The organism is Acinetobacter sp. 25-47-130, assembly GCF_056779705.1.
Map to the genome: position 1 here is coordinate 57,672 of NZ_JBWYII010000006.1, position 57,671 is coordinate 115,342.

51 protein-coding genes, 8 tRNA genes and 1 pseudogene (2 of these 60 cut by a window edge) are annotated in these 57,671 nt (G+C 38.8%); 34 read left to right on the forward strand and 26 right to left on the reverse strand.

Annotation, left to right across the window (positions count from 1 at the left end):
• The 3 genes in view from AC1M83_RS08935 to AC1M83_RS08945 are tightly spaced (at most 34 nt apart) and all read right to left on the reverse strand, a layout consistent with a single transcriptional unit that may run on beyond the window.
• Positions 1-2,695, reverse strand: the 5' portion of a protein-coding gene (locus AC1M83_RS08935; protein ID WP_481590484.1) for an efflux RND transporter permease subunit. 410 nt of this gene lie to the left of the window's left edge; 2,695 of the gene's 3,105 nt are visible here — the first part of the coding sequence; it begins with the start codon at positions 2,693-2,695; its stop codon lies beyond the left edge, outside the window.
• A 15-nt stretch (positions 2,696-2,710) separates the two neighbouring features.
• Positions 2,711-3,832 carry an efflux RND transporter periplasmic adaptor subunit gene (locus tag AC1M83_RS08940; protein ID WP_481590485.1) on the reverse strand — a complete coding sequence of 374 codons (1,122 nt, stop codon included), beginning with the start codon at positions 3,830-3,832 and terminating at the stop codon, positions 2,711-2,713.
• 34 nt (positions 3,833-3,866) lie between these two features.
• Positions 3,867-4,511, reverse strand: a complete 645-nt coding sequence (locus AC1M83_RS08945; protein ID WP_228143102.1) for a hypothetical protein — start codon at positions 4,509-4,511, stop codon at positions 3,867-3,869.
• A gap of 276 nt (positions 4,512-4,787) precedes the next feature.
• On the opposite strand from AC1M83_RS08945, the gene pilG reads away from it, so the two are divergent.
• The 5 genes and pseudogenes from pilG to AC1M83_RS08970 all read left to right on the forward strand — a co-directional run bounded on the left by pilG (position 4,788) and on the right by AC1M83_RS08970 (position 11,838).
• The gene (pilG, locus tag AC1M83_RS08950; protein WP_035269072.1) at positions 4,788-5,174 is read left to right on the forward strand and encodes a twitching motility response regulator PilG; all 387 of its coding nucleotides are present in this window, start codon (positions 4,788-4,790) and stop codon (positions 5,172-5,174) included.
• An 18-nt stretch (positions 5,175-5,192) separates the two neighbouring features.
• Positions 5,193-5,567: a response regulator gene (locus tag AC1M83_RS08955; protein ID WP_035269071.1), complete on the forward strand. Its 375-nt coding sequence runs from the start codon at positions 5,193-5,195 to the stop codon at positions 5,565-5,567.
• Positions 5,564-6,118 carry a chemotaxis protein CheW gene (locus tag AC1M83_RS08960; protein ID WP_092766974.1) on the forward strand — a complete coding sequence of 185 codons (555 nt, stop codon included), beginning with the start codon at positions 5,564-5,566 and terminating at the stop codon, positions 6,116-6,118. The genes AC1M83_RS08955 and AC1M83_RS08960 overlap by 4 nt, the downstream gene beginning before the upstream one ends.
• 529 nt (positions 6,119-6,647) lie before the next feature.
• Positions 6,648-7,772 (forward strand): annotated as a pseudogene (locus AC1M83_RS08965) (methyl-accepting chemotaxis protein); the annotation flags it as partial.
• A 7-nt stretch (positions 7,773-7,779) separates the two neighbouring features.
• Positions 7,780-11,838, forward strand: a complete 4,059-nt coding sequence (locus tag AC1M83_RS08970; protein WP_481590486.1) for a hybrid sensor histidine kinase/response regulator — start codon at positions 7,780-7,782, stop codon at positions 11,836-11,838.
• A gap of 72 nt (positions 11,839-11,910) precedes the next feature.
• Here the strand turns inward: AC1M83_RS08970 and dapE are convergent, their stop codons facing one another.
• The 3 genes from dapE to AC1M83_RS08985 all read right to left on the reverse strand — a co-directional run bounded on the left by dapE (position 11,911) and on the right by AC1M83_RS08985 (position 14,310).
• On the reverse strand, positions 11,911-13,044 hold the full coding sequence (gene dapE, locus AC1M83_RS08975; RefSeq protein ID WP_481590487.1) for a succinyl-diaminopimelate desuccinylase: 1,134 nt from the start codon (positions 13,042-13,044) through the stop codon (positions 11,911-11,913).
• Positions 13,045-13,182: 138 nt separating this feature from the next.
• Positions 13,183-13,335, reverse strand: a complete 153-nt coding sequence (locus AC1M83_RS08980; RefSeq protein WP_092766976.1) for an entericidin A/B family lipoprotein — start codon at positions 13,333-13,335, stop codon at positions 13,183-13,185.
• Positions 13,336-13,461: 126 nt separating this feature from the next.
• Positions 13,462-14,310 carry a DUF1853 family protein gene (locus AC1M83_RS08985; protein WP_035269060.1) on the reverse strand — a complete coding sequence of 283 codons (849 nt, stop codon included), beginning with the start codon at positions 14,308-14,310 and terminating at the stop codon, positions 13,462-13,464.
• A 96-nt stretch (positions 14,311-14,406) separates the two neighbouring features.
• On the opposite strand from AC1M83_RS08985, the gene AC1M83_RS08990 reads away from it, so the two are divergent.
• The 11 genes from AC1M83_RS08990 (at position 14,407) to AC1M83_RS09040 (ending at position 16,982) form a co-directional block, all read left to right on the forward strand.
• The gene (locus tag AC1M83_RS08990; protein ID WP_035269059.1) at positions 14,407-14,775 is read left to right on the forward strand and encodes a YbaN family protein; all 369 of its coding nucleotides are present in this window, start codon (positions 14,407-14,409) and stop codon (positions 14,773-14,775) included.
• 36 nt (positions 14,776-14,811) lie between these two features.
• On the forward strand, positions 14,812-15,339 hold the full coding sequence (elsL, locus tag AC1M83_RS08995) for a cell wall-recycling L,D-carboxypeptidase ElsL (RefSeq protein WP_481590488.1): 528 nt from the start codon (positions 14,812-14,814) through the stop codon (positions 15,337-15,339).
• 212 nt (positions 15,340-15,551) lie between these two features.
• A tRNA-Val gene (locus tag AC1M83_RS09000) sits at positions 15,552-15,627 on the forward strand.
• A gap of 22 nt (positions 15,628-15,649) precedes the next feature.
• Positions 15,650-15,726, forward strand: a tRNA-Asp gene (locus AC1M83_RS09005).
• A gap of 49 nt (positions 15,727-15,775) precedes the next feature.
• Positions 15,776-15,852, forward strand: a tRNA-Asp gene (locus AC1M83_RS09010).
• A 22-nt stretch (positions 15,853-15,874) separates the two neighbouring features.
• Positions 15,875-15,950: transfer RNA gene (locus AC1M83_RS09015), tRNA-Val, on the forward strand.
• 13 nt (positions 15,951-15,963) lie between these two features.
• Positions 15,964-16,040: transfer RNA gene (locus AC1M83_RS09020), tRNA-Asp, on the forward strand.
• A 23-nt stretch (positions 16,041-16,063) separates the two neighbouring features.
• Positions 16,064-16,139, forward strand: a tRNA-Val gene (locus AC1M83_RS09025).
• Between the two features lie 51 nt (positions 16,140-16,190).
• Positions 16,191-16,267: transfer RNA gene (locus AC1M83_RS09030), tRNA-Asp, on the forward strand.
• 92 nt (positions 16,268-16,359) lie between these two features.
• Positions 16,360-16,435, forward strand: a tRNA-Val gene (locus tag AC1M83_RS09035).
• 76 nt (positions 16,436-16,511) lie between these two features.
• Positions 16,512-16,982, forward strand: coding sequence for a DUF2750 domain-containing protein (locus AC1M83_RS09040; protein ID WP_035268330.1), 471 nt, complete (start codon positions 16,512-16,514; stop codon positions 16,980-16,982).
• 5 nt (positions 16,983-16,987) lie between these two features.
• Here the strand turns inward: AC1M83_RS09040 and AC1M83_RS09045 are convergent, their stop codons facing one another.
• From AC1M83_RS09045 to AC1M83_RS09065, 5 genes are all read right to left on the reverse strand, one after another.
• A complete protein-coding gene (locus tag AC1M83_RS09045; RefSeq protein ID WP_481590489.1) occupies positions 16,988-17,770 on the reverse strand; it encodes a YdcF family protein in 783 nt (260 codons plus the stop codon).
• Between the two features lie 99 nt (positions 17,771-17,869).
• A complete protein-coding gene (locus AC1M83_RS09050) occupies positions 17,870-20,485 on the reverse strand; it encodes a PepSY domain-containing protein (protein ID WP_481590490.1) in 2,616 nt (871 codons plus the stop codon).
• 155 nt (positions 20,486-20,640) lie between these two features.
• The gene (locus AC1M83_RS09055; protein WP_035268336.1) at positions 20,641-21,201 is read right to left on the reverse strand and encodes a YcxB family protein; all 561 of its coding nucleotides are present in this window, start codon (positions 21,199-21,201) and stop codon (positions 20,641-20,643) included.
• 101 nt (positions 21,202-21,302) lie between these two features.
• Positions 21,303-23,477 carry a YccS family putative transporter gene (gene yccS / locus AC1M83_RS09060; RefSeq protein ID WP_180028073.1) on the reverse strand — a complete coding sequence of 725 codons (2,175 nt, stop codon included), beginning with the start codon at positions 23,475-23,477 and terminating at the stop codon, positions 21,303-21,305.
• Positions 23,478-23,623: 146 nt separating this feature from the next.
• On the reverse strand, positions 23,624-24,331 hold the full coding sequence (locus AC1M83_RS09065; RefSeq protein ID WP_481590491.1) for a nitroreductase: 708 nt from the start codon (positions 24,329-24,331) through the stop codon (positions 23,624-23,626).
• A 376-nt stretch (positions 24,332-24,707) separates the two neighbouring features.
• On the opposite strand from AC1M83_RS09065, the gene AC1M83_RS09070 reads away from it, so the two are divergent.
• From AC1M83_RS09070 to AC1M83_RS09090, 5 genes are all read left to right on the forward strand, one after another.
• On the forward strand, positions 24,708-25,961 hold the full coding sequence (locus tag AC1M83_RS09070; protein ID WP_481587266.1) for a DcaP family trimeric outer membrane transporter: 1,254 nt from the start codon (positions 24,708-24,710) through the stop codon (positions 25,959-25,961).
• Between the two features lie 508 nt (positions 25,962-26,469).
• Complete coding sequence (gltS, locus tag AC1M83_RS09075) at positions 26,470-27,717, forward strand: sodium/glutamate symporter (protein ID WP_481589128.1); 1,248 nt, start codon at positions 26,470-26,472, stop codon at positions 27,715-27,717.
• A 131-nt stretch (positions 27,718-27,848) separates the two neighbouring features.
• Positions 27,849-28,844, forward strand: coding sequence for a patatin-like phospholipase family protein (locus AC1M83_RS09080; protein ID WP_481590492.1), 996 nt, complete (start codon positions 27,849-27,851; stop codon positions 28,842-28,844).
• Positions 28,845-28,997: 153 nt separating this feature from the next.
• Positions 28,998-29,177, forward strand: a complete 180-nt coding sequence (locus AC1M83_RS09085) for a hypothetical protein (protein ID WP_035268348.1) — start codon at positions 28,998-29,000, stop codon at positions 29,175-29,177.
• A gap of 170 nt (positions 29,178-29,347) precedes the next feature.
• Positions 29,348-29,863, forward strand: a complete 516-nt coding sequence (locus AC1M83_RS09090) for an acyl-CoA thioesterase (protein WP_035268353.1) — start codon at positions 29,348-29,350, stop codon at positions 29,861-29,863.
• Between the two features lie 31 nt (positions 29,864-29,894).
• Here the strand turns inward: AC1M83_RS09090 and AC1M83_RS09095 are convergent, their stop codons facing one another.
• Positions 29,895-30,245 (reverse strand): hypothetical protein, encoded by a 351-nt coding sequence (locus tag AC1M83_RS09095; RefSeq protein WP_228143104.1) that lies wholly within the window; start codon positions 30,243-30,245, stop codon positions 29,895-29,897.
• 225 nt (positions 30,246-30,470) lie between these two features.
• Positions 30,471-30,701 carry a hypothetical protein gene (locus AC1M83_RS09100; protein ID WP_035268355.1) on the reverse strand — a complete coding sequence of 77 codons (231 nt, stop codon included), beginning with the start codon at positions 30,699-30,701 and terminating at the stop codon, positions 30,471-30,473.
• Positions 30,702-31,282: 581 nt separating this feature from the next.
• Here AC1M83_RS09100 and AC1M83_RS09105 point away from each other — a divergent pair.
• From AC1M83_RS09105 to sbmA, 4 genes are all read left to right on the forward strand, one after another.
• Complete coding sequence (locus tag AC1M83_RS09105; protein ID WP_481590493.1) at positions 31,283-32,284, forward strand: CobW family GTP-binding protein; 1,002 nt, start codon at positions 31,283-31,285, stop codon at positions 32,282-32,284.
• 102 nt (positions 32,285-32,386) lie between these two features.
• Positions 32,387-32,917: a YaeQ family protein gene (locus AC1M83_RS09110; protein ID WP_035268360.1), complete on the forward strand. Its 531-nt coding sequence runs from the start codon at positions 32,387-32,389 to the stop codon at positions 32,915-32,917.
• Positions 32,918-32,955: 38 nt separating this feature from the next.
• Positions 32,956-33,294 (forward strand): FKBP-type peptidyl-prolyl cis-trans isomerase, encoded by a 339-nt coding sequence (locus AC1M83_RS09115; protein WP_035268363.1) that lies wholly within the window; start codon positions 32,956-32,958, stop codon positions 33,292-33,294.
• 165 nt (positions 33,295-33,459) lie between these two features.
• A complete protein-coding gene (gene sbmA / locus AC1M83_RS09120) occupies positions 33,460-34,659 on the forward strand; it encodes a peptide antibiotic transporter SbmA (protein WP_481590494.1) in 1,200 nt (399 codons plus the stop codon).
• 71 nt (positions 34,660-34,730) lie between these two features.
• Here sbmA and AC1M83_RS09125 read toward each other — a convergent pair whose 3' ends face one another.
• The 3 genes from AC1M83_RS09125 to salA form a co-directional block, all read right to left on the reverse strand.
• On the reverse strand, positions 34,731-35,621 hold the full coding sequence (locus AC1M83_RS09125) for a LysR family transcriptional regulator (RefSeq protein WP_481590514.1): 891 nt from the start codon (positions 35,619-35,621) through the stop codon (positions 34,731-34,733).
• A 123-nt stretch (positions 35,622-35,744) separates the two neighbouring features.
• Positions 35,745-37,109, reverse strand: coding sequence for an aromatic acid/H+ symport family MFS transporter (locus AC1M83_RS09130; RefSeq protein ID WP_481587262.1), 1,365 nt, complete (start codon positions 37,107-37,109; stop codon positions 35,745-35,747).
• Positions 37,110-37,167: 58 nt separating this feature from the next.
• On the reverse strand, positions 37,168-38,475 hold the full coding sequence (salA, locus tag AC1M83_RS09135) for a salicylate 1-monooxygenase (protein WP_481590495.1): 1,308 nt from the start codon (positions 38,473-38,475) through the stop codon (positions 37,168-37,170).
• Between the two features lie 307 nt (positions 38,476-38,782).
• On the opposite strand from salA, the gene AC1M83_RS09140 reads away from it, so the two are divergent.
• Positions 38,783-39,268 (forward strand): hypothetical protein, encoded by a 486-nt coding sequence (locus AC1M83_RS09140; protein WP_257227585.1) that lies wholly within the window; start codon positions 38,783-38,785, stop codon positions 39,266-39,268.
• Between the two features lie 137 nt (positions 39,269-39,405).
• On the opposite strand, the gene AC1M83_RS09145 is transcribed toward AC1M83_RS09140, so the two are convergent.
• Positions 39,406-40,305, reverse strand: coding sequence for an NADP-dependent oxidoreductase (locus AC1M83_RS09145; RefSeq protein ID WP_481590496.1), 900 nt, complete (start codon positions 40,303-40,305; stop codon positions 39,406-39,408).
• Between the two features lie 411 nt (positions 40,306-40,716).
• Here AC1M83_RS09145 and AC1M83_RS09150 point away from each other — a divergent pair, with 411 nt between their 5' ends.
• Positions 40,717-41,943, forward strand: a complete 1,227-nt coding sequence (locus AC1M83_RS09150) for an SEC-C metal-binding domain-containing protein (protein WP_481590497.1) — start codon at positions 40,717-40,719, stop codon at positions 41,941-41,943.
• Between the two features lie 194 nt (positions 41,944-42,137).
• Here AC1M83_RS09150 and AC1M83_RS09155 read toward each other — a convergent pair whose 3' ends face one another.
• The 4 genes from AC1M83_RS09155 to gatC form a co-directional block, all read right to left on the reverse strand.
• A complete protein-coding gene (locus AC1M83_RS09155) occupies positions 42,138-42,572 on the reverse strand; it encodes a hypothetical protein (protein ID WP_035269782.1) in 435 nt (144 codons plus the stop codon).
• A 158-nt stretch (positions 42,573-42,730) separates the two neighbouring features.
• The gene (gene gatB / locus AC1M83_RS09160) at positions 42,731-44,206 is read right to left on the reverse strand and encodes an Asp-tRNA(Asn)/Glu-tRNA(Gln) amidotransferase subunit GatB (RefSeq protein ID WP_035269785.1); all 1,476 of its coding nucleotides are present in this window, start codon (positions 44,204-44,206) and stop codon (positions 42,731-42,733) included.
• Positions 44,206-45,684 carry an Asp-tRNA(Asn)/Glu-tRNA(Gln) amidotransferase subunit GatA gene (gene gatA / locus AC1M83_RS09165; RefSeq protein WP_481590498.1) on the reverse strand — a complete coding sequence of 493 codons (1,479 nt, stop codon included), beginning with the start codon at positions 45,682-45,684 and terminating at the stop codon, positions 44,206-44,208. Before gatA ends, gatB begins: the two co-directional genes overlap by 1 nt.
• A gap of 45 nt (positions 45,685-45,729) precedes the next feature.
• On the reverse strand, positions 45,730-46,044 hold the full coding sequence (gene gatC / locus AC1M83_RS09170) for an Asp-tRNA(Asn)/Glu-tRNA(Gln) amidotransferase subunit GatC (RefSeq protein ID WP_035269791.1): 315 nt from the start codon (positions 46,042-46,044) through the stop codon (positions 45,730-45,732).
• A gap of 133 nt (positions 46,045-46,177) precedes the next feature.
• On the opposite strand from gatC, the gene AC1M83_RS09175 reads away from it, so the two are divergent.
• From AC1M83_RS09175 to AC1M83_RS09200, 6 genes are all read left to right on the forward strand, one after another.
• The gene (locus AC1M83_RS09175) at positions 46,178-47,224 is read left to right on the forward strand and encodes a rod shape-determining protein (protein ID WP_035269793.1); all 1,047 of its coding nucleotides are present in this window, start codon (positions 46,178-46,180) and stop codon (positions 47,222-47,224) included.
• Between the two features lie 30 nt (positions 47,225-47,254).
• A complete protein-coding gene (gene mreC, locus AC1M83_RS09180) occupies positions 47,255-48,112 on the forward strand; it encodes a rod shape-determining protein MreC (RefSeq protein ID WP_035269796.1) in 858 nt (285 codons plus the stop codon).
• Entirely contained in the window at positions 48,099-48,593 is a 495-nt protein-coding gene (gene mreD / locus AC1M83_RS09185) for a rod shape-determining protein MreD (RefSeq protein ID WP_092766998.1), read from the forward strand. The genes mreC and mreD overlap by 14 nt, the downstream gene beginning before the upstream one ends.
• The gene (locus AC1M83_RS09190; protein ID WP_481590499.1) at positions 48,581-49,147 is read left to right on the forward strand and encodes a Maf-like protein; all 567 of its coding nucleotides are present in this window, start codon (positions 48,581-48,583) and stop codon (positions 49,145-49,147) included. Before mreD ends, AC1M83_RS09190 begins: the two co-directional genes overlap by 13 nt.
• A gap of 51 nt (positions 49,148-49,198) precedes the next feature.
• On the forward strand, positions 49,199-50,653 hold the full coding sequence (gene rng / locus AC1M83_RS09195; protein WP_035269804.1) for a ribonuclease G: 1,455 nt from the start codon (positions 49,199-49,201) through the stop codon (positions 50,651-50,653).
• Positions 50,654-50,789: 136 nt separating this feature from the next.
• Entirely contained in the window at positions 50,790-50,957 is a 168-nt protein-coding gene (locus AC1M83_RS09200) for a PA1571 family protein (RefSeq protein ID WP_171076802.1), read from the forward strand.
• A gap of 52 nt (positions 50,958-51,009) precedes the next feature.
• On the opposite strand, the gene AC1M83_RS09205 is transcribed toward AC1M83_RS09200, so the two are convergent.
• Both AC1M83_RS09205 and AC1M83_RS09210 read right to left on the reverse strand, forming a co-directional pair.
• A complete protein-coding gene (locus AC1M83_RS09205) occupies positions 51,010-52,464 on the reverse strand; it encodes a WS/DGAT/MGAT family O-acyltransferase (RefSeq protein WP_092767000.1) in 1,455 nt (484 codons plus the stop codon).
• Positions 52,465-52,630: 166 nt separating this feature from the next.
• Positions 52,631-53,365, reverse strand: coding sequence for a phosphoadenylyl-sulfate reductase (locus AC1M83_RS09210; protein ID WP_035269807.1), 735 nt, complete (start codon positions 53,363-53,365; stop codon positions 52,631-52,633).
• Positions 53,366-53,563: 198 nt separating this feature from the next.
• On the opposite strand from AC1M83_RS09210, the gene thrH reads away from it, so the two are divergent.
• Entirely contained in the window at positions 53,564-54,181 is a 618-nt protein-coding gene (gene thrH / locus AC1M83_RS09215) for a bifunctional phosphoserine phosphatase/homoserine phosphotransferase ThrH (RefSeq protein ID WP_035269809.1), read from the forward strand.
• Between the two features lie 51 nt (positions 54,182-54,232).
• On the opposite strand, the gene AC1M83_RS09220 is transcribed toward thrH, so the two are convergent.
• From AC1M83_RS09220 to AC1M83_RS09230, 3 genes are all read right to left on the reverse strand, one after another.
• Positions 54,233-55,420: an OmpP1/FadL family transporter gene (locus AC1M83_RS09220; RefSeq protein WP_481590500.1), complete on the reverse strand. Its 1,188-nt coding sequence runs from the start codon at positions 55,418-55,420 to the stop codon at positions 54,233-54,235.
• A 295-nt stretch (positions 55,421-55,715) separates the two neighbouring features.
• Positions 55,716-57,080: an OmpP1/FadL family transporter gene (locus tag AC1M83_RS09225; protein WP_092767002.1), complete on the reverse strand. Its 1,365-nt coding sequence runs from the start codon at positions 57,078-57,080 to the stop codon at positions 55,716-55,718.
• 335 nt (positions 57,081-57,415) lie between these two features.
• On the reverse strand, positions 57,416-57,671 hold the 3' portion of the coding sequence (locus tag AC1M83_RS09230) for an OmpP1/FadL family transporter (RefSeq protein ID WP_179998572.1). The gene runs 1,031 nt beyond the window's last position; only the last 256 of its 1,287 coding nucleotides appear in the window; the start codon falls outside the window, past its right edge; the stop codon is at positions 57,416-57,418.

The window sequence follows — 57,671 nt, forward strand, 5'->3', positions numbered from 1 at the left end:
ATGACAATGGTAATGAGGCCATGATCGCCGCAGGATGAATAAAACTATTGAATTGAGAGCCTAAAACAATATAGATAAATACAATAGAGAGTGTAACGGCTGTAACAGCGTACCCAATCGATTCTTCCATATCTGCGTTTGCACCTTGTGTTTCAAAACCATAGCCGGCAGGCATCTCGAAGTTATCTTGCAATGCTTTAATATCTCGACCAATGTCACCTGCAGGTCGACCTGAAGTATTGGCTTCAACCATGACTTCACGCGCTAAATCACGACGGTTGATTTGAGATGCACCATAACTTTCTTGTGTGCTTGTTACGCTTGAGAGCGGAACTAAGATCGGTTGATTATTCGCATCCACTTTTTGCGATTTTAAATATAAATTATTGATGTCACTTGGAAGCGTACGTTGATCTTCAGAGAGGCGCAAATTGACATCATAGGTTTCACCTTTTTCGTCTTTCCACGTCGTTACATCATCACCAGCAAGGAGAGGGCGGATCACATTGGCAATTTGGCTGACTGATAATCCTAAATCGTTTGCCAGTACACGATTTACATGCACTTCAAGGGTAGGTTTAGGCTCCTTGAGCGAGCTTTCTAAATCGACGACACCATCAATTTTTGCCATTTCCACCATGAAGCGATCAGAAATTTTTTGTAATTCATCTAGCTCAGGTCCTTTGATGGAAATCATGACAGGCTTTTGACCACCAGACACAGTTTCATCTGCTGAAGCAATAGAGGTGAGGGTAATACCCGCCACGGTTTGTAGTCGATCACGAAACTCATTGGTTAAATCAGTCAGTGTCTGAGAGCGCTCTTGGCGAGGACTTAAACTGACTCGAATGCTTACGTGGTTTTTCCCGCGATCAGTCACCCCATTAATAACGCCGTACGTTCCTTTAACTTCTGGATGTTGTCGAATAATAGATTCAACTTGTTTTAACTTTGCCTGAGAGTATTCGAGTGAAGCATCTACGGGCGTTTCAAATTTGATCCGAATTTCACCTTTATCTGGAACAGGTACAAACTCTGTTCCCACCATTTTCGATAGCGCGAGCGCGCCAAACAGTGAAGCAACAGCAACGACAATTGTTAGAAAGCGGAATCTTAGTGCCAGTTTTAGCAGCTTCTCGTACACTTCATTTAATGAATCAAGTTTATTTGAGATCCCATTGAAGAAGCGTTTCAATGCGTTCGGTTTTTTATTTGGATGATGACGTTCAGCCCAGTGAGCTGAGAGCATTGGATCGAGCGTAAAACTGACAAACATTGAGATCAGTACGGCGGTACTCACTGTCACGCCAAATTGGTAGAAGAAACGACCGATAATACCGCCCATGAATGCAACTGGTAAGAACACCGCAACAATAGTCAAAGTGGTTGCGAGAACTGCCAGCCCAATTTCTTTGGTTCCATCTAAAGCAGCAGTCACATGATCTTTCCCCATATCAGCATGGCGGACAATATTTTCACGTACCACAATTGCATCATCAATAAGAAGACCAATACTTAAAGACAGGGCAAGAAGAGTCATCATATTGATGGTAAAACCAAAAGCCCAAATGAACGTTAATGTACCAAGTAAGGCGATTGGCAGGGTAAGACCTGTAATAATCGTCGATCTAAATGAACCTAAAAACAGTAGAACGATGACAACCGCAAGTACACCACCTTCAATAATTGTACGGGCAACATCACCAATACTTGCTCGTATGCCTCGAGATGTATCGACAACTACTTTCAATGTTGTCCCTTGCGGGAGTTGTTGTTCTATACGGTTTAGTGTTTTATAAGCCGCATCTACAACGTCAATTACATTTGAATCAGAGCTTCTGAGAATATCCAACGCGACAGCATTTTGACCGTTAATGAATGCACTCGACTCGAGTTCAGCTTGGCTGTCGTAAATTTCAGCTACTTGTTTTAAGTAGATTGGCGTGCCATTTTTACTCGCGACGATGAGATCCCCAAAGGATTGGGGATGAATTACTCTTGATTTAATTTCAACAACCAGCTCTGAATTTGACTGTTTGAGTGTGCCCCCAGGGACTTCAATGTTTTCGCCTTTTAGTGTGTTAATGACTTGATCAACGCCAACACCAAGACTTTGTAATTTTTGTGGATTAACTTCAATACGAATTTGACGCTGCGAGTCACCTAGCAGATTAACTGTACCTACCCCACGAACAGTTCTCAATTGAGGAACAATTTTTTGATCTAAATAAGAGCTGAGCTCTCGGAGTGACATATTCTCAGACTCAAATACCACCGACATGATGGCACCTGCGGAAGGGTCATAGCGCTCAACAATAGGATCAGTAATTTCATCACGAAATTCAGCTGTCACTGGCGCAATTTTGTCTCGAATATCTTGAGCTGCAACGGTTGAAGGAACATCCAAATTAAACTCAGTGATAATTGTAGAGAGTCCTTCACTCGACTGCGATATCACTTGTTTAACACCTGAGATTGTATTGATCTGATCTTCCATCTTTTTGGTAATTTCAGATTCAACAGTTTCAGGAGAAGCACCTGGGTAAGTGGTATACACGACCACAAATGGGAAATCGACATCAGGGAATTCTTCAACTCCCATTCGTTGCCATGATGATAAGCCCAATACCATCAGGCATAGCATCATCATGATCGTAAAGACAGGATATTTCACACTGATTCGAGTTAACCACATAGTACAGATCCTGTCTTACTTTGAAGCAATTGAGACTGTTTTATTTAAGTCATCATTATTAAACTTAATTCTACTGATGTAATCCGTTGGCTGAAGACCACTGATCATTGCAATATTCTCGTTGGGTTGTCGATCCAGAATTCGAATATTGGCTTTCTGAATTTTCTGATCACGGATGATCCACAGATAAGGTTTGCCATCTGCATCTTGAATAGTATCAAGAGGAACTTTTTGCCCCTGAATTTGTTTGTCATCTAAAATGAAACCTTCGACAAAAGCACCAATACTCAGTGAATTGATTGATTCATTCGGTTGAGCAAAAAACTCAACCTGACGACTGATTTGATCGGCCATAGGGGAAATGCGTGTTAACTTGGCAGTATAATTTTGGGTAGTCCCTTGAATTTTATATTCAATATTGTTTCCAATGTTGAGCGCATGTTGAGATTCGACAGGGAGTTTTGCTTGAATCTCTAATTTTTGTGGATCTACGATTTCAAATAGTGTTTGACCCATTGAAACGGTTTGACCAGGTTCAACTTGACGTTTGGTAATCACGCCAGAAATGGGGCTACGAATTAACCCATCAGCATCGGCTTTCAGTGCGATATCCACATTTGCTTGCTGAGCTCGTACAGTTTCGAGTTGAGCTTTATGCTCCACTTGACTTTGTTCATATTCAACCTTAGAAATAAATCCTTGATCATAAAGTCGTTTTTTTCGAGTAACCATATTTGAAGCTTGTTGTGCCTGCGCTTGTGCAGAAGCAAGATTAGCGCGAGCTTGTGCGAGTCGGGCTGCATTATCTTGATTATTTAAACGTACCAAGACTTGTCCTTTACTCACCCTTTCACCGACTTGTACAGAGACTTGGCTAGCAGTGGCAGTCACTTGCGCTTGAATTGTACTTTGATTCACAGCGCGTATGGTGCCCGTGAAAGCAAATTTCAGATTTGAGACCCCATTTTCAACTTTGACTAAGTCCTGTTGTATTAATTCAATTTTTTGAGGGGTAGATGAGGTTGGCTGTACACTTTCGTCATTTTTTTGACAAGCGGCTAAAAGACAACTCGTACACAGCGTTCCTAATACGAGATATTTCTTAAACTGACTGCTGTGTCGAGTCGCATTCGGCATGTGATAATTCCTTTCCATTCAGACAAACTCTTCTTTATTCAAGAGTTTTTAAGCGCTTGATAATATTGTCGTATTGTGACTGAGTATTTCGATAGTTTGTTTGTAAAGATTCAATATTTTTTTGGATATTACTCATATTCTGCGCATTATAAGTGATTCGATCTTGTAAGTTTTTAGGGACAGGATTCCCTTTTTTGATATAGGTCTGTTCCTGCTTTTTAAACAATATTCGATCTTGCTCCAGTTGTTGGTACTGTTGTTTTTGAAAGGTGATTTGTTTGTTGATGTTTTTCAACATATCATCACGTTTGTTCGCAGCCACTTTACTAGAACCATAAGCACGTTTTAAGCGTAGATCTTGTTCATGTTGTTTGGCTTGTTGCGTACGTACACCACTTTGTTGCTGTTCTTTATCGGCATCATAAGGTCGATTTTTTTTAATCACTTGCATATTACGGTCAAGTGCTTCATAACCGTGACGAATATGCTCTGGTGTTACCGAACTACTAATATTAGCTACGCCATTTTTATCATAATAACGATACCAAGACGGTTTGGTCACTGTGGTATTAGCAATTGCTTCACTGATACATAAACCAAATGTCATCATGATCACTAAGAATGTTTTATGATGAAGATGCTTTAACCCAATTCTTGATTTGTGCGAAAGATTAAACATTGGAATTGGTCCCCGTGATATCAATTCAATTTTTTAATTTTTGCTTTTAATAACAAGCATTTTATGTGGTTTTGGTAAATTTATAAATATAAACCGTTAAATAATTTACGCTTAATCTGATTCACCCTTAAATTCTATGAAGCTTTGTGACACAATCTCTCCGCGAGTACTCAACTGCATTGAAAATCAATGTAATGTTATGTTAGAAAATAATGGTTATTCTCTAAATTAAGCGTTTCATTTTTCTTTAAATCTCATCTCAGGAAGGATCATTCAATGGATGATAATCTGCAAAATATTAAAGTGATGGTCATTGATGATTCAAAAACGATTCGTCGGACCGCAGAAACTTTATTACAGCGTGAAGGATATGACGTTGTAACTGCAGTAGATGGATTTGAAGCATTATCTAAAATTGCTGAAACTCGACCTGATATTATTTTTGTAGATATTATGATGCCGCGTTTAGATGGGTATCAAACGTGCGCATTGTTAAAAAACTCACAAAATTTCCAACATATTCCAGTGGTCATGTTATCCAGTAAAGATGGGATGTTTGATCAGGCAAAAGGACGAGTTGTTGGATCTGATGAATACCTCACGAAACCATTCAGTAAAGATGAGCTATTGAATGCGATTCGTAAACTTGTCGCTTCACGTTAAGTACTGGGAAAACAAAATATGACACGTATCTTAGTGGTAGATGACTCTCCAACAGAAATGTTTAGATTTAAAGAAATTCTGTCCAAAAATGGCTATGAAGTGCTAGAAGCAACCAATGGTGCAGATGGTGTTACCTTAGCGCAAGCAGAGCAACCAGATCTTGTACTTATGGATGTGGTGATGCCTGGTGTGAATGGATTTCAAGCGACGCGGCAAATTGCAAGAGCTGATGTAACGAAGCATATTCCAGTTGTCATTGTCAGTACCAAAGATCAGGATACGGATCGAATTTGGGGCAAAAGACAAGGCGCTGTCGACTACCTGATCAAACCTGTAGATGAATCAAGATTACTTGATGTCATTCAGCAATATTTAAATACAGGCACAGCATGATCATTCAAGATGAAAGTGATCAACAACACTGGTTAACGCAAGCCAGTAATGCTAATTCGGCTCAAGCAAATGAGTACCGTGATGTGCAAAATCAGGACCTCTGGTCTGGTGTATGTTTTAAAGTTGAGCAGCAGCAATTTATTACCCCACTTGGTGATATTGCGGAGGTTAGCCCTTTACTGAGCATTACCTCATTACCACTTACGCCGCCGTGGTATTTAGGTTTAGCGAATTTGCGAGGTCGAGTACTGTCCGTATTAGATCTAAAGCAATTTGCTTTGAGTAAATCAACACAATTACACGCTAATGTTAAAATTTTATGTTTTAACGTGGGGCAAGACTGTGTTGGATTGCTTGTGGATGAAGTCCTTGGTGTAAAACATTATAAGAATAATACCTATAGCACCAGTTCGGATTTGATCGCAGAACCATATAGATCGTTTTGCCAAGGTTATTTTCTCGATCATTCAACACCTGTAGCTGTGCTGATGATGAGTCTGCTATATGAGCATGATCGTCTAAAGCACATGTTCACATCAAATTCAATTTAATGTGTAGTCAGCAATAGTTTTTTGGGGGAGCTGAGTGAGTTTACGGTTAAAAAAGACCAGTCGGAATGTGAATGATTCAGATTCCAACACACAGGGATGGAAAGCTTCACTTAAGTTAAAACTTGAACAGTTTTCAGAGCTGTTTGGGCAATCTGCCCAAACGAAGTCTTATTTAATCATGGCTATTATTAGCCTCGTTTGTGCTTTTCTGATTTTATTGTTTCTTATGTTTAATCTCCCACGCACGGTGGAGCAAAGTCGTGGGGTGGGGGAACTGAAATATCTCAATCAAATGATGATTATTCAGACTCAACAGTTTGAGGATAATCCTACAGATTACACATTACAGATTCTCAAAAACTCTCAGCTTATTTTTAGTTCACAACTTGAAAATGTAAAATCAGTTTATTTTTATAGTCCAGCTTTAAATGAAGTAGATCGACTGTGGTTAGAGTCTCAAAGCAATATCACGGAATCTCAGTTACAAAAAATTCAAGTTGCTCTCAATGAAATTCGCACAGGTTCGACGTGGTTACTGATTTTACTGTCACTTTTATTGTTGATTAGTTTATCGAGCTTCACCTTTGCAGTGATTAAACTTTTTATTTTAAGAAGCCAAGAAGATCGTTTGCGTTTAATGGAACTAGTGGATAAAGATAAGAAAAATCAAACCGCGATTTATCGACTTTTAGATGAAATTGGTGATTTAGCTGAAGGCGATTTGACCAAATATGCTGCGGTTTCTGCAGATTTTACGGGGACAATCGCGGATTCAATTAATGTAGCGATAGATCATTTGCGTGATTTGGTGATGAGAATTAATCAGGCTTCTCAACAAGTTACCCAATATATTCATCAAACTCAGCACATGAGTTCACAATTGGCGCAATCTTCAGAGCTGCAAGCTCGTGAAATCCAAAATACATCGCTCGCCATTCATGACATGGCGGACTCAATTGATCACGTTTATGAAAATGCAGCGCAATCTGCAAAAGTTGCTCAGCGCGCTGTACTTATCGCAGCGAAGGGTGGGGAAGTGGTTGAACGATCAATAGATGGAATGGATCAAATACGAGGGCAGATTCAAGAAACATCTAAAAAAATTAAAAGGCTGGGTGAATCTACCCAAGAGATTGGAAACTTTGTTGCAACCATTGAAGACATTGCAGGGCAAACGCATCTGTTGGCTTTAAATGCAGCCATTCAAGCCGCAATGGCAGGCGATGCTGGACGAGGTTTCGCTAGTGTTGCTGATGAGGTGCAGCGTTTAGCTGAACGTTCAACTGCTGCGACCAAACATATTGAGATATTGGTAAAAAATATTCAATTAGATACGCATGAGGCCGTTCGCTCTATGGAGCAAACAACTTCTGAGGTGGTTAAGGGGACTGGACTTGCTCAAGATGCAGGAGCAGCACTTGCAGATATTCAGTTGATTTCAAAACAGTTGGCTCAACTGATTGCGAATATTTCAGCATCCTCAAAAGTTCAGTCAGCTGCTGCGGGTCAAATTGCGAAAACAATGTCGCTTGTGCAAGATGTCACACGAGAAAATCATGCTTCAACCTTAGATACTGCACAATCGATAGCAGAACTCACTCAAATGGCTGATTCTTTAAGGAAATCAGTTGCAAACTTCAAATTACCTGAGTGATTGAGCCATGAAAAATAATAATCCTAATAAAATACAATTATATCTTTCAGAAGCACTCTATCGTGCATATGTCGATATGCAGCTTCCTCAGGATGAATCAAATTTTGAAGATGAGGAGCTTATTACCACCTTTGCTGAAGAGCTTAAGGAATTACTTCTAGAAATATCAGAAAATTTTCAAGTCTTATCGAATGATTTAGAACAGGTAAATATTTGGCAAGCTTTGCGCCGTAATTTTCATACCTTAAAGGGTTCGGGTCGAATGCTTGGACTCAACTCAGTTTCTGAGCTTGCATGGACTGTTGAGACAATACTAAATACTAGGCTTGATCAGCAACGTTCATGGAGTCAAATGGTCCTTGAGTATGTTGAGCTGATCTCTCGTATATATCGCTACATTATTGTGCCTAGTTTAACAGTTAAACAAGCGATTCAATTAGATGTTAAACCTCTATTGCTTTTAGGTCGGCAATTAGAACATTCAAATACCATAGATCAATCATTGCATCCTTTGTTGGCGATCAACGCTCATCTCACACAGCTAGATCTAGATTTCAGGATTGAATGTCATTGTTTGAATGACTCAAATTCACTCTCAGCAGCAGCCACAATTGAGAATACTCAAATATGGGATAACGAGGTTCTGCAAAGTTTTTATGCTGAAGCTTCAGAACAATTGAAATCCCTGCAAGATATGTTGGATAAATCCAATCAACAATTTCAGGTGGATACGCTTGCACGTGTTGTCCATTCTCTCAGGGGGAGTTCTGCAATTGTTGGACTTGAGCAAATTGAAGTATTGAGTCAGTCATTCGAAAAAATAATACAACGTAATCCATTTCTTGATACCAACAATAAAGAATTGCAAGCGCTCACAACGCAGTATATTGATTTAATCCAGTATTACTTAGAAAGCTTGCAAACAACAGGTGACAACGTAACGAGACAACAACAGTTTCAGGCATTAGAGCATACTTTTTTAATCGCATTGAGAGACTTCTCAGAACAGATTACACAGAACGATCCAAATCTTGATCCGCAAGAGTTACTCAAGAAAATTGTAGATTTGGGTGTAGAAGATGTTTTTCTTATCGATACCTTTGTACAAGATGGTATTTCTAACCTCGTTAGCTCTACACGTGCTACTGAACGTTCGAGCTTACTGAGTCAACAACTCAGTTCAATTGCTAAATTTGCCATTAAAGTTGATTTTGATCTCCTTCGAAAAATTTCAGAAATTTTGAGTTCAATTCACTCCAACATTGCAAGAGAACCGAATTCAATTGCCTACTCAAATGTCCACCGAGTTTTACAACAAGGGCATGAAAAACTCTTAGAAATATTTGATGAACTTGCTATAGGTCAATTGGCTCAAAATAATGAGGCTTCTCAGCAACTATTAGATGATTTAAAACAACTTAATCATGAATACTTCAGTTTTTCCAATCAATCGAATTGTAGTGGTACTATAGAGCAGGAGAGCGAAGTATCTGCTCGATCCTTAGATGAAACAATTCTGACATTACTCAATATAGATTACGCACTCAAAGATTCAGCGAAAGCAAAACAGGGCTTAGATCGCGAAGTAAGTGGTTTTTTTGTCGAGGAAGCGGAAGAAATTTTGTCTCAAATCGAAGACTTGTTCAATACATGGTTAGAGTATCAAGAAGATGCTACGTGTATCCAAAAAATTATGCGGCAACTGCACACGTTGAAAGGTGGTGCATACATGTTGCAAGCAGATTACTTTGCAAATCTAATCCATGAGCTTGAATCTGTATATCTTCAACTCATTTCAGAGCAACACATTGATATAAAAAGTTTCATTATTTTGATTAAAGCCTTACAGCATGATTTGGTACGGCGTGTCAAAATCATTAAAACTGAGTCTGTTGATTATCCGATAGAACAGGCATTAAGGCTTATTCAGGGTTTAATTGAGCTTGGACATTTAAATCTTAAGGGTGGTGACTCGAAGCTGAACTTAGTACATTCGATGCAAAATGATATCACTCACCACATGTCTTCAGATTTTAGTATTCATTCAACTTTATCAGCGGACCTTGAAACCAATTTAAGTGATTTAGTCACTACGCATAATAATTCATCAAAGTTTGACTCTTCTTCCATTCAGCAAAACTCACATCAGACTGAACCATCTAACGCTAAGGAGAGTGTTTTACCGCCTCCAATGAGTGGTAATTTGCAAAAGTTTGTGCAATCTGCCGTAGCGAACGAGACACTTTCAGTCTCTACTGCTGTAATTGAAGCAACCCTTAATTTGATTGGGGAGGATTTGATTCAACGTTCGCAAGTCGAAGTAGAATTAAAATCATATCGGTCAAATTTGGTAGAAATGGATCAAACCATTCAGCGCCTTACTTCACAATTGAGACGGATGGAAGGGGAATTAGAATCCCAAATTTTATTACAACGTAGATCACATAATTCCGCCGAGCATGGATTTGATCCCTTAGAAATGGATCAATATTCATCACTTAATCAACTCTCAAAATCAATATCAGAGTCAACATCAGACTTGTTAGATATCAGAAACACTCTGCACGAAAAGCTTCAGTCTGCAGAAAGTATATTGATTCAGCAGGCAAGAATACAAAACAACATCCAACACTCGTTGATGCGTACTCGTGTCGTGCCATTCAAGACGATACAAATGCGTCTTGAACGCTTATGCAAGCAACTTTCGATGAATCTGAATAAATCTGTTCAGTTACAGATTGAACATGCAGACATCGAATTAGATCGTAGTATTCTTGAAAAGTTGATCACCTCACTTGAGCATATTCTGCGTAATGCGATTGATCACGGAATTGAGTCAGCAGAACAGCGGTTGAAATTAAATAAACCTGAACAAGCAGTCATGCAACTGACACTGGTGAATCATCACAATGAGCTGAGTATTTTGATCAAGGATGATGGTCGAGGAATTGATTCACAAGAGATTAAGCAAAAAGCTGTTGAATTTGGTTGGCTCAATACTGAACGGGAATATTCTGAAACTGAACTATTACAATTGATTTTTAGACCTGGCTTTACCACTGCTGCAAAATTAACAACGGTTTCAGGACGTGGTGTCGGTTTAGATGTCGTAAAAAGTGAAATACAGGCACTGGGTGGGCATGTTCATGTTACTTCGGAAAGAGGACAAGGAACTTGTTTTGAAATCAGAATTCCTAAATCTTCAATTATTACTGAAGCGTTGATGGTAAAAGTTGCAGATCAATTCTTTGCCTTACCGTTACATCAAATACAACGTGTTGAAATGATCGATAGACATGATTTAAATCATGCGAAACAACAGAGTCAGTTGTTGAGGGTGCATGAAGCAAGTTATCAATTAAACGATTTGGCTGACTTCGTGTTGTTAAATCAAAATATAAAAAGAAACTCACCATATTCAGAAACCCAAAAAGTTCCAGTGATTTTGGTGAATATGCACCAGTCTCAACCTGTGGCTTTATTCGTTGATGAAGTCTTAGGAACTAATTCACAAATTATTGTGAAACAGACTGGGAGGCTGATCCATCAAATTGATTATCTCAGCGGTGTAACCATTATGGGCAGTGGAGAAATTTGCCCAATTTTAAATGTAAATCGTGTGGTTCAATATCTCACTCAGCAGGATTGGTCTGTACATCCAGAGTCGAAGCTCTCAAATTTAAAACATGACAATGAGGCACCTACGATTTTAGTGGTTGATGATTCGGTCACAGTTCGAAAAGTGACATCTAAACTACTTGAGCGTTATGGTTACCAGATTGTCACAGCTACAGATGGCATTGAAGCACTTGAATATTTACAGCATTCAACACCTGCCTTAATGTTAATTGATGTTGAAATGCCAAGAATGGATGGTTTTGAAGTGATGCAATGGCTGAGAAATCAACCACATTTGCAGAACTTACCTGTGGTTATGATCACTTCACGAGTGGGGGATAAGCATAAACAACATGCTCTTGAACTTGGTGTATCGGCTTATATGGGTAAACCTTTCCAAGAAGCAGTGTTGATTGAGCAGATCAATCAGCTTTTAAAACAGGATTGAAGTATTTTAAGCCAATTAAAAAAGGATGCATTTGCATCCTTTTTTATATTTCATTGCTGTTAAATTTTAATGTTATGCCAATAGCTCAATTAAGATTTTTTCATAAATTTCAGCCAAAGGTTCCAAATGTGCGATTTCAACATGCTCATTAATCTGGTGGATCGTGGCATTAAGTACTCCCAGTTCGAGTACCTGAGCTCCAGTGGGTGCGATAAAGCGACCATCTGATGTACCACCACTGGTTGATAATTCTGTTGTCGTGCCAGTCACATCCAAAATCGCTTTTTTGGCAGCATTGACGAGCTCTCCAACAGGGGTAAGGAATGGTAAACCTGATAGTGTCCACTCGATATCATACTCAACGCCGTGGCGATCTAAAATTTCATGTGTACGTGCTTTTAATTCATCAGCAGTAACTTCTGTAGAATAACGGAAGTTAAATAACAAGTTCATCGTGCCAGGCACAACATTGGTTGCACCTGTTCCAGCAGAAATATTCGAGATTTGGAAAGATGTTGCAGGAAAATACTCATTGCCTTGATCCCATTCTGTCTCACACAATTCAGCAATTGCTTTTGAGGCTGTATGAATTGGGTTAATTGCCAAATGTGGATAGGCCACATGCCCTTGCTTACCTTTCACTATTAAATTGGCGTTGAGAGACCCACGACGGCCATTTTTAACAATGTCACCTAAAGTATTCGTACTTGACGGTTCACCGACCAAACACCATGTCATTTTTTCTTGGCGTTCTTCTAAAGTTTCTACAACTTTCACTGTTCCATTGATAGATGGACCTTCTTCATCTGAAGTGATCAAAAAAGCAATCGAACCTTTGTGGTCTGGATGCTTGGCAACAAAACGTTCAGAGGCAATTACCATGGCTGCCAACGCCGTTTTCATATCTGCACTGCCACGCCCGTATAACTTTCCATCTCTAATTTCTGGGGCGAATGGATCGGAGTTCCACGCTTCTAGATTGCCTGTAGGAACAACATCAGTATGACCCGCAAAACAAAACACAGGTGATTCAGTCCCGCGACGAGCCCATAAGTTATCTACATCTTCAAAACGCATATTTTCAATGTTAAAACCAATCTTTGATAATCGATCAGCCATAATATTTTGACAGTTATGATCGACAGGGGTCACTGAAGGTTGGCGAAGTAATTGTAAGCTTAAAGCGAGTGTTGCAGACTGGGTCATGGAGAGAAATCGAATTGGTCAAAGTTGATCTATCATAAAGTATGTTGAATTTGATGCAAAATATTAATCATTCAAGGAAATCAAATTTAAATAAAAAAAGCCCTATTAAAAAATAGGGCTTTTAGCTTCAACTTCGAATTAGTTGTTACGAATTTCGTTTGAAGTTTTTTCAGCAGTATTTGTTACAGTTTCCCCAGCTTTTGAAACGTCTTGTCCAAAACCTTTGAATGTATTACAACCAGTTAATACAAATGCAACTACGAATGAAGCGGCTAATACTTTTTTCATCATTATCTCCAATGATTGTAAATTATTTTGATGCTTAATCAGAATAAAAATTAATCATTTAGAAGAATATGAGAGTTTTATTATCAGAATGTTATTAATTGTATTCGATACATTTTTTTATTACACGAACTACACGTAAGGGAGCTTTAAAGCTGGTTGACGGTACATATAAAACTGATTTGTTTGTACATTGTGATAAAGCCCATTGCTCCACCAATGTGCTTCATTTGAAGTCTGACTTGCATTCGGACAAATCCATTCCTGTCTTTCCAGTCGATAAAAAGATGATCGTAATTGATGTCCCCATGTGCCTATACGACGATGTGGGCTGACCCAGTTAGGTAAGGTTTGAAGTTCGGTATGATACGGAAAGTAGAGTTGACCTTTCATCACCGCAATTTTTCGATCAATTTTATAAGTATTGGCTTGAGTAAATTGAAATTGCTTTTGCGTAAAATGATTGAGCTTTCTAAATAGAGTGTCGCTTCGATTTAATCCGTACCAATGTTGAAGTTGAAAGTCTTGTTCTGCTAAATAAAATTTCAGTGCAACTTCCCATTGTTCAATTTCTTGGGTGTGATGATTTAATATCACAAAGTCAATTTCACCCAAAGTATGGCGGCCGTCAATGATTTGAACACTGTGATCTAACAGCGAAAAATCAGCTTGATCGCGTTGATCATCTTGCAGCCAGAACCACATTAAATATTCAAAGCGCAAACCTAGACGCGTACTTTTAAGTTGCTGAATAAAATCAATCAGCTCTTGTGGGTTTTGATCTAGATCATGCAGTCTGGAGATATATTTTTCGTACTGAGTTTGCCAAAATTGTTCATGGTGCAATTCAAAAGGATGAACGATCGTTAATTCTTTAGGCGCAAAACGAATAATATTAGGACTTGCGATGACAAAAGCCAGTTGACGTACAATTGTATGATGAAAGTTCTGCCATGGCTCATAAAAATCAGATTGCACCATTACTCCAACTAGAATTCAAAATTGAAAATAAATTTACAATCAGACACTACCACAAAAGCATATATACTAGTGAGATTCAACTGAATGAGTTGCGGTATGAAAATCGTGTTTTGGCGGAGCTTGGTCATTATTTTTGTGACTCTAGGTTTTATTGGTGCGCTATTGCCAGGATTGCCAACCACAGTCTTTTTAATTCTTGCCGCATGGGCTGCTTCAAAAGGTTGGCCACAGGTTGATGATTGGCTACTCAATCATCCTAAATATGGACCAACACTGCGAAATTGGCGTGAGCATGGCACGGTTCCACGCAAAGCAAAATGGCTCGCCTCGATGATGATGTTGATCAGCGGTATTCTTATGCTTTATACCAATGCTCCTGATTTAGTAAAAATTTTTACGAATCTCACCATGCTAATTGTCGCGATTTGGTTGTGGTTAAGACCTGAATCAAAAAATATTGTTTAAATAAATGATTAAAAATAATTTAACGCTGAGTTTTGTATGAACCCAAATCTTGAAAGTTATACCCTAAGTCAGGCGGATATCCTGATTGATATGGCGAAACAAGTTCTATATGTACCACGTATGAAAAAAAGCTATTTGGTGTCTACTGGATTGAACGGTATAGGTGAACAGGAAAATTCAGGTAAAACACCAAGAGGATGGCATCGCATTGAACAAAAAATTGGCGATGACCACCCAATCAATGCTGTTTTTAAAGCACGTATTTGGACTGGGGAGATCTATGATGTGGAACTTGGTGAGCAATTTCCAGAACGTGACTGGATTCTAACTCGAATTCTTTGGTTAGCAGGTTTAGAACCTGGTTTTAATCAAGGGGAGGATTGTGATACCTATAATCGATATATCTATATTCATGGTACGCCAGAGTCAGAACCTTTAGGTATTCCTAAATCACATGGATGTATTCGAATGCACAGTGCAGATGTCATTGAGCTATTTGATATATTGGACGAAGGCGCTTTAGTCTATATTTCAGAACAAGAGATCCAATTGGATCAAATTTAAATCAGAATCGTAAAATGTGTTGTGATAAAAACTTTGAATAAAAATAAAAACATATCTCTAATCAGGCAAATAATAGACAAAAAAGCGATTTTTCAAGAGAAATGATCTATTTTTTAATCATTCAAACTGAAAAACTGAGAAACCTGTAGAAAAGCGTTTGACAGTATCTGAGGATTCTCTATAATGCACCACACAAACGATGAAGTCGTAAAGGGCGCTTAGCTCAGTTGGTAGAGCGTCTGCCTTACAAGCAGAATGTCGGCGGTTCGATCCCGTCAGCGCCCACCAAGCCTTTACGTTAAGTTTTAGTGCAGCGGTAGTTCAGTTGGTTAGAATATCGGCCTGTCACGCCGAGGGTCGCGGGTTCGAGTCCCGTCCGCTGCGCCACTTTAAACTTAATAGATTGTTTGTACTTTAATAGAGATATTACATAAGTGCAGCGGTAGTTCAGTTGGTTAGAATATCGGCCTGTCACGCCGAGGGTCGCGGGTTCGAGTCCCGTCCGCTGCGCCATTTTATGTAATGACCTTATTAAGGGCGCTTAGCTCAGTTGGTAGAGCGTCTGCCTTACAAGCAGAATGTCGGCGGTTCGATCCCGTCAGCGCCCACCAGATTTTTTGTGATGCAGCGGTAGTTCAGTTGGTTAGAATATCGGCCTGTCACGCCGAGGGTCGCGGGTTCGAGTCCCGTCCGCTGCGCCATCCTAAAAATCAAAGCCTAATAAGGGCGCTTAGCTCAGTTGGTAGAGCGTCTGCCTTACAAGCAGAATGTCGGCGGTTCGATCCCGTCAGCGCCCACCATATTCAAGCTGCAAAGCTTATATGACCCTAATTGCGTAAGCAGTTGCCGTTGCAGCGGTAGTTCAGTTGGTTAGAATATCGGCCTGTCACGCCGAGGGTCGCGGGTTCGAGTCCCGTCCGCTGCGCCATTTTCTAGATCCCTTGTCTAGATATAATGGTTTAAATCAGCAAGATTTCTTTCTTGCATCTTAAAAATAGCGGTGCTATTTTTATTCCTCAAGGGCGCTTAGCTCAGTTGGTAGAGCGTCTGCCTTACAAGCAGAATGTCGGCGGTTCGATCCCGTCAGCGCCCACCATATTCTTTCTATAAAAAGTCTTTTAAGTTTCTATAATTTATATAAAATATGATGAATTCATGTTTATAATAGAATTATGAGAAATCCATACCAGCGTAAGCCTTCAAGTACCTCTATTGCCTCTACAGTTGTCTCTCCAAAAGAACAATACCAACAATTTATGGAAACAATTGTCGCTCAGGCTAAAGTTTATAGTTTATATAATGATGGTTGGGCATTGTGCTCCACTCCATCTGGTCAGCGCACGCTTGCTGTTTGGCAAAGTAAAGGAATGGCACAATTATTGGTTCGTGATAAGTGGGAAAAATATCATGTGGAGGAAATCCAACTGATACCATTTATTGAACAAGTTGTTCCTTATATTCGACAACATAATACTCACTTGTCACTGAACTTGATGCCAGAAGGTCAAAATGTTTTGGTATCGGGGCGACAATTTCTAATTGACCTAAAAGCTTATCTATACCAGTTATCGATCGATCAACCTGAAAAATTAAATAGAGAAGGGGTTCCTTCTCCTCGAAAAATCCGAATACATGATAAATAAAAAATTTAGTATTCTTTTAAGATCCAGCCACTAATATAAGCAAAATATTCTCTAAGCCATGCGTTATATCGTGTGGTTAAAGGAGTTTCAGCACTGACTGATGTGATTTGGGTATAACCTTGAAATCGGGCAATGGCTGCAGCACGTGGGGTATGAAAATCACTGGTGACAACCACAATATGACTATCTTGGTTTAAGTCTATTTTGTTTAGCAGCGGAACACTGTTTTTTAAATTGAGTTCGGTGCTGGTGCTTTGACTTTCTTCAAATATACGCTGTGGGTGAATACGATACTTGTCGATCAAATATGCTTTCATCACTGCAGCTTCAGTAATTTTCTGATCAAAACCTAAACCGCCAGTTACAATAATAGAACTACTGGAATATTGAGCGGCGATCGTTGCACCTTGGTCTAATCGAGCCTGAAGCGTTGGGGAGGGTTGGTTATTGATTAAACCACTACCCAAAATAATAATCGCATCAGGTGGTGTATTCATGATGGGGGAATGATTTGGTTTAGCTAAAAAATTAAAAAAAATAGCCAAGCTGATTAACCAGATGGAAAAAATTGTCCATCCCATTTTCCAAAACAAGTTAAAGTTAGAATGATTCAAACGGTAGTGTTGGATTTTCTTATTAAAAAACAGACATACAATGATCATTATGCCAATAAATGCTGGAAGTACAGTACCTAAATGAATTTTATTTTGACTGATTAAAATGATTCCATCGATTAATAGTATCAATGCTATTAACCAAGCGAAAAATTTTAAAATCCTTATATACATTCGATGTCATCACTAGTGGGAAATGAGAAAAAGTATATCGCATAAAAAACCGAGCAGATTAAATAAAAATCGTGCTCGGTTTTGATCATAATAACCGTGTTAGTAAACGTCTCTACGGTAGCGACCAGCTTGTCTTAATTCATCTACAGTAGTTTCACCTAAGATTTCAATTAAGGCTAGATCAACATCGCTTGCCATACCATTGATACTGCCGCACACATAGATTACAGCACCTTGATGAATCCATTTAACGACTTCATCCGCATTTTGACGCAGAATATGGTGTACATAGACTTTTTCTGGTTGGTCTCGAGAGAACGCGAGATCAATACGCTTTAACATCGCTGTATTTTGCCAAGCTTCGATTGTTTCTTTATAAAAGAAATCATGTTCGCGTTGGCGTTCACCGAAGATGAGCCAGTTGTCAGTGTAGTCCAAACGTACGCGAGCTGAAATTAAGCTCATTAGACCTGCGATTCCTGTCCCGTTACCGATACAAATAATCGGTCGATTATCATCAATTAAATGGAATGATTCATTGGTTCGAATACGAAGTTGTACCTGACTACCAACCGCAACATGATGTGTTAACCAGCCTGAGCCTAAGCCGAGTTGCTGCTGTTCATCACGTTGTTGACGTACCACCAAGCGCATCATGCCTTGAGTTGGAATACTTGCGATCGAATATTCACGAGTAGGTAAATTTTCAAGCTGCTCAACGAGTTCCTCAGCTGTAGCAAATGGCTGAATCTCGCTATTTAAATTTTTATTCCACAGGCTTTCAACTAAGGTTTGACCTGTAGTTGCGAGAACTAAAGCCTCATCTAAGTTGTGCTGTTGTAAAAATGCTTGAATACGTTCAATGCTATTGCCGGGTTGAATTTCCGCAATATCTCCAGCTTGCCAGATCGCGTCGTGATCAGACTCAAGCTCTAAATTATAAGCTGGTTGACCCAAACTGTTTGGATTAAGCAGTGTACGTTTTTGAAGTTTCCATTGATCAAAGACTTTATCAATAGATAGTGTTGCTAATTCCAATTGAGCAGCTTGTGCGAGTGCATCTGTCCAATTTTGAATATCTTGGTTATTGGCATTGTCCACTTCAATCACATTAAAGAGGGGAGTTGCACCAGATGCATTGAACCAGTCATAAATACGATGACCAAAACTACAATAAGTGTCAGGATATTCACGTGAACCAAGTGCCATAACTGCGAATTGAGCATGACTTAGATTCAGTGGATGAGACATCAATTTCTTTTCAAAGCTTGCAGCTAAGTCTGGAGCTTCACCTGTACCGTAAGTACTCGCGACCACTAGAATTTGAGATGCTGTTTGTAGCTCATTAGTGGTCAGGCTTTGCACTGATTTAACAGTGACGGGTTGGCGTGCTGCTTGCAGAATTGAAGCTGTACGCCAAGCCAATTGCTCGGATACACCAGTTTGACTTGCATAAGCGATGAGCCAAGGTTTGGCATTTGGATCAACATCAACCACTGCTAAATTTTGCTTCGCTTCACGGGTCAATTGTTTTTGCTTGCGGCGTTTGAGGTAGAGCATCCAACCCGTCACAAAGAATAACGGCATAGCGAGTGCAGCTAACATCGCGAAGAACTGGTAAATAGGACCAAAGAAGCTGCCACGGTGTACAGGTAACATGCTGCTCATGATTTTTTCATTGAGCTTTTTGTCTTCGTACAATTCAACATCTTTCAATTGATTCGTATTTAAGTCGACAGTCGCTTTGTTACGAGCACGTTCATGTTGCGGAACAGGATCAACGAAACTCAGTTCTAATTCACCGTTTGCACGTTTAGGAATGGTGAAGGTTACGGAAGAAAATTGATTTTTAAACTGTTGATTAAATGTAGACCAAGATTGGTTGAGCGCAAATTGAATGTGTTCTGTTTGGAGTGATTTACGCTCTTCACGTCCTTCACGTCCTTCACGTCCTTCACGTCCTTCACGTCCTTCACGTCCTTCACGTTGAGCGTTTGGTCCAGCATTTGAACCAGGACCACCCGCTTGCATTTGGGGTTGCGGGCGCTCAACACCAAGCACTTTAAACATGCCGTTGCGCCACCAGTCATATGACCAATATAAACCTGTACAAGCCAACATGAGATAGAAAATGGCCACCCATGTTCCAACGACTGCGTGTAAATCCCAAATAAAGTTTCGACCTTTTAATTTGGGTTTAACTGAAAACCATTGTTTGAAACTGTGTTTTTTCGGCCAACGTAGATATAAGCCACTGAGGACAAAGAAAATAAGAATCAGTGTACATGCACCGGTAATTTGTTTTCCAACAGGTCCGACTGTCAAGTTACGATGAAGTTGTTGTACGAATGCGAAGAATTTTCGACCTTTAATTTCAGGAAGTAATTCAGCACTGTAGGGATTAATCATCATGGTTAAACCACGACGTTCACCTTCCTTCGCAACATTGATACTCGATGAGTCAGTAGGTTGAGCAGTAATCGTAATGCTATTGATTTTAAGATCAGGATGCTCCTGCTGGAAATGTTGATAAATTTCAGCTGGCGTTAATTTTGGGCGTTGTTCAGCAACAACTGTATAACTTTCCTGATTGATCAGCTTGATAATTTGCTGCTCATAAGAATATATTGCCCCAGTGACACCCATAAGTGCCAAAATAAGGCCTGCTGTTATTCCGAAAAACCAGTGTAACTGGAAAAATATTTTCTTGAACATAAGGGTCTGAGTGAATTGGAATTTTTGAATGGTGCGATTATAACCTAACTCAAAAAAAGTGGAATGTATTTGAAGATAATATTTATTCTCATTCTCATATAAAAAATTGTGATAAAAAAACCTCCAAAGTTGGAGGTTTTAATATAAAGCCGTATTTACAGTGATTTTGGCTCACCAACGCTTTCTTTGAGATGTTTACGGATGGTCTCGAAAGAGAAATTTTTGCTGTTCATTCGTTTTGGCAAGATATAAGCGCCTTGCTGACCTTTAACTTTAAAGTTCACCAAAATGAAATCTGGCGTGTTATACCACTCATAGATATCTTTCCAACCAATTGAACCTACACCTTCTTGTAGTCCCATTTTTTGACGCATCACGATACCATGAGGCTGAACACCTAATTTAATTCCAGTAATTTCTTGTACTGGAAACTCATTCATTTTACGTTTAGCGTACCATTCTAGTCCAAACTTTCGCACTAAAAAGTATGTCAGCACACAGACTAAAGCCACCCAGCAAAATACAGTAGAGTAATTTTTAATAAAAATTAGACCCAAAATTGCAAGCGCAGTAATTGCACCCATAATAGCCCAAGCTTTAGTTCCAATTTTATTTGTGCTGCGCCAGATTGCGAGTTGCGCATGGCGTTGTTCAGCTTCAGTAACCTCGTAAGGAACGGGTTGTAAAGTGTAGGCGTATAAGTTTTTTGCAGTCATAGTTTCGTTAACAAAATGTGTATATCTGAGCAGAGTTTAGCATTAAATTAATACAATCAGGGAGTATATTGTACTAATTTACTGCCTTGAAAATTCAACATTTACAGTGATGCCAATGCGCTGGATTGAGTATCATGTTCATGACTTAAACTTTGTTTTAAGGTACTCAATCGTCTTAATACACCAAGCATTAAAGAAAGTTGCTGTAAAACAATCAATGATTTATGTGAATCCTGATCATCTTTATTCAAACGTTCACGAATCGCGGACTCCAAATTTGTCAGATTTAGCTCAGGGAATTCATCTCGCAAAAAAGCACCTTGGATATCATTTAACGCTTGCTGAAGTAGCTCTAATGTTGACTGATCTTGAATTTTTTCACGGTGTGCACCTAGCGCAGCAATATAGCTGATAAATGTATGATTGAGACAGAGGAACTCAAATGCTAAAGCTTTTTGTGTTGGATCAAAATCAGGTTCTGTTGCTAATGTCGATATGAGTGATGCAACATCAGCATCACGATTATGTGCAGTGCGGCGGACTACGCGGTAGTTCAAACTGTTATTACGTCCATGATGGTACTGTTGGACGACTTCAGTAAGATACTGGCATTGAGCTTCAAGTGAACGTCTGATTGAATGGGGGAGTCGTCTGAATTTCCAATCTGGAAAAATAAAGCTCACCCCAAACCATGCCAATGCACAGCCAATTAAAGTATCTAACATTCGAGGAAATGCCGCTTGAAAACCTAAACCGTCCAAATTGAAATTAATTAAGGCTAAGATCGTAATAAAGGCAGTGGCTTGCGCATATTGCTTACTGCGTAATTCAAAAAATAGGACACCACTCACAATTAATAATAAAAGTTGACCTTCGACAGAAGGAACGAAATACAGAATTGCAAAACCAAGAATAATGCCACCAAGTGTTCCCATGATCCTGAGTCTCAGTCGACGTTTTGTGGCGTTGAAGTTTGGTTGACTAACAAATAGGGCTGTTAACAGTACCCAATAACCGTATTCGATATTGGTCACTTGAACAAAAACATATCCGATGAAAAGTACGATGGAAACACGAATTGCATGTCGAAAGAGTACGGATTCAGGGGTTAAATTTTGTTTGATACGAGAAACGATATCTTCCCAACCTTTCAGATCGTCATCTTTAAGTTGGTTTTCTAAATGTTTAGTGCGGTCAAATTTAATATGCCGTTCAGTTTCAAGATTTCGTAATTGAGCATCGATGGCTTTTAAGTTCTGGAGTAAGGCAAAAAGAGCATTGACCCAGATAAGATCATGTTTTTGTTCATCACGGATTTTTTCTAATGACTTTCTGAGATTACTAAATGCATGTTCAAAACGTGGATTATGCTGGTAAGTTGTGCGATTTAAGATGCTTTCACTTAAATCTTTACAGGCTTTTGCTTGCAGTGTAAGAATACGTTGGAAGCGAAATAAAATATCACTATGTTCAAAGGCTTTGGTTAATTGTTGATAATCAATATGTGCCGAGTCAGCGCGCTCGTGAATGTCCTGTGCAATAAAATAATATTGTAAGCTGCGACGGGTATCACTTTGACCACGATCTCCTTTTAATCGGGTAAGGAGTGTGGTTTTCATATCATTAAAGATACCTACTAGTTTCCCATTTTCCAGCGACAAGCTGATCATACTTTTTTGGTAGCTATTCGCTGTCATATCCACATCAAAGAGATTGGATTTAGCAAAAAGGAAATCACCGAGTGAAGAATAGCTTTTCGAGAGTTGATCTTGAACTTGTCGAGCAGGAAAAAGCAAGAAACTAAGCGTAGACAAGATCCCATACCAAATGGCACCAATCACCAAAAGACTGGGTTGCATGTACCATTCGTCAAAAATATCAACACCTAGCATGGCATAGACAGAAATTACTAAGCAACCATATGAGATGGTGGCATAACGTCTGCCTAATGAGCCTAGTAAAATGAGACCAATACAAGAGATGATCAGGCCTGAAGCAAAAAGCACAGGATATGGGAATAACAATTGAACAGAAGCTGCCGCAATAAAGAACCCAATATAGGTATAAATCAGATTCATGATACGTACTGAGAAGCGATCATCGATGTCGCTCAGCCCAGCAGCAACAACTCCTAATGTTAATGGAATCGTCATCAATTGCTGATCTAACAGATAGGGAATAAACGCGGTACCTGCGAAAGCCACAATCATCCGCAGGTTATACATGAATGAAGTATTATAGGTTGCTTTTTTAAGCTGAATCAGCCATTTGTTCAAACCAGAACCCTTTATAAATAGAGGATAGGGATAGATGAATATTAGTTGAATATTCATCTAATTTAAATTGGAATTATATGCTTGAAACTGACTGTTTGTCTGTATTAAACCACTCAAACTGGATGAGTGTTTTAATCCTTAAAAAATCAGTCTTCCAAGAAAACAGCAAACTCTTCAACTGGAACTCGAGGTGTTCTAAACGTATTTACAAGCGCATCGGTGTCGGCATAGCCTAAAGCCATTCCACAAACGAGCTCTTCGTTGGCAGGAGCTTCAAGAACATCAGTGACGATTTGATGAAAATGATTCCAGGCCGCTTGAGGGCATGTGTCTAAACCACGTGCTTTTGCTGCTAGCATAACATTTTGAATCATCATGGAAATATCCATTTTAGAGCCAATGCCCATGGCTTTATCCACGGTAAAGAAAATGCCAACAGGTGCATCAAATAATTGATAGTTTCTAAGATGTTGTGCAGCCATCTTATCCTTTTCACCTTTTTGAATGCCCAGCACTCCATAAAGTCCCCAACCATTTTCACGACGACGATCGATATACGGGGAAATCCATGTTTCTGGATAATAAGCAAAAGTCTCGTTGTATTGTTGAGCAAGTTCAGGGTTTTGATAAAGTTGCATTTGTGCATGACAAACTTGATCAATTAAACGTTGACGACGTGCGCCTGTCACCACATAGACTTTCCAGGGTTGAGTATTTGTGCCAGAAGGTGCTCTTGATGCGACTTCTAAGATTTCTTGGATAAGTTTTGTGTCTACGGGGTGATCTAAAAAGGCACGTATAGATTGGCGGCCAGTGATCACTTCATCAACGGCTTGAGTATGTTCTGTGGACATTGCAACTCCTATTTGAATAATTTTGGATGATCCATGATGTCTCTACGACTAAGGTATAATTTTGAATATGCTTTTAAATAAAGATTTTATAAATTATACAGATATAAACTTTTTTCAATTCATCATCAGAAATTGTGATTGAGAAAATTGGTTTTGACAATAAAAAACATTTAATTATGAAACATAAGTTGCTAGATTAAGTTACAACGAATACACATTATGTTACGTATTTATTTTAATCAATTCATCAAATTTTAAAAAAAGCAGTTTAGTGCATCGTTGATTATTTTAAATTAATCAAACGTTGTGATTGGGATTCAGCAGGTTGACCAAGCATATATGCACGGATGTAAGATGAAATAATTGGAGATTTTTAATGAGTCAATCAAAACATCAAACATTTTTAAAGAAAAGTTTAGCAATCGCAGTTGCAACTTTTGCAGTTTCTACTGCACAAGCAGCGACTGAAAAAGATGAAATTCAAAAATTACGCCAAGAAGTTGAAGCGTTAAAAGCTTTAATTCAACAGCAACATCAAGTACAACAACAGCAGCAAGTACAATTGGCTGAAGTTAAAGCTCAACCAGTAGCAGCAGCGCCTACAAACTTGAAAACTAAAGCAGGTGCTGAAGTGAATCTATATGGTTTTGTACGTGGGGATGCGAACTATATCATTGAAGGTGCTGACAATGACTTTAATGCTGTAAACAGCGTTGGAACGAGTAATAATCCGTTAGTTGAAGATAAATTACGTGCAACTGCAAAAACAACACGTCTTGGTTTAGATTTCAAATCTAAAGTAGAAGGGGCAGACGTTGGTGGTAAAGTAGAAGTGGACTTTGCAGGCTCAAATGAAGCATTACGTATTCGTCATGCGTATTTAACACTAAATAATTGGTTATTCGGTCAAACTACTTCAAACTTCTTGTCAAATCATGCTCCAGAAATGATCGATTTTGGTACCAACATTGGTGGCGGAACAAACCGTTTACCGCAAGTGCGTTGGTCTCACAAATTAGCGCCAACAACTCAATTATTTATTTCAGCTGAAGAGGGTAATTCTACTGGAGATGGTATTAAATACCGTCTTCCAACTTTAACTGCAAAAGTCACGCAAGCTTATGCAGAGGGTAAAGGTAATGCTTCAGCTCGTGCCTTAATCGAAAATTATAAATCTGATACCGCTGGTGATGATAAGACTGGTTTTGGTGTAGCGATCGGTACAAATTACCAAATTAGCGAACCACTCAAAGTATCTGCTGACGTGTCTTATGTAAAAGGAAACAGCAACTATTTATATGGCTCAAATAGTGCTTATGTTGTCGATGCAAATAACAACATTGAACAAAATGAGTTTATTGCAACGCAAGTGGGTGCTACATATAAGTTCTCACCTCAGTTACGCTCAACACTGGCTTATGGCGCACATTATGCTGATGACAGCACGGGATATGCTAAAACTAACCCAAGTGCAAATGAAACTGTTCAACAAGCCTGGATTAACTTCATTTACACACCTGTGAAACCTGTTGATCTAGGTGTTGAATATATCAATGGTAAGCGTGAGACTTTCGCAGGTCAGAGCTATAATGATGACCGTGTAGGCCTAATGGCGAAATACAGTTTCTAAGCATGATTTATAAAAAACCGAGCATAGTCTCGGTTTTTTTCACTTGTCATTCATCAGTTCAGACTAAAGAATATCTGAATTTTGCTGATTGAATAAACAAAAGTAATGCGAATTATAAAAAAAAGTGCATAATATTCGGCTTAAACAGTGAGCAGTCCTGATCATCAGGAATTTCTTAATCATTTTAAGTTCACTAAAACATATTTAAGTGTTTGTTTGAGCCATAAATCAATTGTATCTAGCAAAACGCATGTCTAAGAATAGAGTGCGTTTTGTGCTACTGATTTATTTTGAAAAGTGTATGTTTTTTATTAACAAGATTGAATCCAATGAAATCGAGGAATTAATATATTGTTACTCAATTAAAAATTTTATCTATTCTTTTAGATAATCAATATTGAATAAGGATATGTTTATTTTTGGATGTGAGATTCGAAATAAATCTTATTGATTAAAAAACAAGCATAATATGAATTTAACAGTCATCTGTATTTGCTGAGAATTAATGATGGAATTTACTTTTAACGCTTTTTACACGTTAATTGCTGCAGTAATAGTTTTATTGCTTGGCCGTTTTCTTGTCAACAAAATCGACTTCTTAAAAAAATATAATATCCCAGAGCCTGTAGCTGGTGGTTTGGTTGCTGCCATAGTTTCGTTAATTGTTCACAATTTGTGGGGCTACAGCATTACCACGAGTAGTGAATTGCAAACCAGTTTCATGTTGGTGTTTTTTGCCTCGATTGGTTTGAGTGCAAACTTCGCCAAACTCAAAGAAGGTGGTATGGGACTGGTGATTTTCCTGGTCTGTGTCGCATCATTTATTATCGTACAAAACTTTGTCGGTATGAGCCTTGCAACGTTACTTGGTATTGATCCACTTATTGGTTTAATTGCAGGTTCTATTACCTTAACGGGTGGTCATGGTACTGCTGGTGCATGGGGTGAGATTTTAGAAGTAGAGCATGGTATTCAAGGTGCTTTAGCACTGGGTATGGCAAGTGCGACATTTGGTTTGATTATTGGTGGTTTGATTGGTGGTCCATTAGCGAAATTATTGATTAATAAGCACCAGCTCTCATCACCAGTGACTAATTCGGTTGAAAAAGACACACGTGATGCGAATGCAATTGCAAATCCGAATGATCAAGGCGAGTTTGTGCCTTTTGAAAACCGTAATCAAGTTCGTTTAATCACTGCGGATAATGCGATTACCACATTAGGGTTGTTTGCTGCGTGTTTGGCATTTGCTGAATTTATGACAGGTTATAGTAAAGGCACTTGGTTTGAGCTTCCAACTTTCGTTTGGGCATTAGGTGGTGGTGTTATCCTGCGTAACATCCTCGAAGGTCTCATGAAAGTGGAAATCTTCGATCGTGCAATTGATGTATTTGGTAATGCCTCTTTATCCTTATACCTAGCAATGGCACTTCTTTCACTTAAGTTGTGGCAATTGGCTGATCTTGCAGGCCCATTGGTTGTAATCTTAACAGCTCAAACCTTAACTATGGCTTTGTACGCAGCATTTATCACTTTCCGTGTGATGGGTAAAAACTACGATGCAGCAGTTCTTGCAGCAGGTCACTGTGGTTTCGGTATGGGAGCAACACCAACAGCTGTTGCAAACATGCAGGCGATTACAAATATGTATGGTCCTTCACATAAAGCATTCCTCATTGTACCTTTATGTGGCGCATTTTTTGTTGACTTAATTAATGCAACTGTAATTCAGATGATTTTAAAATTCTTTGCTTAACATAAAATCTTCTTAATAAAATGTCATGTACAAAAAGCCCCGCATCTGGGGCTTTTTGTCATAAAAAATTCATACAGACGACTTGTCAATGATATGCTTTCATTCAGTTTTGATTTTTAATTTCTGATGCAATGAAGAAGTTTGTACTCCTGATTTCCCTCTTACCTTTGATTGGCTTACAAGCCTGTCAACAGGTTGTAGCCAAAGCTCAGCTTTCAAAATCTGTGTCTACACCTTTGGTGAATGCTTCATCTCATATCATTAAAAATAAGCATAAGAAAACTGATGCTCCAAGTATTGCATTGGTGCTTGGTAGTGGGGGAGCGCGAGGCTATGCGCATATTGGTGTCATTGAAGTTTTAGAGCAACGTGGAATCAAGCCTGATTTTATTGTTGGTACCAGCGCAGGGAGTATAGTCGGGTCAATATATGCCAGTGGAAAATCAGTAAAATCGTTACGTGAAGTTGCATTAAATATGCAAGTCAATGATGTACGTGATTTTAACATTGGTATTCAAGGATTTTTTGATGGCGCTAAGGTTGAGAACTATGTCAATAAACAAGTGGACTTTATGCCCTTAGAACAGCTTCCTATTCCAATGTATGTGGTGGCAACAGAGTTAAAAAATGGAAATTTAACAGTATTTAACTATGGTAATACTGGGCAAGCAGTGAGAGCTTCTATCTCTATTCCAAGTATGTTTATTCCCGTAAAAATTGCTGATAAGGATTATGTTGATGGCGGTTTAGTGAGCCCTGTACCAGTCAATGTGGCGAGAGAATTAGGGGCAGATATTGTCATTGCTGTTGATATTTTGGCCCAGCCAGAGCACACGGAAACCTCGAATGTGTGGGGGATGTTTAATCAAAATATAAATATTATGCAAAATAAGATCGCGTATAACGAGCTAAAAAATGCAGATATTGTGATACAGCCAGATCTAAGAGAAAAAGCACATATCTTTGATGTTAAGGGTCGTGAAAATACGATTCAAGCAGGTATGACTGCAGCATTGAACAAAGTTAGTTTATTAGATCAGATACGTCATCGGACGATAGGACAATATGATGCTCATCAGTATCCTGCCCATGATGATAGTAAAAGAGCTGTTTGTTTAAATTGCTAAATTGAATCAGATCTTAATTGTCTCATAAAATATATATAAAAAATAAGTAAAATCATTGTTATAAATTGAATGATTGTTATATTGGGGTCATAAAAATGAGGGTTAGTACTTTATCTAACCCTTAAAAAGATGAAATATAAATTAAGGTGTAGTGTGTCAGTTTTTCAAGTTGGTCAAATTGTTTATTTAGCGTCAAATTCAGATATTACATTCGAAATAATACGAATTAACTATGATGAAACCTATGAAATCCAAGTCAAGAATCAAGCATCGTTAAAGTTAAAATACGATAATATTTCTGCTGAGATGCTTCGTTTAGTCAAAGATGAATAAATTTTAAGCAAATTTATCATAGTTTCTGAGAGTGAATGATTTCCTCTGATACTTTTAAGCTATCAAGTCTTGAAATTATTGGAGTTTGTTTCTGATTTAAACATTTTATAATCAAGAAAAAAGTTATAATAGTGTATTAAATCTCCTGTCATGATTGAGTTCTAATATTTATGTCCGAATTTAACCAAGCGTTACCGCTTGCAGATGATCAGTCTGAATTAACGATGTCTGTATTAATGACGCCGGATATGGCGAATTTCTCAGGTAATGTACATGGTGGAACAATTTTAAAGCTGCTTGACCAAGTTGCTTATGCGTGTGCAAGTCGATATTCAGGTTCTTATGTGGTAACTTTATCTGTTGATAAAGTGAACTTTAAAGAACCAATCCACGTGGGTGAGTTGGTGACTTTTTTAGCCAGTGTGAATCATGTGGGGCGTACCTCAATGGAAATTGGGATCCGCGTTGAAGCACAAAATATTCAAAAACGTACGGTACGACATACCAATAGTTGTTATTTCACAATGGTCGCTGTGGATGAACATGGGAAACCAAAACAAATTCCACCGCTAAACCTAGATAATGACTGGAAACGCTGTCGTTTTGAAGCTGCTGAGCATCGTAAAATTGCTCGTTTGAATGAAAATCATCATCCTTCTTGCAGCATATATAAGAAATCGGTTTAAGAAAAAAGACTTCACATGGTGAAGTCTTTTTTTATGGATTTTGTAGCTTGGCGAGGGTATGTCCATCGACAATCATGTACCAATTCCCTTGTGCATCCTTGTAGGGGTGACGAGTGACAATAAATTTCGTGTTGATAGGACCTAAACCTGTTTCAAATCCAGTATCTGAAAACTGTTTAATTGGAGCTGAAACGGCGGTTTTTTTACTGAGCTGATTGTTACTATATTCTATACGACCATTAGCAGTAATATTCAATTGAACACGACTGTCAGCGCTAATCCAATGTCCTACATAATCCAGTTTATCCTCTGGTAAAGGTTTGGAACATGCAACCAGCCATAGGCTGAGTATAGCTATCCCAAGAAATTTCTTCATTTTCATGTCACGTGCTTAGAATTAAATTGGCTTTTTGGTTAAAATATGTGATTTATTTGTCATTTATATCGTTTTATAATAATTATGTATATGTGTTTATCGTAATTTATAGAGAATCATTCAAAAAAACAGGCATAAAAAAGTAGAGCTGTAGCAAAGCTCTACTTTTAATCAGATCAAGCCATCGGCGGAAGACTCGGTCTAAAATTCAGTCAATTTATTTTTGATTAATTACTGAGCAGGTTGAGCTACAGGAGCTTCAGTACCTTCTTCAGCTGCAACCTCTGTACCCGGTTGAGCAGCTGTTGGTTGACCAGCAGCAGTAGTTTCAGCATTCACTGGTTGTTCTTGAGAAGAAATCAACACTTCCTGTTTTTTTTCATCTTTTGCTTCTGTTGCAGCAAATGTTGAGAAAGCTGTGAAGGCAAGTGTAGTTGCTAATAAAGTTTTAACTAAATTCATGAGTGGCATCCTTATTCAATAAAATAAATTAGAATTTAATCTCATAAGCTTTCCGAGGAGAGAAGCGAATATGAAATTAAATCTAGATCATCGCGTAAAATGTTAAAAGCTGAATCGCCTCTAATACGGTTAGCGAGTCAACGAAATTCATCCTAAGTCCAGAAGCTCAATTGGGCAATCAATGCAACAAAGTGAAACACGATAGTTAACGCACGACTAACAAACCAAGGTGTAATGTATTTTTTTTGTCTCAATGAGAGTCAATATGCCTCATAAAGTTGTCAAAAAATATGTCATGGTGAAGAAAAAAACAGCAATTTTTTTACTTAGTTTTACATTTGAAAAGGTTCGATTAGAAAATCAAAATTGAAGTTTTGAATTAAATTCAGAGTAATGATCTGTGAAATAGATTTACATATTTTTAATTTTGATTCAACAGTTCACTTATCCTATTTAATTCCAATCATTTAGTCTTTTGAATTCATGCATTCATATACATTATGAGGAAAATTATCCTAGACTTGTTTTTTAGATAAATTCCGACAAGAATCCGTACACCTCTTCAAATTCAGAGATCCATTTTGAAAGTACTTGCAACTCAGTCAGTGCCTACACATATCATTACAGGTTTTTTAGGTGCAGGGAAAACCACGCTTTTACAACAACTTCTCAAATTTAAACCTAAAAATGAGCGATGGGCTGTATTGATGAATGAGTTTGGTCAAATTGGCGTTGATCAACAGTTATTGCCAAATAATGATGGCTATGAAATCAAAGAGCTATTGGGTGGATGTCTGTGTTGTACAAGTCAATTGCCAATGCAAATTGCATTGTCTCGGTTATTACAAGAATCTCACCCAGATCGGCTATTTATAGAGCCGACAGGGTTGGGTCATCCTGCACAGTTGGTTGAACAACTGACTGAACCACATTGGCAACATCTAGTTGCCATGCGTTCTGTAGTGACCGTGATTGATGGATCTCGTTTACATGACTCTGATTGGATGAGGCAGAGTTTATATCAAGATCAGTTAAAAGCGGCTCAAGTTGTGGTTGTGTCTCATGCTTCGGACATGAATGACATGGATCGAAAAGAATTGGCTGATTTAAAACAACAATATTTAGCTTATATTCCACATTGGCTTGAAGCTGATCAAGGCAATATTCGCTTAGAACAAATTGATTATCCTTATGTGGGAATTCAGCGTTCAATGCAACCCTTATTCAAGGTTCAGCGACAGTTCAAAGCTGATGAGGAAATGCCAGCTGTAAAGCAACTTCCATATCATTACGTCGAACAGGCTCAAGGGTATATTGTGGCAGGATGGAAGCTTCCAAAACGTTGGCAGTTTGATTTTTATGAATTATTAGACATCCTTTGTGAGCTAAAACACTGGGTACGTATTAAAGGCATCTTCAATACCAACCAAGGTTGGATGACATTCAATTTTAATCCTGAACAATTCAATTACAAATCAGGCGAAGAGAATACTGATAATAGGATTGAAGTGATAACCCAGCAGAATCTAGATTGGGAGCATTTAGAGCAATCAATTCTTAAGGCGCGAATCGATGATCAATAAAATCGTTAGATCATTCAACTCAGAATACAGACGGATTGAAAAGCATTTTCTCAATGTACGCTGAATCGGGTATGCTTAGCACCAAATTTGAGGATACCCCTTATGGCGTTAAAAGCGACGATTTATAAAGCAGATTTAAACATAGCCAATATGGATGTTCATCAATATGGCGACTATCAGTTAACGATGGCTCTACATCCGTCGGAAACGATTGAACGTTTGATGGTTCGAGTATTGGCATATGCTCGTTTTGCAGATGAGCATTTAGAATTTACTAAAGATTTATTTGAAACTGATGAGCCAGCACTTTGGCAGAAAGATTTAACGGGTCAGTTAGAAAAATGGATTGAAGTGGGTAGTCCAGACGAAGATAAAGTAAAAAAAGCGAGTGCGCGTTGTAAGGAAGTTGCGGTGGTCACTTATGGATCATCAGTGGATGAATGGTATAAGCGCAACAGTAAATTGAAAACATTGAAAAATGTGCAAATCTGGCAACTCAGTGAAAAAACAACGGCACAAATCCAAGCATTGTGCGAACGTACAATGCAACTGCAATTGAATGTGATGGATGGCGAGTGGACATTGATTTCAGATCAAGGTCAAGCTGAGATTGAGTGGACTCAATTACAGTAAGCCACTAAGATTTTAACGATTAAATTTGGAGTAAGCACATGACGGCTGAATTAGAAATTATTGACTTGGTGGTAGGTGAAGGTAAAGAGGCTGTAAAAGGTGCTTTAATTACCACGCATTATACTGGTTGGTTGGAAGATGGTACGAAATTTGATTCATCATTAGACCGTGGTAATTACTTTGAGACTGTGATTGGTACAGGTCGTGTCATTAAAGGTTGGGATCAAGGTATTATTGGAATGAAAGTTGGGGGTAAGCGTAAACTGATTGTGCCTGCACATTTGGCTTATGGTGAGCGTAAAATGGGGAATATTATTCCAGCCAATTCTAATTTAATCTTTGAAATTGAATTGTACGATGTAAAAACTCGCGATTAATTAAAGTCGATGAAAAGCCCTGCATTGCGGGGCTTTTTTATGTTACAACAATCCTGAGCGTGCAATAGATATAACAAAAAATTTCTAAAAAACGCACCGACTCAGCAGAATTAGGATTACTATTCAGAAAATTCATTCAAACAAAATTAGGGATATAAGCGCTGAATGTTTAAGTCATTTTTTCCGAACCCAAAGTGGTTTTTTCTCTCTGTCGTCTTGTGGTTTTTTATTAATCTCGCTTTATGGTTTTTTGCGGATGGAAAACAATGGGGCGAATATTTAGGTTTTCCTCAAGGTTATGCAGAAGCTGAACTTGCGATTAATATCAGTCGTTTTTGGTCACCACAATTTTTGTGGTTCTATCTATGGTTCTTGGTGGCGACCGCCTTATTTGCACTGTTTTGGAAAATAAAATCAGACAATCCGTGGCAGCGTTGGTCAGTATGGGGATCTGCATTTATCCTTTTTAATATTTGGTTAACAGTACAAGTCAGCGTTGCTGTGAATGCATGGTATGTACCATTTTGGGATGCTATTCAACAGATTTTAAATTCTGGTGGTGGTGAGGTGGATAAACTCTATGCGGAATCATGGACCTTTATCAGCTTGGCCAGTATTTCAGTGACATCAGGCGTCATCAGCGCTTTCTTTACCAGTCACTATATTTTTAGATGGCGTACAGCAATGAACGAATACTATGTTCAGCATTGGGAGAAATTGCGTCATATCGAAGGTGCTTCGCAACGTGTACAGGAAGACACCATGCGTTTTGCAACGATCGTTGAGGATTTAGGGGTTGAGTTAGTCCGTGCAGTACTGATGTTAATTGCCTTTCTTCCTTTATTATTTGCATTGTCTGCGAAAGTGCCTGTTTTACCATTTATTGGTGAGTTGCAATATTCTTTAGTATGGGCAGCGATTGGATGGGCGGTATTTGGAACTGTCTTATTAATGGTGGTGGGTATGAAACTGCCAGGATTAGAATTTAATAATCAAAAAGTGGAAGCGGCATATCGTAAAGAGTTGGTGTACGGCGAAGACCATGAAAATCGTGCGCAACCTGCAACCTTAAAACAACTTTTTAAGAATATTCGTGCTAACTATTTTAAATTGTATTTCCATTATGCCTATTTCAACTTGTTTGCACGTTGGTATGGGCAATTGGACAATCTCTATATGTTATTTGTGTTGTTCCCCGCGATTGCAGCAGGCCTGTTGACACTGGGATTGATCCAACAAATTATGGGTGTATTCAATCGTGTTCGTGAGTCATTCCAATACTTGGTGAGTTCGTGGAAAACGATTATTGAGCTACTTTCTATCCGTAAACGTCTAAAAGCATTTGAATCTATTTTGGATAAGTAGTGCCCATCATGGATTTAAATTATTAAAAAAAGGCTCGTATAGACGAGCCTTTTTTATGTCTGAGTGGGAACTTAGAGCGTGCTGAAAATATTTTTTAGAATCTTACAAAACCACTTACGTGCGTCTAAGTCATCCTTATGGTTATACCAGTTAACACTGACATTGAATGGACGAACCTCAAAAGGGAGTTCAAAAATTTGAATATCCGTATGCTGCTGATAAACCTTCGCGGCTCTCGAAGGCAGAGTAACCAGAAGTTCTGAGTGTTTTACCACGTTCTGCAAAACACTGAAGTGGGGGACTTCAAGCATGATCTGACGAGAATGACCAAGTTCTTTTAAACGCTGATCAATTTCAATATGACCAGTACTCGATTTGATCGCAACATGTTTTTCCGATAAATACGCTTCCATGCTGAGCTTCTGCTGTATGCGCGGATGCTCTTTTTTAGCGATACACACATAACGTTCCTCAAACAAATTTCGAGATTCAATTTTGGGCATAATGGTGTGACTGCTATTAAAAACAGCCACATCCAAAAAGCCTTCAACCAGCCATTCCTCTACTTTTTCTGAGTGAATTTCCTCAATTTCAAGTTTGATATTGGGAGCATGTTGTTCTAAATATTCAATCAGCGAGGGAAGTAAACAAATTTCTCCTAAATCAGAAATGCCTAAACGAAATACTTTTAAAGAGGTTAACGGGTCAAAATGCTTGGCAGAATCAATCGCCATATCAATTTTAACAATCGCTTCGTAGAAACTTGGATAAAGACTTTGTGCAAGCTTTGTGGGTTTAACACCAAACTTGTCACGTACAAAAAGCTGATCATTCAGCATTTTCCGCAGTCGATTTAAATTATAGGTGACGGAAGGTTGGCTGAGATTCAAGCGCTCTGCGGCGTGACTGATATTTTGAGTTTGATAAATAATAATAAAAACTTTAATCAGACTTAAATCGATCAACTTTACATTCCTTGTAAATATTTAGAGACAGTCGCTATATCGAATAACCACTGTAACAAAAAAAGAGAGAGTTAACTCTCTCTTTTATTTTTAATGACTTAGATGTTATTGATGAATCATTTACTCATAAGCCACGTTTTTAACGTCATTTGCTGCGCCTGCAATTTTTTTATTGCGCAGATGGATCGCAGTCACACTGATCACTGCAATCATACAGGGGATAGATAATGCAATGAAATTATATTGCACTGGCAAATTAAGGCTGAGTAACCATCCACATAAGATCGGACCCAAGATCGCGCCTAAACGACCTACGCCAAGTGCCATACCTAGACCTGTTGCACGTATGTTAGATGAATAATATTGTGACATATAAGCCAACAATAAAATTTGTCCGCCAATCGATGCTGCACCTGCGACTGCTACACAGAAGTAAAGCACCATGGTTGGTAAGTTATAGCTTAACAAGAATAGGGAAATTGCGCCGCTCACAAACAAGGTACAAAGAACTTTAGGTAAACTGAATTTATCAGCAAAAAAACCACCAAAAATTGCACCCAGCATACCGCCAATATTGAGCGCAAATAGGAACACTAAACTGGTAGAGAGGTTGTAGCCAGCTTCCATCATCAGTTTAGGTAACCAGTTACCAAGCGCGTATACCAATACCAATGCCATAAAGACACTTGCCCAGAATAGAACAGTGGTTACACCACGACTTTCAGTAAATAAGTCTTTCACTGGTGATTTAGACGATTCTTGGTTTTCTTGATGCAGACTAATGCGCATATCAGCAGGGATTCTTAGATTTGTGTCAATTTGTTCTAAGATATGAGCAGCTTCTTTATGTTTATTTTGACGAACCAAATAATCGATGGATTCAGGCAATAATTTCCAAATGATTGGCAATAGAATGAGTGGAATACCTGCAATCATAAACATGATTTTCCAGCCAAATTGCGGTACTAGCCACATGCCTAAAATGGCAGAACACATTCCGCCTACAGCGTAACCACTAAACATCAATGATACTAAGGTGGAGCGTAAACGCTTAGGCGCATACTCTGTCATTAGTGTAATAACGTTCGGCATCACGCCACCAAGACCTAAGCCAGCAATAAAGCGATAGATTCCGAACTCTTGAGGATTGCTCGCTAGGCCACACATCACGGTAAAACCACTAAAAATGACAATACAAACTGCAATCAGTTTTTTACGGCTAAAGCCATATTTTTCAAGTTTGTCACTCATACTGCCAAAAATGATGGCTCCAAACATCATGCCAAAGAGGGCAAGACTTCCTAAGAAGCCCGCCGTCATTGGATCGATTGCCCATTCTTGCATGAGTTTAGGCAATGCCACACCGTAGATGACTAAGTCATAGCCATCAAAAATAATAATCAATGCGCTGAGTAAGATGACTCGCCAGTGAATGGCTTTGAGTTTGGCATGATCAATAATTTCATTTGCATTTAACGTATTCATGGAGACCTCCCTGGTCAATGAATCGGTTGATAACAGTCCTGTTAATGTTTTTGCTTATTTATATGGCTTCAGCCACGAGATGTTTCTCTATTGCTTGGCCTAAGCGATGTTGTGCGAGTACAACGTCTTTTTCTAAATCGTGTTGCCATAACCAATCAAAACGGTGTGCCAAATGTTGACCTACACTGTCAAAGTCTGGATACAGGGGTGAATATAATTCGTAAATCTCACCAGATTCTCGTGATGTGTTTTGTACACGGATGGCACGCTCTTTGCGCAGTTGCTCATAGACATGAGAGAGTTGTGCAAGGTCTTCAGTGCAGATTTGCGCTGAGTGATGTTCCAGATGTTTGAATAATGCAGAAAGAATTAAAGCATCTTCAAGACCTTGACCAGCACCAGCTCCTTGGTGTGGCAACATCGCATGTGCTGCATCACCAATCAAAATGACATTGTGTTCGCTGTTTTGATAGGTCTTAAGTGGCTCAATCTCATGAAGGGCCCAGATGGTAGGTTTTTCAATTAAGTTCAGTAATGCGCGACAGCTCTCACTCCAATCCGCAAAATCAGCTAGCATTTCAGTTTTGGTTGTTGGTCGTGTCCAAGGGGTACCTTCTGGCAGAGTTGTATTCTTGCGATCTGATTTAAAGGCAACAATATTGATTTCTTCACCTTTACGAATAGGGAAAGTTAAGATGTGTTTGTCTTTACCCAATAACATTTGTGGGACATCTGCAAGTTCAGGATCGTGTCCAAGTTCTGCAATGACCTGTTTAAAATCTAAATATTTGATAATGCCGCGATAAGCCCATGTTCCTGAAAATTGAGGATCGACTTTTGGAAGTTGATGCGATGCCAATACATGATCACGCACAACAGAATGGATACCATCACAACCAATCACGTAATCTGCTTCAACCACTTCACCATCTTGGAAAGTTAAACGAACACCAGCGCTTGAAGCTTCAACAGATTGTACACGTTTATTGAAATGTGCATTTTGTGAAGGAACGAATGGAATAAGTGCATCAAGAAAATCAGCACGATGCACAGAAGATTGACCGACTTGAGGTGCGATCGAAGCCGATAGGTATTCATCGGTATAGCCATTACGCCATTGGAACCAGATATCTTGATAAGGCGCAGCAACTGTATCCGCAATGGCGTGATATTCTTCACCTAAGCCCAAAAGCTCAATTGCTTTAACAGCATTGGCACCAAATGAAATGCCTGCACCAATTTCTGAAAATTGTGCTGCTGACTCATATAAATGCACATCAAATTTTTTATTTTTTACTAAGTTGGTCATTAAAGCTAATCCAGCAATACCACCACCAATGAGCGCAATCTTAATTCTTCTTTCCATGATTCAATTCCGAGTTTTTTGCCCTGAATAAGATCATTACTGATTTTTAACTACTTATCCAATTTATATATTTTGGTGGAAACTATTTAAAAAATTGATAGTTTGAATTTGACGTCCATTCCCACTGGTTTTGAAGCTTTATTGTCAATTTATGATCATTGATGTGCATGATTTAGCAAATTTACTACCTAAATTTTCATGTGCTTACTTGTTTTACAGTGTATCTGTAGGGAAATGCGTTCAGGATGTGATACAACAAAAACATAATGACAACGATGAAAATTGAGTTTAAGTGATGACATTAAAAATGAATAAAACTGCTTTACGTACACTGTGTGCATCGGCTTTGATCATGGGCGTATCGACATTTTCGAATGCGGGACCCGCTGTAGATCAATTGAGTGATTGTTTGGTCAAGTCGACGACCGCTGCAGATAAAACGACAGTACTACAGTGGACATATTCAGCATTATCTACTCATCCTGATTTAAAAGGCTTTAGTAATGTCAGTGCTGAGCAACGTACGGCATTGGATCAAAAGTTAGCGCAAGTCTTGCAACGTGTGATCGTAGAGCAATGTTCAACACAGACTAAAGCGGTGATTCAAGCTGAGGGTATTCAAGCTGTTGGTGAAAGTTTCCAAGCATTGGGTCGTAGTGCAGGGGAAGAAATTATTAAAAACCCTGAAGTGAATAATCAGCTGAAAGGGGTGGTGCGTTATATTGATTTAAATAAATTGGTGACAACATTCCTCACCCCAGATATTTGGAACAAGCTTGGGATCACTCGTTAATCTCTTATTTTAATTAATGGTAATTAAATAAATAAGTTATCGATTGATGAATGTAGGGTGGCGTTACTCAACATCATAATTCAAACTAGAGAAAAGGCAGGATGATATCCTGCCTTTTCACATTGTACACACAGAAATTATTTAAATAACAGTACGCTTTTACCTTGTGTATGTCCCTCTAAAATGTCTCGATAGGCTTGCTGTGCTTCTGTAAAAGGATATTCACGACTGACTGTCCAATTGAAGGTATTATTTGCAACGCCTTCGACCACGTGTTTTAAATTGGAAACATTACGTTTAACCCATATTGCTTGAATTTTCGCAGATGACAGTTTGCGTCCTGCAATCGTACCCATAAATCCGCCATTTTTCACTGTTGCCAATGAGGCTTGAGTGGCATCTTCGTTGCCTGCCATATCAATTGAAGCATCAAATTGATCTGGGTGGACTTGTTTCAGACGCTCAATTAAACCTTCGCCGTACACGACAGGAATCGCACCTAAACTGCGGATATAGTCTTGGTTTTTTGCTGATGCTGTTGCCACGACGGTAATGCCACGACTCACTGCCAATTGAATGGTGATTGAACCCACACCACCTGATCCTCCGTGTACCAATAAGCTTTGCATTGGACCAATTTCATCTAAAATGGTCATGGCAGTTTGAGCTGCTCCTGCAATCGAGCCTGCAATCGACCATTCTAGATTTTTCGGTTTTGCGACTAAATTGGCGAGAGGAACGTCTATCACGGTTGCATGGGTAAATGCTCCACCAGAACCCAGCACTTCGTCACCGACTTTCCATGCACTGTTTTCAGCTACTTCTACGATTACACCTGCAAACTCAGCTCCAAAGGTTTGTGGCAGTTGCGCATGTTTGAATTCGCCTGTCATGCGACGTGCATCAATGGGGTTAATTCCTGCGGCTTTGACTTGGATGCGTGCCATGTCAGGGTTTAATGGTGGGAGTGTGTAGTCTGTAAATTCAAGGACTTCGGGTTGTCCGTAGCTTTGTGCGTTGAGTACTGTTGATTTCATGATTTGTTTCATTCTTCTTGATGATGAAATCAGTATAGAAGAGTGAAAGCAGGCAAATGAAGATCGAAAAATAGAACAGTGTTTTCTTTATTTTTTTGTTTTACCTCTCCCTTGCGAACTCAAAATATATTTTGAGGATTCTCATCACTTGCGCTTCGATTTAAAAGCAATGCATTAAATATTGCTCAAGAGAGGGAACACCGCGTATCAAAATAATTACATGACACTCCCTCTGGGATGAGAAGCACTGCTTAGCAAGGGGGTGAGGAGATTAGATACGTCCTACTCTTCGAGTTTGGCAACAGAGGATACTTTTTTGATGGCATTAACATGAAATAATCTTTAGATAATTTAGACTTTTGAATTACTTCAAGATATTTTAAAAGAATAATAAAATTGAGATTGATATTAATGAATCATAATCATGTGATGCTTTCTAATTTTCCATCACTTTTAGGAACTTTGACAGCTATTGATAAAAATGGAAGAGATATACAGCAGAATGAATACAGATATTCTGGTTTTGTGAAACGCGATGAATATAGAACCTTAATAGAAAATAGTACCGAAAAGTTTTTTTTAAGTTTAATGTTATACGATGAAATTTTTATAAATGATGAAGACTTTTTAAAGATTGTTAGTTTTATAGGTGTTGTAAATTCAACAAAATTATTGGAACGGAAAATAATTAAAATCATTCCAAGATTTCAAAATCCTAATGTTATTGTTCATAGAAGTAAAAATTTATTACTCAATAAGACTAGGTATGAAATTGAACCACTTATGTATTTAGGAGGATTGCATGATTTGGATAGAAATTATAAAAAATACTCTGTAAATGAAAGTCATCGATCGAAAATAGTTCAATATTTTGATAATGCGCTTATTAATAAAGATGAGCGTGATGATTCTATATTTTTAAAGAATATAGACATTATAAAAAATGAAGAGCATATAGACTTTAATAATCTAGATTATAAGACTACTTTCGAAATTATGAGACTGTATGAAATTGTAGATAGTTTGCAGATGCAAAATAGACATAATTTATCAAATAGTATTATGGATGATTATGCAAAAGATTATTTAGGATCAAAGTTTATTTCAATTAGTGGAAATATTAACAAAGCTAATGAAAAGATAGAATTATTTGAAAAGGTTAGTGAAAACAAGAGGATTCCTAATTTCTATCAAATGTTTAAGAAAGGAACTGTTGAAATAGACCAAATTCTAGATATTAGAGAAAGTTTTAACTCTAAACTTTTTAGAAATTGGTTTGCTAATCCTGATTTATCCGAACAGGATATTTATTATGAATTATTAAAAGAGCATGGTTTAAATTTGAAAATAAATTTAATCAAATGGATCGTGCCAACAATCATTGGGGTTCTTAATACTCCTTTAGGGATTGCCGCTTCATTAGTAGAAAATTTTTTTATTTCTAAAATTCTTCAAGGTTGGAATCCAAACTTATTTCTTGATGATGTACTTGGGAAAAAGTTAACACAATTGGAGAATAATTTTAAAGTACAAGAGGAAAGGAAATTAATTTTGGAACGTTTCAACGGTATTCAAAGAAATGCCCTTTGTCCTTGCCAAAGCGGCAAAAAATTTAAAAAATGTCATGGAATGAATTAAATAAAAAAACCCGCTCTAAAGCGGGTTTTCTTTTAAAGAAAGATTAAATCAACCAATCAACTTCTTCATCAATTCATGGGCTTGTGCAGCGTTTGCTTCCCCTTTTGCTACTTTCATTACTTGACGAATTAGACTTTAGAATTGACATCTTGCCTATATAAAAAATAAGGAGTGTTATAACTAATGATCAGGAATTAAAACAACCAATTGGATAATGATTTGAGTACTGTGAATCCAAAAGCGGCAGTTAATAAAAGAAAAAATGCTATAAAAAAGATAAATAAACGTAGAGCATTTCTAATCTTCTCGAAACCAGAGAATTGAGCTAAGTATTCATTAGCTACAGTGGAATATTCTTTAAAATTAAAAGTGAGATATATCGTAAATAATATCGATGTTAAAATTGCATAAACTTGAAAATAATCTAACTCGATTATACTGAAATAAATTCCTAACATAATGAATGATAAAGTACCATTGAGATGGCTATAGTATTCTTTAGCAATTTTCTCCATCTCTAACTTTTTTGTTCTAGATTCTTCTTCATTTTCAATGGGTTCTGAAGTCTCAGACTTGTTTGTATCATTTTCATCTTTTAAACTTTCAATTTCCTCTGATTGGATAGACATGGAGAATTCGATTTCTTCAGATTTAAGTTTCTTATTTGTCATAATTAATTAAAAATAAATATATAGTTAATAAATATTTAATAATTTAGTCTAATACAATCAAAATTTCAAATAGAAAACCCGCTCTAAAGCGGGTTTTCTTTTAAAGAAAGATCAGATCAACCAATCAATTTCTTCATTAATTCATTGACTTGCGCAGGGTTAGCTTTACCTTTCGCAGCCTTCATCACTTGACCAACAAGACCGTTAAAGGCTTTCTCTTTACCAGATTTATACTCTTCAACCATTTTCTCATTGGCAGCAAGTACTTCCTTAATAATTGCTTCAATTGCACCTGTATCAGTTTCCTGTTTCAGGCCTTTTTCAGCAATAATCTCGTCCGCAGTTTTGCCTTCTTCCCACATAAAGCCGAACACTTGTTTCGCGATCTTACCGTTAATCGTGTTGTCCACAATACGTGCAATCATGCCACCAAGTTTTTCTGCTGATACAGGAGAGTCCGCCAACTCTAAGCCCGCTTTGTTTAAAGCGCCTGAGAATTCACCCATCACCCAGTTTGCAGCAATCTTACCTTGTGCAGCACCGCCCGCAGCCTTAACAACTTCTTCATAAAACTCTGACATTTCACGCGTAAGCGTAAGAACGTGCGCATCGTATTCAGTCACACCAAAGTCCGCCACAAAACGCGCACGACGTGCAGCAGGAAGCTCAGGCATCGTCGCTTTAATCGCTTCGATTTGCTCATCTGCAATGATCACAGGCAACAAGTCTGGGTCAGGGAAGTAGCGGTAATCGTTCGCTTCTTCTTTCGAACGCATTGAACGCGTTTCCATCTTCACAGGGTCGAACAAACGAGTTTCTTGGTCGATGGTGCCATCCCATTCCAAGATTTCCATTTGACGTTCAATTTCAACATTGATCGCTTGTTCAATGAAACGGAATGAGTTGAGGTTTTTAAGCTCACAACGTGTACCGAAAGGTTGACCCGGACGGCGTAAAGACACGTTACAGTCGGCACGGAAAGAACCTTCTGCCATGTTACCATCAGAAATACCTAACCAACGCACGAGTGTGTGAATCGCTTTAATGTAGGCAACTGCTTCTTCAACCGAACGCATATCTGGTTCAGATACGATCTCTAAAAGCGGTGTACCTGCACGGTTTAAGTCGATGCCTGACATGCCTTCAAATTGGTCATGGATCGATTTACCCGCATCTTCCTCAAGGTGCGCACGTGTCACGCCAATGCGTTTAACTGTACCATCTTCAAGTTGGATGTCGATATGACCCAAGCCCACAATCGGGTTGTCCATTTGGCTGATTTGGTAGCCTTTAGGAGAGTCAGGGTAGAAATAGTTTTTACGTGCAAATACAGACGCTTGGTCGATGTAAGCATCGATACCCAAACCAAAGCGAATGGCAAGATCAACCACTTCTTTGTTCAATACAGGCAGTACGCCCGGCATTGCCAAATCAACAAGGCTCGCTTGTGTATTTGGGTCTTGACCAAATTCAGTTGAAGAACCTGAGAAGATTTTAGATTTAGTCGCAAGTTGAGTGTGAATCTCAATACCAATAACGACTTCCCAACCATCAATCAAATTTGACTTAGGTTTTGCATTGTTCTTCGCCATTATGCATTCTCCTCAGCAATTGCAGCGCGTTTGGTGTGCCAATCAGTTGCTTGTTGGTATTGGTGCACCACAGACAACAATTGAGATTCTGACCAGTAGTTACCAATCAACTGTAAGCCAACAGGTAAATTATTTTGATCAAAACCAACAGGCGCGTTAATCGCAGGGAGACCTGCAAGGTTGACCGCGATGGTATAGATATCGCCCAAGTACATTTCAACTGGAGAAAGGTTTGCACCAATCTTATACGCCGTTGTCGGCGCAGCAGGCGCAGCAATCACATCAACAGACTCGAATGCTTTTAAGAAATCTTGTTGGATTAAACGACGTACTTTTTGTGCTTTGACATAGTACGCATCGTAATAACCTGCAGACAGCGCATAAGTACCAATCAAGATACGGCGTTGAACTTCAGCACCAAAACCTTCAGAACGAGAACGTTTGTACAAGTCCATGATGTCTTTTGGATCTTCACAGCGGTAGCCATAACGTACGCCGTCAAAACGTGACAAGTTAGAAGATGCTTCAGCAGGGGCAATCAGGTAATAGGTTGGAACATAAGCTTCAGTCATGTTGAGGTTAATTTCAACAAGCGTTGCGCCCATCTCTTCCAATTTTTTTAGAGATTCTTCAACACGTGCTTTAACGTCAGCAGCCAAACCTTCAACATTAAAGTACTGTTTAGGAATACCAATGCGTAATCCTTTTACAGACGTGCCGTTCAAGTTTGCAACGTAGTCATCAGCATCTTTTTGTACAGATGTTGAATCTTTTGCGTCATGACCTGCCATCACGTTCATAAGGTACGCACAGTCTTCTGCCGAACGTGCCATTGGACCGCCTTGGTCAAGTGATGATGCATAGGCAATCATACCGAAACGGGATACACGACCATAGGTTGGTTTTAAGCCTGTAAGGCCACAGAACGATGCAGGTTGACGGATTGAACCACCTGTATCTGTACCAGTCGCAAACGGTGCAAGGTCAGCTGCAACTGCGGCAGCAGAACCGCCTGAAGAACCACCCGGAACACGGTCAAGCGCCCAAGGGTTCGCCGTTGCACCAAAGTAAGATGACTCTGATGTAGAACCCATGGCAAATTCGTCCATGTTCACTTTACCTAAAGTCACTAGGCCCGCAGCTTTACCTTTCGCTACAACGGTTGCGTCGTACGGAGAGATAAAGTTGTCTAGCATTTTAGAACCAGCCGTGGTTTTAATGCCTTGCGTACAGAAAATATCTTTATGTGCAATAGGTAAACCCGTCAAAGTGGTTGCTGTACCTGCTTTGAGCGCTGCATCAGCTGCATCAGCTTGAGCCAATGCTTGTTCAGCAGTCACAGTGACATAAGATTTGACTTGCGCATCAATTTTTTCAATACGGTTTAAATAATGTTGCGTCAATTCACGTGAAGAGAATTTAGCGGTTGCTAAACCATCGATAAGTTCACGAACCGATAAGCGATGTAAATCTGTCATGAGAAAAATTCTTAACTAAAATTTAAATAGGGCAAAACTGAACAATTATTCAATTACACGTGGAACAAGATACAAACCGTCTTGCACAGCTGGTGCAACGGCTTGATAGTCGTCACGATGGTTTTGTTCAGACACAGCGTCTTCACGTAAAGGCTGCGGATGGTCAAATGGACTCTTTAGTGGCTCAACACCTTCGGTATCAATGCCTTTCAAGGTTTCCATCATTCCTAAAATTTTATTCAAACTTTGAGCATATTCAGCAGATTGAGTGTCATCCAAAGACAAGCGTGCTAAGTGTGCAATGCTTGAAACGGTTTGTGCATTTAAATCTGCAGATTGCTGAGCATCTGATGCTGACATGCTGTCTCACCTAATCAGTAATAAAAATATTCAAAATATCATGCGTTATAATAAGCGATTGACTTGTCCAAAGCATCACATTTAGTTAAAGTTGCCATCTTACGTCTATATAACGTTGAACTGAGAACGACCCGTGATTCTAAAACGACTAATTGGCTTGTTTTCGCCAGATCTAGCCATAGATTTAGGCACCGCTAATACACTAATTTATGCGCCAGGACGGGGCATTATATTAAATGAACCGACTGTTGTGGCAATTCGTCACAGTGGTTCACAAAAAATAGTTGCCGCTGTTGGCTTGGATGCTAAGCAAATGCTTGGTCGTACCCCTGCGAATATTTCTGCAATTCGTCCAATGAAAGATGGCGTGATTGCGGATTTCGAAGTCACTGAGACCATGTTAAACCAATTTATTGGTAAAGTGCATGAAAAGCGTCTTTTCCCACCAGCGCCACGTGTTGTGGTGTGTGTGCCATGTAAATCAACTTTGGTTGAACGTCGTGCGATTCGTGAGGCTGTATTCAATGCAGGCGCACGTGATGTACGTTTAATCGAAGAGCCAATGGCAGCAGCGATTGGTGCAGGCATGCCAGTTGAGCAAGCATGTGGTTCGATGGTCGTAGACGTAGGTGGTGGTACAACTGAAATTGCAATCATTTCATTGCAAGGTTGTGTCTATGCAGATTCATTGCGCATTGGTGGTGATGTTTTTGACGAACAAATTATTCATTATGTTCGTAAAGCACACGGTTGCGTCATTGGTGAAACAACGGCTGAAACCATTAAGAAAGAAGTGGGTATGGCGCTTCCTGATGAAGATGGCAAAGTGTTAGAAATCGAAGTTCGCGGTCGTAACTTGGCGGAAGGTGTTCCGCGCGCAATTACGGTGACTTCTGATGAAATTACTCAAGCAATCACTGATCCATTGCAAAGCATTGTGTCTGCAGTGAAATCTGCGCTTGAACAAACACCTCCTGAGTTGTCATCAGATATCGCGGAGCGCGGTATTGTATTGACTGGTGGTGGTGCGTTATTACGTAACTTAGACAAGTTATTATCGCAAGAAACAGGTTTGCCAGTAGTAGTTGCTGAAGATCCGCTTTCTTGTGTAACACGTGGTGGTGGCAAAGTCTTAGAACTCTTTGACAACCCGAACCATGACATGCTGTTTGTTGGTTAATTTTCTGTAATTTAATTTAAGGACGAGGCGGTGCAACCGAATCTGTTTTCAAGACAACCGCCATCTTTTCGCTCTTTCATCATTGCAGTCATCGTGTGTTTGTTCGTGTTAATGTTTAATTGGCGCGCTCCACACTTGATTCAACCAGCAAGAGATGTCTTGTACGCGGCATACAATCCCATTTATGCCATTGCAAGCTATCCTGTTTTATCGAAAGAATGGCTCAGTCAACAAACCAAGTCTGAAGCGCAACTGCGTCGTGAGAATACTGCGATGCAGGCAGAGTTGCTTCAGGCTCAGGTTCGCCTTCAAAAACTCTCAGAACTTTCTGCTGAAAATACGCGCTTACGTGGATTATTGGATACACCTTTGATCATTGACGGTCGTATGGAAATCTCTGAGGTGATTGGCACAGATGCTGATCCATTACGTCATATCATTATCATTAACCGAGGTGCTGCGAGCCAACTGCGTGTCGGGCAAACGGTGTTGGATGATAACGGTATCATGGGGCAGATCATCAATGTTTACCCGCACAGTAGCCGTGTCATGTTATTGTCTGATAAAGAACACTCCTTATCTGTACGTCTTGAAAACTCTGGCATGCGTGCCATTGTGTCAGGCACTGGTGATTTAGGTCGTCTGAAAATGGAATATGTACCGACCAGCGCTAACGTCAAAGTCGGGGACAAGGTGTATAGTTCAGGTTTAGGACAACATTTTCCTGCGGGTTATTTGGTCGGAACAGTGTCCAAAGTTAAGCGTGAAAATACCGGTGAGTTTGCGCAGATAGACGTGAAACCTGCAGCTCAGTTGGCAGGTGGACACCATGTAGTGGTACTGTTCTCAGACTCATTAGCCATGGAGCAACCTCATGCTCAGCGCTAAAAAAATATCATCAGTTAAAACACGTGATCCTCTATGGATCATCGTGCTTTCAATCATTATTGGTTCGGTGTTGGTGGTGTATCCTCTGTCTTATACATTAGCAGGATGGCGACCGCTGATCATGTTGATGATTACGGTGTATTGGATCTTGCTTCAACCGACATGGTGTGGCGTTTGGTTTGCTTTTGCAGTCGGATTATTTACCGATTTACTGCTTGATGCACCCCTTGGATTACATGCGTTAAGCTTCGTTTTACTAACATTTACCATCCGTTGGTTTGTGCGTGAACGCCGTTTAATGACGTTTGGAAATACTTGGGCAATCGCTAGTGTTGCTATATTGGCACATTTGATTTATGTCCTTTTTGCACAAATTATTTCCGATATGCAATTTTCGATTACTCGTCATTGGCAGCCACTAATGAGCAGTATTTTAACTTGGCCCATCTTGTATTATTTGCTTAGAAAATGGCGAATTTAATTCTGGCGTCGAGCTCGCCTCGGCGTAAAGAGCTGCTTGCACAGCTTGGACTGAAATTTGATATTTTTAGTCCAGAAATCGATGAGTCTGTACATGATGGTGAGCAAGCGCATGATTATGTTCGACGTTTGGCAGAACAAAAAGCTCAGGTTGTTTTAGCACAATTTCCAGATGCGGTGGTCATTGCCGCAGATACAAGCCTCAGTTTAGATGGGCAAATTATTGGCAAACCTGATTCGAAGCAACATGCGTTTGAAATTTGGCAATCCTTGTCAGGGCGTCAGCATGAAGTTCTCAGTGGTCTTTGTGTGGCTTCACAACATAAAACAATAAGTACGGTAGTGAGGACAAAGGTTGATTTTCAATCACTCAGTCATCATGATATGGAAGAATATTGGTCAACTGGGGAACCTGTAGGAAAAGCAGGGGCTTACGCAATACAAGGAATCGCCGCAAAGTTCGTTCCTCGTATTGAAGGTAGCTACACCAATGTGGTGGGTTTGCCTTTACATGAAACATCACAGTTACTGAATCAAATATTGAAAAGTGGTTAAGGCACTAAATTAACCTTTTAAAAAATTTTTATAATGTTTTGAGTGTTTTTTATGTCTGACGAGTTGTTGATTAACGTCACCCCAATGGAGTGTCGGGTAGCGTTAGTTGAAAATGGGACGGTCAACGAACTATTTGTTGAACGCAACGCTAAACGTGGTTTAGTCGGGAATATTTATAAAGCCAAAGTTGTACGTGTATTACCTGGTATGCAAGCGGCATTTGTAGACATTGGTTTATCTCGTACTGCTTTTTTACATATCAATGACATGATTTGGCCTCGTAATCAACCGACGCCAAATGTCTTTGATCTTCTGCAACCAGGTCAGATTCTGACAGTGCAGGTCATGAAAGATATGTTAGGCACGAAAGGTGCGCGTTTAAGTACTGATCTTTCCATTCCTTCTCGCTATTTGGTGATGATGCCTTATGGACATCATACTGGCGTGTCGCAGCGAATCGAATCAGAAGAAGAGCGTGATCGTTTACGTTCGATCATTGAGCGGATTCAAGCTGAACATAAGTTACCTGGTTCTGTCATTGTCCGAACTGCAGCAGAGGGGATCGAAGAAGCCGCTATTGCGCAAGATATGGCGTATTTGGCAAAACTTTGGGAATTTATTCAACGTAAACAAAAAAGTGTCGTGGTGCCATCACTTATCTTTGAAGAGCTACCACTTCCTCAACGTATCATCCGTGATCTGGCAAATGAAGATACGGTAAAAATTCAAGTCGATTCAAGAGAAGTGTTTGGCAAGCTACAAGAGTTTGTGGCTGAGTTTGTACCAAATATGGTTGATCGTCTGAAACATTATCCTGGTGAGTGTCCGATATTCGACTTATACAATGTTGAAACAGATATTCAAAAAGCACTGCAAACACGTGTTGCATTAAAGTCTGGTGGTTATCTCATGATTGATCAGACAGAAGCCATGACCACTATTGACGTCAATACAGGCTCATATGTAGGTGGACGCTCTCTTGAGGACACCGTCTTTAAGACCAACATGGAAGCGACACAAGTCATTGTGCGTCAACTCAGACTGCGCAACTTAGGTGGAATTATCATTATTGACTTTATTGATATGCAAGAGGCCTCACACCGTGATGAAGTGCTTAAGCAATTTGAAAAAGTCTTAGAACGTGACCATGCAAAAACTAAAATCACCCAAGTGTCTGAGCTTGGCTTAGTAGAAATGACGCGTAAACGGACGCGTGAATCACTTGAACATTTGTTATGTGAGTCTTGTCCAACGTGTCAGGGACGTGGTTATGTGAAAAGTGCCGAGACTGTTTGTTACGAAATCTTTCGAGAGATATTAAGATATGCTCGAGATTTTGAGTCTCAGACTGACTTTACTGTCGTTGCGCATCCATCGGTTGTGGATCGATTATTAACCGTAGAAGCTGCGGCTGTCTCTGATTTAGAGCATTTTGTGAAACGTGTCATTAAGTTCCAAGTCGAAAATTTATACACGCAAGAGCAATACGATATCATTTTGAATTGAAATTGTAACAGAATATCGTTAAACACTTGTTACAACTGAGATTTTACATTCGATCTCGATTTCTCAATACTTAAGAAATCAAATCGAATAGCCAAAGACAGCGATGTTGTCTTAGCAAAGTGAGGTCAAAGTGGGTATGAATTTAACGGAACAATTAGCGGGTAGCCATCGTCAAATTGTGGATTCAAACAAAAGCGCTTGCTTGATGCTCAACGATCAAGGTCAAGAAGTTCGAGTTACACAAGCGATGGTCGTTTCGCTCTGTCAGCAATTAATCAAGCAGTGTCGTAATATTAAAAATTAAGGGGCCTTTTTAAAGCCCCTTAATTTTTTTGTAAATATCGAAATATACAGCCTTAAGCTGGTTTTTCATTTGGAATCTCTATATCCGCTACTACTTGTTTCTTTGCTGCACTACGCTTAGTAGCCTTTTTCATAATCTGCGGTTTTTCATCTTCAGGTAGACCCACAATTTTTTCAAATCGTTGAATCTCATCTTCTAAATGGGTTAATAAATTTTGCATCTTAGGCAAAGCATTTCGACATGCGGTTAAACCGACTTCTAATTTATCCATATAACTGGTCATTGTAATATTCAATGCTTGACCATCAAGTACGATAGAAGCAGGGTAGAGTGCGTCCAAACGTGCACCATTCCAATATAGCGGCTCTTTAGGCCCTGGTACGTTAGAAATAACGAGGTTAAAGGCCTGACGTTTAGGTGCTAAACCAGAGATGATATTTAAACCTGCAGGACCATATACGAAGGCACTATAGTTGAGAATCTGATCTGAAGTCATGCGTTTGAATTTTTGTTTCGCATTCATTACGCTACGACGAATAAGATCGAGTCGCTCTAATGGATCGGCTTTATGTGTCGCTAAGTTCGCCAGAATCATCGTAATACGATTTGACATGTCTGAATCATCCGTACGAACGGAGACAGGAACCATAGCGATTAATGGTTTCTCAGGTAAAGCACTTTGACTGATTAAGTATTCACGCAAAGCACCAGAGCAAATCGCGAGAACAATATCGTTAATGGTCACACCCAGTGATTTTGAAATATGGTTGAGGCGCTTAAACTCATATGACTGAGCAGCGAAACGACGCGATGAGCTGACTTTTTGATTCAGAATACTACTTGGGGCTTGGAAACTAGATACATAGTCCGGATTACGTCCCATATCCTTAAAGACAGTTTCAGACAGCACTTTGAATACACCCGGTGTAGACTGCACTTGACCTTTCAAATTAGACAATATTTGTTTTGCACGGCTTACTTTAGGTGTTTTAAGTCGCTTAGCACGCGGACCTTCGACACACCATGGCGGAACGATACTTCTTGCATTTGGATCATGAGAGAGTGATTTTTCAATTAAACGCATGCCTGCAATACCATCGACCATCCCATGATGTATTTTGAAATACATGGCGAAACGATTGCCTTCAATGCCCTCAATGATATGACACATCCATAATGGCTTAGCTCGATCAATTAATGAACTGTGCTCTTGGGAAATGTAGGTGAGTAGCTCACGAATACGACCAGGATGTGGTAGAGCAATATGTCTGAAGTGATGATCAAGATCGAATTCAGTGTCTGTGTCCCAAAACAGTCCGTTTAATTTATTATTAAACGGTGGAATTGGAATAGATTTTGAGTTGCGAATATCTGCCACTAAATCTTGAATAAAGGTTGGTGGCGCATCTTCTGGAATTTCAAATAAAAATAATCCGCCAACATGCATGGGCTGTTGTCTTTTTTCCAAAGATAAGAAAATAAAATCAAGCGGGTGTAATGGGCGCATAGTCTAGGTTTGCCTCACTGCAAATTTCTAAAATTGTTTTTTAGAATTATCAATCCAAGAGATCAGTATAGACGTATTTGTTGGAGGGGGCATAAATTTTTTTAATGAATGGTCAGTACAAAAAAGCCACTTTAAATCAGTGGCTTAAAACTTTGTGAGACAGTTTTTACTTTTTTAAATTACCTGAATGTAAACCACATTCTTTATGCGTTGCTTCTTCCCACCACCAACGACCTTCACGCTCGTGCTGATTTGGAAGTACTGGACGCGTGCATGGTTCACATCCAATTGAAATAAAACCTTTTTCATGCAATGGATTATATGGAATTTCCATCATGCGAATATAATTCCAAACGTCAGCACTCGTCCAATTCGCCAAAGGGTTGTATTTAATGAGTTGTTTACCTTCACCTGAAAAACCTAGATCAGCTTGAATCACTGGAATTTCAGTACGTGTACCCGGACTTTGATCTTTACGTTGACCCGTGATCCAACCATCAAGTGTTGCTAACTTTTTACGAAGAGGTTGAACCTTACGGATACCACAACACTCTTTATGATCATCTTGATAAAAGCTAAACAGTCCTTTTTCGTTGACCAGATTCTGAACAGCTTCAGCTTCCGGGAAACATATTTCAATGTTGATATTATAGTGCTTACGAACAGTCTCAATAAATTGATAAGTTTCTGAATGCAAGCGACCTGTATCTAGACTAAACACGCGAAAAGGTTTACCTAAATTTGCAGCCATATCAATCAATACAACATCTTCAGCACCTGAAAATGAAATGGCAATTTCACCTGTTTGATTTAAAGCTAAGGCTATAATTTCCGAAGGGGATTTATCTTCATACTCTGATGCAAGTGCATCAATTAAATCTATGCTTGGAATGGTAGTCATGAGAATCCTGGCGATATAGGCTTGGAAACAACAAGTCCTATATTAAAATATTTGATGTATATTTTAGTTGAATTCAGAGATTTATCTTATGAAATAAAAATAAATACTTATGAATAAAATAGATTTAAAAAATTACATCGATATTCAACAATCTTCGGCTATGATATTGCAAATTTTATTAATGCTGAGGGCAGTATCATGGAAATCGTTTGTCTAGATCTTGAAGGCGTTTTGGTTCCTGAAATTTGGATTAATTTTGCAAAAAAAACAGGAATTAAAGAGCTTGAAGCAACAACTCGAGATATTCCAGACTACGATGTGCTCATGACTCAGCGTTTAAATATTCTTAAACAGCATGGTTTAGGTTTAAATGACATTCAAGCTGTTATTGCAGATATGGGACCGTTTGAAGGCGCTAAGGAGTTTGTCGAGTGGGTACGTACTCATTTCCAACTCATCATTTTATCAGACACATTCTATGAATTTGCTCATCCATTGATGAAGCAGTTAGGTTGGCCTACGATTTTCTGTCACAAATTAGAAACTGACGAAAATGGTATGATTACAAATTATAAACTACGTCAACCTGATCAAAAACGTAAAGCAGTGCAAGCTTTACACGGTTTAAATTTCCGTGTAATTGCTGCAGGCGACTCGTATAACGATACTACGATGCTCGGTGAAGCAGATCAAGGTTTCTTATTTGATGCGCCGGATAATGTAATTGCAGAATTCCCACAATTTCCTGCGATTAATGGTTATGCTGCATTGAAAGAAGCGATCCGCAACGCTTCTGTACGTGATATTCCAGCCTAAGTTATTACTTTGAAAAAAGGACGCTTTAGCGTCCTTTTTTTATAACAATTGTTAGAATCGATACCCGATTTTCATGCCATAACCTAATGCATAATTGTTGCTGAATTCTCCAACATTTATGCCACCCGTTTGAGCAGTTGCATCGCCTAACCAGAAATATTTAACACCAGCTTGAATAAAGCTTTGCTGTGATGGGTTGAATTGACCACCTAAGCCTACACTCCAATAACCTTCAGTTGGACCTAAAGTGGTTACAGGGTTTCCAGCTCCAGAGTCATAGCCTACAGTTGTGGTTGCTGCCCATTGATCATTAAATTTATGTGCAACACCTAAGGTTGCAGAGTACTGATCATCAGAATACGAAATGAGGTCCTGTCCAACTAATCCAAGTAATTTAGGTGTAACCGTAAATTGATCCCAATGAACCCAACGCAGGTTAGCAAACGCCAAAGTGTTTGTTGCAATTCCAGACTGTAAATCAATATTTACAGATTGTGGAGTAACTGCTTCAGTTACTGCAGCGATCTTATCTAATCTATTAAACTCAGGCTTTTTTAATGCATCGGCGTAAAGTGGAAGGAGCGAGGTTTCATTCGACTGAGCTTTGTGTTTAATCTCAGAGCGATAAGTGATAGATGCTTTTAATGCAATTTTTGGAATTTGGTATGCAGTACCTGCAATCCAGCCGTAAGCTTCTTTTTGGTCTACATGGATGTTATAGCCATTTAAGACTTGGTATGCACTACCTTTTAAATTGATATCAGCTTCAACTGTTTGCCATACTGGACCAGCATAAAAATTCCAATTTTCAGTGGGTTGATAACCAATGAGTGCAGTTAAATTTTGTGTCTTAACTTCAACTGATGTACCACTTAAACTATTGCCAAATGATTGATTTTTAGCATCGTATAATGCATCTGCACCAAAAGGCTGATCGTAAATTAAACCTAAAGAAACTTGGTCAGTAACCTGTAGTTTAAGAGCAGTGTTTACAAAATAATAATCACTGCCCATATCTGTAATTTTTTCGCCTGTTAAATCCTGACCAGTGATTTTATTAATCACTGTGGAAGAACCTTTAACGGTGGGATCTAAAACAGAAATGCCAGCTTCTGCATAATTACCTGATTGGAGAAATGCTGAAATCGACTGACCTGAACGATCTAATCCTGCGGCGTTAATTGAAGTTAATGGGAGCGTAGACAATAAGACTGAGTATGAAAGTACTTTAAATTTCATGATGTTCATCCATGAATGCCATATGGCGAAAAAATTGCATGAAAAATAACACAAATAAAAAAAGAGTAAATACTCGGAAGTGGTTGAAATATAATCAAATTTATATTACTTCATTATCAAATTATGAGGCTAAATAATTATGTCCATGTTTTTAAAAAGTATTATTGAGCAAAAAAGGAATTGTAGTTTGTGTCGTTTTTTTATTTTAAATGATGATATAACAAACAATTAATTTATACTTGTATAAAAATAAAAAAAGACCACATGATTGTGGTCTTTTTTTATTGATGAATGATTAGAATTTATAGCCGATTTTAAGACCATAAGCTAAAGCGTCATTGTCTTCAAACTTTCCTGCTGCGCTATGTGCACCTGTCTGAGCATCAGCATCACCTAACCAGAAGTATTTAACACCACCTGCAATAAACGTAGCTGGAGTAGGGCTATATTGAAGACCTAAACCTACATTCCAATAACCTTCTGTTGGTCCAAGTGTCGTTACAGGATTGCCTGCACCTGAATCCCATCCAACTGAAACATTACCAGCCCATTGCTCGTTAAATTTACGACCTACACCTGTTGTTACAGACCATTGATCTTTAGAATAATCAACTAGGTTAAATCCATTAGGTTTGCCCAAAGATGGTAATAGTCCACCAGCAAGCTCTGATAATTGACCAAATTTATGAGGGCGTATAGAGAAACTTGACCAGTCTACCCAACGGATATTAGCGAAAGCAACCGTGTTAGCCATAATGCCAGATTGTAAATCTAAATTTACAGATTGTGGTGTAGTGATTTTAGTTTCACCAGATGAATTAAGACCTGCTAAAGCTGAACCTGGTAATGCTCCAGAAGCCACTAGTAAAGAACCTAGAGGCGCAATGAGAGGAATACTTTCATTAACATTGACTTTATGATCAATTTCGGAACGATAAGTAATCGATGCTTTAAGCGCAATCTCAGGAATTTGATATGCTGCGCCAGCTAACCATCCAAAGGCATTGTCTTCAGGAATATCAGCATCATAACCATTAAATAAGCTATATGCTGAACCACGAAGTTTTACGTTACCTTTAACTGTTTGATAGACTGCACCACCATAAAAGTTAAAATTTTCTGTAGGTTGGTAGCCTAAAATCAGTGATAAGTTTTGAGTATCAACTTCGACAGATGTGTTTCCAGTTATTTGAGTTCCTAAACCGATTGCAACTGGTAATCCAGTAGACGGATCTGTGATTACAGGTATACCGTTAAAGCTTCCTGTTGGATTAGCAGTCACTACTGGTAATCCATTTGTCAAAGCAGTTCCAGGTAATACACCATCGGCTGGGCTAGCGACAAAATTATTTGTTCCTGTGTATTCAGCATCTGCACCAAAAGGTTGATCATATAAAAGACCCACTGAAATATTATCAGTCGCTTGTATTTTTAAAGCTGCGGTAGGGAAGTAGTAATCACCAGCCATATCTCCAGTATGATTACCCGATAAATCTTTACCAGAGACAGATGGATCTAAAATTGAGATACCTGCTTCAAAGTAATTTCCTGGTTGAAGGAATGATGAAATAGATTGTCCAGAACGATCTAATGCAGCAGCAAAAGTGCCTGATGATGCTAAACCGAATAATACAGCAGCTGATAATTTTGTTAATTTCACTTGAATTTTCCCTGATCTTCTTCAATGAATTATTTTGTATTTTCCAATTGAATTGAGGATTAGTTATCTTAAACTGATCCTAAATCTTATGTTCACAAAATAACACATTAAGAATCAGAGTAAATACTCTAAGGAAATAAATTTATAATTGAATTTTAATTCTGATAAAAATAATAGGAATTTTATTTTTATATAAATTATTGAATTTATGAATTATTTAATTTTGAATGACAGTATCTTATCGTTAATTTATAAATGAACTATACAGTCAGTCAACGGCATTCATGATTAAATAAAAAAGAGCACTTAAGTGCTCTTCAAAAAATGAATAGAGTTTAGAAACGATAACCCATTTTTAGGCCATATGCCCAAGCATTGTTATCTTCAAAATTACCGACATATTTGCCAACAGAACGAGCTTCAGCATCTCCTAACCAAAAATATTTGACGCCTCCACCGATAAAAGTTGCTGGAGTAGGACTAAACTGTGCACTTAATCCGACATTCCAATAACCTTCAGTTGGACCAAGTGCAGTTACAGGATTACCAGCACCTGAATCCCAGCCGGCAGAAATAGCACCACCCCATTTT

Bases quoted from the DNA above. Each gene is read 5' to 3' on its own strand.
- AC1M83_RS08940 (WP_481590485.1), bottom strand. From the start codon at position 3,832: ATGCCGAATGCGACTCGACACAGCAGTCAGTTTAAGAAATATCTCGTA.
- AC1M83_RS08945 (WP_228143102.1), bottom strand. From the start codon at position 4,511: ATGTTTAATCTTTCGCACAAATCAAGAATTGGGTTAAAGCATCTTCAT.
- pilG (WP_035269072.1), top strand. From the start codon at position 4,788: ATGGATGATAATCTGCAAAATATTAAAGTGATGGTCATTGATGATTCA.
- AC1M83_RS08955 (WP_035269071.1), top strand. From the start codon at position 5,193: ATGACACGTATCTTAGTGGTAGATGACTCTCCAACAGAAATGTTTAGA.
- AC1M83_RS08960 (WP_092766974.1), top strand. From the start codon at position 5,564: ATGATCATTCAAGATGAAAGTGATCAACAACACTGGTTAACGCAAGCC.
- AC1M83_RS08970 (WP_481590486.1), top strand. From the start codon at position 7,780: ATGAAAAATAATAATCCTAATAAAATACAATTATATCTTTCAGAAGCA.
- dapE (WP_481590487.1), bottom strand. From the start codon at position 13,044: ATGACCCAGTCTGCAACACTCGCTTTAAGCTTACAATTACTTCGCCAA.
- AC1M83_RS08980 (WP_092766976.1), bottom strand. From the start codon at position 13,335: ATGATGAAAAAAGTATTAGCCGCTTCATTCGTAGTTGCATTTGTATTA.
- AC1M83_RS08985 (WP_035269060.1), bottom strand. From the start codon at position 14,310: ATGGTGCAATCTGATTTTTATGAGCCATGGCAGAACTTTCATCATACA.
- AC1M83_RS08990 (WP_035269059.1), top strand. From the start codon at position 14,407: ATGAAAATCGTGTTTTGGCGGAGCTTGGTCATTATTTTTGTGACTCTA.
- elsL (WP_481590488.1), top strand. From the start codon at position 14,812: ATGAACCCAAATCTTGAAAGTTATACCCTAAGTCAGGCGGATATCCTG.
- AC1M83_RS09040 (WP_035268330.1), top strand. From the start codon at position 16,512: ATGAGAAATCCATACCAGCGTAAGCCTTCAAGTACCTCTATTGCCTCT.
- AC1M83_RS09045 (WP_481590489.1), bottom strand. From the start codon at position 17,770: ATGTATATAAGGATTTTAAAATTTTTCGCTTGGTTAATAGCATTGATA.
- AC1M83_RS09050 (WP_481590490.1), bottom strand. From the start codon at position 20,485: ATGTTCAAGAAAATATTTTTCCAGTTACACTGGTTTTTCGGAATAACA.
- AC1M83_RS09055 (WP_035268336.1), bottom strand. From the start codon at position 21,201: ATGACTGCAAAAAACTTATACGCCTACACTTTACAACCCGTTCCTTAC.
- AC1M83_RS09065 (WP_481590491.1), bottom strand. From the start codon at position 24,331: ATGTCCACAGAACATACTCAAGCCGTTGATGAAGTGATCACTGGCCGC.
- AC1M83_RS09070 (WP_481587266.1), top strand. From the start codon at position 24,708: ATGAGTCAATCAAAACATCAAACATTTTTAAAGAAAAGTTTAGCAATC.
- gltS (WP_481589128.1), top strand. From the start codon at position 26,470: ATGGAATTTACTTTTAACGCTTTTTACACGTTAATTGCTGCAGTAATA.
- AC1M83_RS09080 (WP_481590492.1), top strand. From the start codon at position 27,849: ATGAAGAAGTTTGTACTCCTGATTTCCCTCTTACCTTTGATTGGCTTA.
- AC1M83_RS09090 (WP_035268353.1), top strand. From the start codon at position 29,348: ATGTCCGAATTTAACCAAGCGTTACCGCTTGCAGATGATCAGTCTGAA.
- AC1M83_RS09095 (WP_228143104.1), bottom strand. From the start codon at position 30,245: ATGAAAATGAAGAAATTTCTTGGGATAGCTATACTCAGCCTATGGCTG.
- AC1M83_RS09100 (WP_035268355.1), bottom strand. From the start codon at position 30,701: ATGAATTTAGTTAAAACTTTATTAGCAACTACACTTGCCTTCACAGCT.
- AC1M83_RS09110 (WP_035268360.1), top strand. From the start codon at position 32,387: ATGGCGTTAAAAGCGACGATTTATAAAGCAGATTTAAACATAGCCAAT.
- AC1M83_RS09115 (WP_035268363.1), top strand. From the start codon at position 32,956: ATGACGGCTGAATTAGAAATTATTGACTTGGTGGTAGGTGAAGGTAAA.
- sbmA (WP_481590494.1), top strand. From the start codon at position 33,460: ATGTTTAAGTCATTTTTTCCGAACCCAAAGTGGTTTTTTCTCTCTGTC.
- AC1M83_RS09130 (WP_481587262.1), bottom strand. From the start codon at position 37,109: ATGAATACGTTAAATGCAAATGAAATTATTGATCATGCCAAACTCAAA.
- salA (WP_481590495.1), bottom strand. From the start codon at position 38,475: ATGGAAAGAAGAATTAAGATTGCGCTCATTGGTGGTGGTATTGCTGGA.
- AC1M83_RS09140 (WP_257227585.1), top strand. From the start codon at position 38,783: ATGAATAAAACTGCTTTACGTACACTGTGTGCATCGGCTTTGATCATG.
- AC1M83_RS09145 (WP_481590496.1), bottom strand. From the start codon at position 40,305: ATGAAATCAACAGTACTCAACGCACAAAGCTACGGACAACCCGAAGTC.
- AC1M83_RS09150 (WP_481590497.1), top strand. From the start codon at position 40,717: ATGAATCATAATCATGTGATGCTTTCTAATTTTCCATCACTTTTAGGA.
- AC1M83_RS09155 (WP_035269782.1), bottom strand. From the start codon at position 42,572: ATGTCTATCCAATCAGAGGAAATTGAAAGTTTAAAAGATGAAAATGAT.
- gatB (WP_035269785.1), bottom strand. From the start codon at position 44,206: ATGGCGAAGAACAATGCAAAACCTAAGTCAAATTTGATTGATGGTTGG.
- gatA (WP_481590498.1), bottom strand. From the start codon at position 45,684: ATGACAGATTTACATCGCTTATCGGTTCGTGAACTTATCGATGGTTTA.
- gatC (WP_035269791.1), bottom strand. From the start codon at position 46,044: ATGTCAGCATCAGATGCTCAGCAATCTGCAGATTTAAATGCACAAACC.
- mreD (WP_092766998.1), top strand. From the start codon at position 48,099: ATGCTCAGCGCTAAAAAAATATCATCAGTTAAAACACGTGATCCTCTA.
- AC1M83_RS09190 (WP_481590499.1), top strand. From the start codon at position 48,581: ATGGCGAATTTAATTCTGGCGTCGAGCTCGCCTCGGCGTAAAGAGCTG.
- rng (WP_035269804.1), top strand. From the start codon at position 49,199: ATGTCTGACGAGTTGTTGATTAACGTCACCCCAATGGAGTGTCGGGTA.
- AC1M83_RS09200 (WP_171076802.1), top strand. From the start codon at position 50,790: ATGAATTTAACGGAACAATTAGCGGGTAGCCATCGTCAAATTGTGGAT.
- AC1M83_RS09205 (WP_092767000.1), bottom strand. From the start codon at position 52,464: ATGCGCCCATTACACCCGCTTGATTTTATTTTCTTATCTTTGGAAAAA.
- AC1M83_RS09210 (WP_035269807.1), bottom strand. From the start codon at position 53,365: ATGACTACCATTCCAAGCATAGATTTAATTGATGCACTTGCATCAGAG.
- thrH (WP_035269809.1), top strand. From the start codon at position 53,564: ATGGAAATCGTTTGTCTAGATCTTGAAGGCGTTTTGGTTCCTGAAATT.
- AC1M83_RS09220 (WP_481590500.1), bottom strand. From the start codon at position 55,420: ATGAAATTTAAAGTACTTTCATACTCAGTCTTATTGTCTACGCTCCCA.